The 57,671-nt window shown below is 64.2% G+C and carries 45 protein-coding genes (2 of these 45 cut by a window edge); 23 read left to right on the top strand and 22 right to left on the bottom strand.

Features of this window, described 5'->3' with window-relative positions; genetic code table 11:
• The 3 genes in view from ETX26_RS06715 to ETX26_RS06725 are tightly spaced (at most 58 nt apart) and all read left to right on the top strand, a layout consistent with a single transcriptional unit that may run on beyond the window.
• On the top strand, positions 1-122 hold the 3' portion of the coding sequence (locus ETX26_RS06715; protein ID WP_165271711.1) for a right-handed parallel beta-helix repeat-containing protein. 865 nt of this gene lie to the left of the window's left edge; only the last 122 of its 987 coding nucleotides appear in the window; its start codon lies beyond the left edge, outside the window; its stop codon occupies positions 120-122.
• Positions 119-469: a hypothetical protein gene (locus ETX26_RS06720; protein ID WP_129523848.1), complete on the top strand. Its 351-nt coding sequence runs from the start codon at positions 119-121 to the stop codon at positions 467-469. Before ETX26_RS06715 ends, ETX26_RS06720 begins: the two co-directional genes overlap by 4 nt.
• A gap of 58 nt (positions 470-527) precedes the next feature.
• A complete protein-coding gene (locus tag ETX26_RS06725; protein WP_129523849.1) occupies positions 528-1,919 on the top strand; it encodes a P1 family peptidase in 1,392 nt (463 codons plus the stop codon).
• Between the two features lie 15 nt (positions 1,920-1,934).
• On the opposite strand, the gene ETX26_RS06730 is transcribed toward ETX26_RS06725, so the two are convergent.
• Complete coding sequence (locus tag ETX26_RS06730) at positions 1,935-2,408, bottom strand: GNAT family N-acetyltransferase (RefSeq protein WP_225425524.1); 474 nt, start codon at positions 2,406-2,408, stop codon at positions 1,935-1,937.
• A 210-nt stretch (positions 2,409-2,618) separates the two neighbouring features.
• Here ETX26_RS06730 and ETX26_RS06735 point away from each other — a divergent pair, with 210 nt between their 5' ends.
• The gene (locus ETX26_RS06735; RefSeq protein ID WP_129523851.1) at positions 2,619-4,745 is read left to right on the top strand and encodes a TonB-dependent receptor; all 2,127 of its coding nucleotides are present in this window, start codon (positions 2,619-2,621) and stop codon (positions 4,743-4,745) included.
• A 209-nt stretch (positions 4,746-4,954) separates the two neighbouring features.
• Here the strand turns inward: ETX26_RS06735 and ETX26_RS06740 are convergent, their stop codons facing one another.
• Together ETX26_RS06740 and ETX26_RS06745 are read right to left on the bottom strand one after the other, a co-directional pair.
• Entirely contained in the window at positions 4,955-6,370 is a 1,416-nt protein-coding gene (locus tag ETX26_RS06740; protein WP_225425525.1) for a peptide MFS transporter, read from the bottom strand.
• A gap of 34 nt (positions 6,371-6,404) precedes the next feature.
• On the bottom strand, positions 6,405-9,650 hold the full coding sequence (locus ETX26_RS06745) for an amidohydrolase family protein (RefSeq protein WP_129523852.1): 3,246 nt from the start codon (positions 9,648-9,650) through the stop codon (positions 6,405-6,407).
• A gap of 204 nt (positions 9,651-9,854) precedes the next feature.
• Between ETX26_RS06745 and ETX26_RS06750 the strand changes: the two genes are divergently transcribed.
• Positions 9,855-10,943, top strand: a complete 1,089-nt coding sequence (locus ETX26_RS06750; protein ID WP_129523853.1) for a PepSY-associated TM helix domain-containing protein — start codon at positions 9,855-9,857, stop codon at positions 10,941-10,943.
• Here the strand turns inward: ETX26_RS06750 and ETX26_RS06755 are convergent.
• Positions 10,909-12,114 (bottom strand): carbohydrate porin, encoded by a 1,206-nt coding sequence (locus ETX26_RS06755; protein WP_129523854.1) that lies wholly within the window; start codon positions 12,112-12,114, stop codon positions 10,909-10,911. The two genes, ETX26_RS06750 and ETX26_RS06755, sit on opposite strands and share 35 nt — an antisense overlap.
• 160 nt (positions 12,115-12,274) lie before the next feature.
• Between ETX26_RS06755 and ETX26_RS06760 the strand changes: the two genes are divergently transcribed.
• Positions 12,275-13,261: a LysR substrate-binding domain-containing protein gene (locus ETX26_RS06760; protein WP_129523855.1), complete on the top strand. Its 987-nt coding sequence runs from the start codon at positions 12,275-12,277 to the stop codon at positions 13,259-13,261.
• A 4-nt stretch (positions 13,262-13,265) separates the two neighbouring features.
• Here ETX26_RS06760 and ETX26_RS06765 read toward each other — a convergent pair whose 3' ends face one another.
• Positions 13,266-14,429 carry a serine hydrolase domain-containing protein gene (locus ETX26_RS06765; RefSeq protein ID WP_225425526.1) on the bottom strand — a complete coding sequence of 388 codons (1,164 nt, stop codon included), beginning with the start codon at positions 14,427-14,429 and terminating at the stop codon, positions 13,266-13,268.
• A gap of 222 nt (positions 14,430-14,651) precedes the next feature.
• On the opposite strand from ETX26_RS06765, the gene ETX26_RS06770 reads away from it, so the two are divergent.
• The 4 genes from ETX26_RS06770 (at position 14,652) to ETX26_RS06785 (ending at position 19,646) form a co-directional block, all read left to right on the top strand.
• Positions 14,652-15,299, top strand: a complete 648-nt coding sequence (locus ETX26_RS06770) for an FMN-binding negative transcriptional regulator (protein ID WP_129523857.1) — start codon at positions 14,652-14,654, stop codon at positions 15,297-15,299.
• Positions 15,300-15,402: 103 nt separating this feature from the next.
• Positions 15,403-16,776, top strand: a complete 1,374-nt coding sequence (locus tag ETX26_RS06775) for an aspartate aminotransferase family protein (RefSeq protein WP_129523858.1) — start codon at positions 15,403-15,405, stop codon at positions 16,774-16,776.
• Positions 16,777-16,799: 23 nt separating this feature from the next.
• Positions 16,800-18,257: an NAD-dependent succinate-semialdehyde dehydrogenase gene (locus ETX26_RS06780; RefSeq protein WP_404825282.1), complete on the top strand. Its 1,458-nt coding sequence runs from the start codon at positions 16,800-16,802 to the stop codon at positions 18,255-18,257.
• 78 nt (positions 18,258-18,335) lie between these two features.
• Positions 18,336-19,646, top strand: coding sequence for a putative porin (locus ETX26_RS06785; RefSeq protein WP_129523860.1), 1,311 nt, complete (start codon positions 18,336-18,338; stop codon positions 19,644-19,646).
• Here ETX26_RS06785 and ETX26_RS06790 read toward each other — a convergent pair.
• Both ETX26_RS06790 and ETX26_RS06795 read right to left on the bottom strand, forming a co-directional pair.
• Positions 19,636-20,826, bottom strand: a complete 1,191-nt coding sequence (locus ETX26_RS06790; RefSeq protein WP_225425527.1) for a CaiB/BaiF CoA transferase family protein — start codon at positions 20,824-20,826, stop codon at positions 19,636-19,638. The genes ETX26_RS06785 and ETX26_RS06790 overlap by 11 nt on opposite strands.
• Positions 20,819-21,997, bottom strand: a complete 1,179-nt coding sequence (locus ETX26_RS06795; protein ID WP_129523861.1) for an acyl-CoA dehydrogenase — start codon at positions 21,995-21,997, stop codon at positions 20,819-20,821. Before ETX26_RS06795 ends, ETX26_RS06790 begins: the two co-directional genes overlap by 8 nt.
• A gap of 109 nt (positions 21,998-22,106) precedes the next feature.
• Between ETX26_RS06795 and ETX26_RS06800 the strand changes: the two genes are divergently transcribed.
• A complete protein-coding gene (locus tag ETX26_RS06800) occupies positions 22,107-23,012 on the top strand; it encodes a LysR substrate-binding domain-containing protein (protein WP_129523862.1) in 906 nt (301 codons plus the stop codon).
• 35 nt (positions 23,013-23,047) lie between these two features.
• Here the strand turns inward: ETX26_RS06800 and ETX26_RS14520 are convergent, their stop codons facing one another.
• The 4 genes from ETX26_RS14520 to ETX26_RS06820 all read right to left on the bottom strand — a co-directional run bounded on the left by ETX26_RS14520 (position 23,048) and on the right by ETX26_RS06820 (position 28,429).
• Positions 23,048-23,617 carry a formylglycine-generating enzyme family protein gene (locus ETX26_RS14520; RefSeq protein WP_129523863.1) on the bottom strand — a complete coding sequence of 190 codons (570 nt, stop codon included), beginning with the start codon at positions 23,615-23,617 and terminating at the stop codon, positions 23,048-23,050.
• Entirely contained in the window at positions 23,506-23,964 is a 459-nt protein-coding gene (locus tag ETX26_RS14525) for an SUMF1/EgtB/PvdO family nonheme iron enzyme (protein ID WP_129523864.1), read from the bottom strand. The genes ETX26_RS14520 and ETX26_RS14525 overlap by 112 nt, the downstream gene beginning before the upstream one ends.
• A complete protein-coding gene (locus ETX26_RS06815) occupies positions 23,915-27,190 on the bottom strand; it encodes an LpqB family beta-propeller domain-containing protein (protein WP_129523865.1) in 3,276 nt (1,091 codons plus the stop codon). The genes ETX26_RS14525 and ETX26_RS06815 overlap by 50 nt, the downstream gene beginning before the upstream one ends.
• A 168-nt stretch (positions 27,191-27,358) precedes the next feature.
• Positions 27,359-28,429: an AraC family transcriptional regulator gene (locus ETX26_RS06820; protein ID WP_404825274.1), complete on the bottom strand. Its 1,071-nt coding sequence runs from the start codon at positions 28,427-28,429 to the stop codon at positions 27,359-27,361.
• Here ETX26_RS06820 and ETX26_RS06825 point away from each other — a divergent pair.
• Positions 28,398-29,123: an SDR family oxidoreductase gene (locus tag ETX26_RS06825; RefSeq protein WP_129523866.1), complete on the top strand. Its 726-nt coding sequence runs from the start codon at positions 28,398-28,400 to the stop codon at positions 29,121-29,123. The two genes, ETX26_RS06820 and ETX26_RS06825, sit on opposite strands and share 32 nt — an antisense overlap.
• 200 nt (positions 29,124-29,323) lie before the next feature.
• On the opposite strand, the gene ETX26_RS14455 is transcribed toward ETX26_RS06825, so the two are convergent.
• On the bottom strand, positions 29,324-29,566 hold the full coding sequence (locus tag ETX26_RS14455) for a helix-turn-helix domain-containing protein (RefSeq protein ID WP_263853370.1): 243 nt from the start codon (positions 29,564-29,566) through the stop codon (positions 29,324-29,326).
• Positions 29,563-30,207: an AraC family transcriptional regulator gene (locus ETX26_RS06830; RefSeq protein ID WP_225425529.1), complete on the bottom strand. Its 645-nt coding sequence runs from the start codon at positions 30,205-30,207 to the stop codon at positions 29,563-29,565. The genes ETX26_RS14455 and ETX26_RS06830 overlap by 4 nt, the downstream gene beginning before the upstream one ends.
• Before the next feature lie 150 nt (positions 30,208-30,357).
• Here ETX26_RS06830 and ETX26_RS06835 point away from each other — a divergent pair, with 150 nt between their 5' ends.
• Positions 30,358-31,374: an aldo/keto reductase gene (locus tag ETX26_RS06835; RefSeq protein WP_129523867.1), complete on the top strand. Its 1,017-nt coding sequence runs from the start codon at positions 30,358-30,360 to the stop codon at positions 31,372-31,374.
• Positions 31,375-31,471: 97 nt separating this feature from the next.
• On the opposite strand, the gene ETX26_RS06840 is transcribed toward ETX26_RS06835, so the two are convergent.
• From ETX26_RS06840 to ETX26_RS06865, 6 genes are all read right to left on the bottom strand, one after another.
• Entirely contained in the window at positions 31,472-32,560 is a 1,089-nt protein-coding gene (locus ETX26_RS06840) for a LacI family DNA-binding transcriptional regulator (RefSeq protein WP_129523868.1), read from the bottom strand.
• A 33-nt stretch (positions 32,561-32,593) separates the two neighbouring features.
• Positions 32,594-34,096, bottom strand: coding sequence for a tryptophan halogenase family protein (locus ETX26_RS06845; protein ID WP_129523869.1), 1,503 nt, complete (start codon positions 34,094-34,096; stop codon positions 32,594-32,596).
• The gene (locus tag ETX26_RS06850) at positions 34,093-35,124 is read right to left on the bottom strand and encodes a cupin-like domain-containing protein (RefSeq protein WP_129523870.1); all 1,032 of its coding nucleotides are present in this window, start codon (positions 35,122-35,124) and stop codon (positions 34,093-34,095) included. The genes ETX26_RS06845 and ETX26_RS06850 overlap by 4 nt, the downstream gene beginning before the upstream one ends.
• Positions 35,117-35,836: a SapC family protein gene (locus ETX26_RS06855; RefSeq protein ID WP_129523871.1), complete on the bottom strand. Its 720-nt coding sequence runs from the start codon at positions 35,834-35,836 to the stop codon at positions 35,117-35,119. The genes ETX26_RS06850 and ETX26_RS06855 overlap by 8 nt, the downstream gene beginning before the upstream one ends.
• Complete coding sequence (locus tag ETX26_RS06860) at positions 35,833-37,380, bottom strand: tryptophan halogenase family protein (RefSeq protein ID WP_129523872.1); 1,548 nt, start codon at positions 37,378-37,380, stop codon at positions 35,833-35,835. Before ETX26_RS06860 ends, ETX26_RS06855 begins: the two co-directional genes overlap by 4 nt.
• A 103-nt stretch (positions 37,381-37,483) precedes the next feature.
• Positions 37,484-40,486 carry a TonB-dependent receptor gene (locus tag ETX26_RS06865; RefSeq protein ID WP_225425530.1) on the bottom strand — a complete coding sequence of 1,001 codons (3,003 nt, stop codon included), beginning with the start codon at positions 40,484-40,486 and terminating at the stop codon, positions 37,484-37,486.
• 472 nt (positions 40,487-40,958) lie between these two features.
• Between ETX26_RS06865 and ETX26_RS06870 the strand changes: the two genes are divergently transcribed.
• The 10 genes from ETX26_RS06870 (at position 40,959) to ETX26_RS06915 (ending at position 54,895) form a co-directional block, all read left to right on the top strand.
• Entirely contained in the window at positions 40,959-42,215 is a 1,257-nt protein-coding gene (locus ETX26_RS06870; RefSeq protein WP_129523873.1) for a GGDEF domain-containing protein, read from the top strand.
• 248 nt (positions 42,216-42,463) lie between these two features.
• Positions 42,464-43,978 carry a class I adenylate-forming enzyme family protein gene (locus ETX26_RS06875; RefSeq protein ID WP_129523874.1) on the top strand — a complete coding sequence of 505 codons (1,515 nt, stop codon included), beginning with the start codon at positions 42,464-42,466 and terminating at the stop codon, positions 43,976-43,978.
• The gene (locus ETX26_RS06880) at positions 43,975-44,745 is read left to right on the top strand and encodes a crotonase/enoyl-CoA hydratase family protein (protein ID WP_129523875.1); all 771 of its coding nucleotides are present in this window, start codon (positions 43,975-43,977) and stop codon (positions 44,743-44,745) included. The genes ETX26_RS06875 and ETX26_RS06880 overlap by 4 nt, the downstream gene beginning before the upstream one ends.
• 266 nt (positions 44,746-45,011) lie before the next feature.
• Complete coding sequence (locus ETX26_RS06885) at positions 45,012-45,572, top strand: RNA polymerase sigma factor (RefSeq protein ID WP_129523876.1); 561 nt, start codon at positions 45,012-45,014, stop codon at positions 45,570-45,572.
• Positions 45,573-45,577: 5 nt separating this feature from the next.
• The gene (locus ETX26_RS06890; protein ID WP_129523877.1) at positions 45,578-46,612 is read left to right on the top strand and encodes a FecR family protein; all 1,035 of its coding nucleotides are present in this window, start codon (positions 45,578-45,580) and stop codon (positions 46,610-46,612) included.
• Between the two features lie 150 nt (positions 46,613-46,762).
• Positions 46,763-49,804 carry a TonB-dependent receptor gene (locus ETX26_RS06895; protein WP_165271712.1) on the top strand — a complete coding sequence of 1,014 codons (3,042 nt, stop codon included), beginning with the start codon at positions 46,763-46,765 and terminating at the stop codon, positions 49,802-49,804.
• A 74-nt stretch (positions 49,805-49,878) separates the two neighbouring features.
• Positions 49,879-51,069: an Sb-PDE family phosphodiesterase gene (locus tag ETX26_RS06900; protein ID WP_165271713.1), complete on the top strand. Its 1,191-nt coding sequence runs from the start codon at positions 49,879-49,881 to the stop codon at positions 51,067-51,069.
• Between the two features lie 501 nt (positions 51,070-51,570).
• Positions 51,571-53,286, top strand: coding sequence for a gamma-glutamyltransferase (gene ggt, locus ETX26_RS06905; protein ID WP_129523880.1), 1,716 nt, complete (start codon positions 51,571-51,573; stop codon positions 53,284-53,286).
• Positions 53,217-54,530, top strand: coding sequence for an FAD-dependent oxidoreductase (locus ETX26_RS06910; RefSeq protein ID WP_263853374.1), 1,314 nt, complete (start codon positions 53,217-53,219; stop codon positions 54,528-54,530). Before ggt (ETX26_RS06905) ends, ETX26_RS06910 begins: the two co-directional genes overlap by 70 nt.
• Complete coding sequence (locus tag ETX26_RS06915) at positions 54,527-54,895, top strand: RidA family protein (RefSeq protein WP_129523882.1); 369 nt, start codon at positions 54,527-54,529, stop codon at positions 54,893-54,895. The genes ETX26_RS06910 and ETX26_RS06915 overlap by 4 nt, the downstream gene beginning before the upstream one ends.
• Before the next feature lie 18 nt (positions 54,896-54,913).
• On the opposite strand, the gene ggt (ETX26_RS06920) is transcribed toward ETX26_RS06915, so the two are convergent.
• The 3 genes in view from ggt (ETX26_RS06920) to ETX26_RS06930 are tightly spaced (at most 13 nt apart) and all read right to left on the bottom strand, a layout consistent with a single transcriptional unit that may run on beyond the window.
• Entirely contained in the window at positions 54,914-56,659 is a 1,746-nt protein-coding gene (gene ggt, locus ETX26_RS06920; RefSeq protein WP_129523883.1) for a gamma-glutamyltransferase, read from the bottom strand.
• A 13-nt stretch (positions 56,660-56,672) separates the two neighbouring features.
• Positions 56,673-57,083 (bottom strand): VOC family protein, encoded by a 411-nt coding sequence (locus tag ETX26_RS06925; RefSeq protein ID WP_129523884.1) that lies wholly within the window; start codon positions 57,081-57,083, stop codon positions 56,673-56,675.
• Positions 57,084-57,096: 13 nt separating this feature from the next.
• Positions 57,097-57,671: the 3' portion of a dicarboxylate/amino acid:cation symporter gene (locus ETX26_RS06930; RefSeq protein ID WP_129523885.1), read on the bottom strand. It continues 682 nt past the right edge of the window; only the last 575 of its 1,257 coding nucleotides appear in the window; its start codon lies off the right edge, out of view; the stop codon is at positions 57,097-57,099.

Below are 57,671 nucleotides of genomic sequence, written 5' to 3' on the forward strand. Positions count from 1 at the left end.
GCGAGGACGTTGTGCAGACCGACCCGATGCTGGATGCGCAGTGGCTCCCCAAGCCAGGATCGCCGCTGCTCGGCCGAGACGGATCGGGGCGGCCGATCGGCCTCACGGGGGAACGGCCGTGATTCGCGCGTGCACTTGGCTCGGTCTGCTGGGCCTGCTGCTGGGGACACCGGCCCATGCGGAGCAATACTGGACCAGCACACGCATCGTCCAGATCGGCGCCGTTGCTGAGGATCTCGATTATCCGCACTACAGCGATGCGATCTACATCGGTATCGCGGATCGCGAGTGGCTTCCGGAAACTTGCCGCAAGATGCCGGGCTTGCTCGCGCGGGCCAGCGATACGGCGCTCCTCCTGCTGGCCAAGGCGGCGTTCCAACATGGCCGCCCGGTTGTCATCAAGGCGGATGACCAGGGCAAGATCGGCGAATACTGCCGGTTCTTCCAGATCACCGACGAGGCCCCGTGATGGCCGAGCTCCGCAGGGTCTCGCCCGCAAAGACAGAGAGAAAAGAAAGAGATACGTGATGACCTTCCGGACACCGGCACTGGCTTTGGGACTTCTCGCTGCCGCAACGGCGGCTTCCGGGATCGCGCAGGATCAAAGCACGCAAGGCGTTCAGGACCAGCTGGTCATGACGCTCAACGACGGGGTCGACGATCCCGATGCGCTGACATTCGACTGGCCGATGCTCTCCATCGGTACCGGGCAATACGAAGCCGGTCCCACCGGTGTCACGGTCATCCGTTTCGGCCGCAAGGTGCACGGCGCGGTGGACGTGCGCGGCGGCGGACCGGGGACCGTCAACGCACCCTATCTTGATCTCGGCTATGTCCAGCCCGAACTCGATGCAGTCGTCCTCGCCGGCGGGTCCTGGTACGGGCTCGAGGCGGTCACCGCCGTCAACACCGCGATGAAGGATGACGGGTATCGCGGCGGCCACTGGAACAATGTCGGTCTCGCCGTCGGCTCCATCATCTACGATTTCGGCGGGCGCCGGCTGAACGAGATCTATCCAGACAAGCGCCTGGCACAGGCCGCCTACCGCGCAGCCCAACCGGGGATCTTTCCGGTGGGCCCTTACGGCGCGGGGCGATCGGCGATGACTGGCGGCCTGTTCGGGTGCAATGCCAGGTCCGGCCAGGGCGCCGCGTTCCGCCAGATCGGCGACGTCAAGATCGTCGTCTTCACCGTCGTCAATGCGCTGGGCGTTGTCACGGACCGCGACGGCAAAGTGGTAGCATGCCACGCCGGCTCCGGCTGGCCGGAGGATCTGGCCGCGCACGAGCTTCTGAACGCCTCCCCAGCAAGTCTCGGGCTGGATTGGAACGGCGAGCGTGCCGCCGAGCCCGAACGCAAGAACACGACTATCAGTCTGGTCGTCACCAACCGATCGATGTCGAGCGCGGAACTCAAACGCCTCGCCGTTCAGGTACACACCTCGATGGCGCGCGGCATTCAGCCGTTCGCAACCGAGCTCGACGGAGACGTACTCTACGCGGTCTCGACGGGAGAAGTGGAGGCAGGGCCCGGCGACGGCCTCGTCACCGCCGAGATCGGCGCCGTCGCATCGGAGCTCATGTGGGATGCCATTCTGAGCAGTGTCCCTGAACAACCCTCCGCCCCGCCCCCGGTACAATCCGGGGGTGATGCATCCGATCTGCAGGACTTCGTCCGCACCTACCGTTTCAGCCCCCTCGCATCCCTGGAAGTGACGGCCGAAGGTGGCCGTCTCTTCGGCCGGGCGACGGGGGAGCGCGACGTCTTCGCCATCCGCAAGGGCGAGCCGGTTGAACTCCAGCCATCGGGACCAAACCAGTTCGTCATCCCGGGCCGCTACCCCTTCAGCGTTCGCTTCGAAGGGGACGAGATCGTCGTCAATCCCGGACGCTGGCAGCAGGTCGGCACGCGTCACTAACGGTGGTTGGCCGGCTCAGATCGCACGTTCCATGTAGTGCGCTGAGCCTCCGTAGCTCGCCAGCGAGCGCTCCACGTCTGCGTCGCGAACGACGGCAAACCCCTGCGTCCGCCAGAATTCCTTGGAGTCTCCCACCGCCACCAGCGAGAGTGTCGCAAATCCCCCCGTCTTCGCCGTCGTGAATGCCGCGGTCACCGCCTCGATGGCGAGACCTCTTCCTCGGGCCTGCGGCATGAGGGCGAGATCATGAATATAGTAGGTATCCGGAAACCCAGGCAACTTACCCAGCAAAGTGTCGAGCGCGGGTGGCACCTTCCGCGTCCAGGGGTGAGAAACCAGGTACCCCCGCGTCGTATCGCCATCCAGGAGCATGCGGCACCCCTCGGGAAACAGCGCCAGCCGCTCTGCGAATACGTGCTCCCCTTCCGGGTAGTCCAGATGTACGCACGCGGCGATCTGGACCACCGCGGGAAGGTCGGCCGGCATCATGTTTCGCCATCGTGCCTGTTGAGGTTCTTGGACCATGTCTTCCCGTCGTTGATTCCGAAGATTATTGCGGCCGTCCGATTAGCCTTAGACGACCAGATCGTCGCCTATGTGGTGCGGACTGAGCACCGCCCTATGCTATTTTAGCATCTGCAACGCTCTCCTCCCTGTCATATCGTCGCAAAAATCACGCAAACGCGAGTGGGGGAAGTCATGAGAGGAAAATACGGGTTCATCTGCACGGCGTCGGTTCTGGCCCTCGCGCAAGCAGCTCCCGCGTTCGCCCAGTCGGAGGATCATCCGGACACGTTGAACGAGATCATCGTCACCGCGCAGAAACGCGAGCAAACTCTGATCGAGGTGCCGATGGCCATCTCGGTGGTCGGAGGTGAGGAACTCAGCAAGCGCGGAATCGAGGACGTTCAGGATCTGTCGTTCGCCGTCCCCGGCCTCACGATGCGCGAGGATGGCCCCGGCAGCTACACGATCTTCCTGCGCGGTCTGGCCAACCAGTCGGGATCGGGTGCGCTCGTCACCCAGTATCTCGACGAAGCGCCGCTGTCTCTGAGCGGGTACGACCAGCTCAGCCCCATTCCCCTCGATCTCGAGCGCGTGGAAGTCCTGAAGGGGCCGCAGGGCACCCTCTACGGACAAGGCTCGGCCGGCGGTACCATCCGCTACATCACCAACGACCCCGATCCGACGCAAGTCCTGGGCCGCGCCGAGGGTAAGGTCTATACCGTTGCGCACGGCGAGATGGGCGGCGGAATAACGGGCGTGATCAATCTACCGCTGGTCCGCGACGAACTCGCGCTTCGCGTCGCTGGCAAATACGAATCCGGCGGCGGCTGGATCGACCAACCGGAAGCCGGCATCCGAGACGGCAACGGCACCGAACTCATCAACCTTCGGGCCAAGCTCCGCTGGTCGCCCAGCGCCGCGTTCGAAGCGACCGGCATGGTGCAGATCCACCGCGCCGATACCGCCCTGGGTCTCGGCTTCGAGGAGCCCGATCGCACCGTGGATATCGGGCCCGACCGCAGCAAGGTGATGATCCCGAAGGAATTCGACTTCACCCTCTACAACCTCGAGCTGCGCTACGACCTGGGCTTCGCGGAGCTCGTCAGCGCGACGACGTATGTGGAGCACGACCACCAGTACCCGTTCACCTACATCCCGCGACCGGGCAACTACTCCTACGGCATCGTGGAAGGGAACGACGACCGCTGGATCGACGCGGACCAGTTCAGCCAGGAACTGCGGCTCTCGTCCGGCGAGGGCCCTTTCCAGTGGACCTTGGGCGCCTTCTACACCAAGGGCGACCGGACCATGCGTGCCGACTACGAGTACGCCTATGCAGCCGACGGCGATCTCTATTCAGGCGGCGGCGTGCTCATCGATGATCTCTATTATCTCGACGCCTCGAGCTCCGAGACGATCTCGGTCTTCGCCGATGCCGGCTACGACATTACCGACCGGCTGACGATCGGCGCCGGCATCCGCTACTTCCGGGACGAGCAGACGAGCCTCATCACTTACGTGCCCGACACCGGCACCACGCTCGAGGCCACGTTCGACTCGATCGATCCGCGGGTCTATCTGAGCTACCGCTACGCGGACCAGGCGAACTTCTACGCCAGCTTCGCCAAGGGGTTCCGTAGCGGCGGCTTCAACTCCGAGCCGTTCGATCCCTACGATCCGGAAAAGATCTACACTTACGAAATCGGCACCAAGGGTGCGGCTCTCGATGGGCGGCTCCAGTTCGAGCTGGCCGCATTCTACACCGAATACAAGGACATGATCCGGCGGCGTCTGACCGAGGTGAACGGTGCGTTCCTCGGTGAATCGAGCAATATCGGCAAAGTCGAGGTCAAGGGCCTCGAACTGGGCTTGGCGGCGCGGCCGGTCACCGGCCTCACGCTGTCCGCGACGGGCGCCTATATCGACAGCGAGATCGTCGAGACGGATGCGGCCGACCAGGTCAATATCCCAGGCGACCCGACCGACTACACGCCCGAGATTAGCTTCACGTTGGGCGCCAACTACGACTTTGAATGGACCGCTTCGGTCCCCGGTTTCGTGCGCATCGACTACAACTATCGCGACGCCGTGACCTACATCGACCGGTCGAGCTTCCTGCCCAGCGCGCTGCCCCAGCGGTCCGACAGCATCGGCCTGCTCAACGCTCGCTTCGGAGGGACGGTGCACGGGTTCGACGTGGAGCTGTTCGCAGAGAACATCACCAACGAGAACAAGGCAATCGACCCATACCAAGGATGGGCCAACTCCAACCGCACCCGCCCACGCGTGATCGGGATCGAGGTCGGCTACTCCTTCTGATCCCTCCGCCTAACTCCCATCATGGGCCGGAACCTCAAGGTTCCGGCCCCTTTTTGTCCGCAGATCCGGTCGGCGGCAGAATGCCTGGAGAAGGTGGGACGCTCGGCTCCCGATGCGTCCAAGGCCGCTACATACTTCCCCGGTCATCTCTAGCGCACAAGATAAGCCCCGCACACGGCGGGGCTACGCTTCTATCTCCGGGGATCAGCTCAGCCTGGCGCGCGGGGATTGAGCTTCATCGCCTGCAGCAGCCGCGTCCTGAAGGCGAAGAGCAGCAGCGCCCCGGCCCCGACGACGGCGGCATGGATCAGCCAGAAAGCCGATGGCGAGACCGTCTCGTAGAACCTGCCGAGCCAGCCGCTGGCGATCCCGCCGGCGAAGATCGCGAGGTAGTAGGATCCGACCATCATCGCGTTCACAGCGGGCGGCGCCGCCCGCGAGGTCAGCGCGAGAGCGATCGGTCCGACATAGAGGAACGACCAGGCACAAATGAAGTGGAAGACCACCGGCCACACGAGCGACACCGTGCTCCCACCGGAAAGCAACTCGCCGACGGACAGCCACATCATGGCAGCTGCGAACACGAGGCATCCGATTGCGATTTTTGGCAGATCGCCGGGCTCCGCCGAGCGCCGGGCCTGTACGCGCCAGAACCACAGCACGGCCGGCGCGAAGATCAGCACGGCCAGCGAATCCAGCGACTGGAACCAGGTGACGGGCACCGTCAGCCCCAGAATTTCGCGATCGACCCGGGCGCGGATCCAGAGGGGATAGGTGTTCCACACTTGGCTCTGCGCCGTCCAGAACAGCGCGGTGATGGCGAGCATCACGAGGATCGCGGCGATGATCCGCCAGTCGCCCGGCGCGAGCCGTGGCCGCTCGCCCGCGTTCGGCCCGATGTTCTCAGCCGGAAGCCATCGCGCGCCGCGCACGTAGATGACGATCCCGACCAGCATGCCGATGCCCGCCGCGCCGAAACCGTAATGCCAGCCGTAAAGCTCGCCCAGCGTGCCGCACACCAGCGGCGCGACGAACGCACCGATATTGATCGCGAGAACGTAGAGCGAGAAAGCGCTATCGCGCCGTGGATCGTCCTTTGAATAGAGGTTGCCCACCTGAGCGGCGAGATTCCCCTTCAGCAGGCCAGCGCCCAGTATCAGCAACGAGAGTGCGGGAAGGAAAAGGCTCTCGAACGCCATCAGGAAATGGCCGACCGCCATCAAGGCGCCGCCGAGCAAGACGGCGCGGCGCCGCCCGATCCAGCGGTCGCCCAGCAGTCCGCCGAGCACGGGCATGAAGTAGATCATCCCAACGTAGAGGCCGAACACCTGCGTCGCGAGCGCCTGGACGCTGAGCGGCCCGAACACGGCCTCCACGCCGATCCTGAAGCCTGCGAACCCGGCCACGCCGCCGATGTTCTCCGGCTGGAACAGGTACGTCGCCATGTAGAGGACGAGAAGCGCTTGCATTCCGTAGAACGAGAAGCGCTCCCATGCCTCGGTAAAGACGATGAAGGCGAGCCCGCGCGGATGCCCCAGAAACAGCTTGTCCGCCGATCCTGCGTTCCTTCCATCTTCGCTTGAATCCGCGATCGCCTGCGTGGTTACGCCGTCTGCTGCCTGCACCCTTGATCTCCCCTCGGCCCGGCGATGCCCATCGTCATTGATGCGCCCACGCCGGCTCCCAATCGATTCCGTTGAAGTCCCGCCCGCTTTCCCAGAAGAACGGCTCGCGCTCGCGCGGGTGGTTGCCGATCTCGTTCATGGTGACGGAGTCGTAGAGCCGGCCGTTCGCGAGCGTGTACCGCACGCTGTTGGAATTGCGGATGTCCTCGAGCGGATTGCGGTCGAGCACCAGCAGGTCGGCCAGCTTGCCCGGCGCTATAGTGCCGATCTGCCCGCCGAGGCCGAGCGTCCTGGCGCCGTTGATCGTGGCGGTGCGCAGAACCCGGTGGTTCGACATGCCCCCTTCGGCCAGCAGCCACATCTCCCAGTGCAGCGCGAGGCCGGTGACCTGGCCGTGGGAGCCCGCGTTGATCGCCACCCCGGCGTCGTCGAGTGCCTTCATCGCCCGGGCAGCGGCGCGGAAGCCGATGTCGTAGAGCTCGTCCGCGGCGTGAATGGTGGTCATGCCGCGAACGTGCGGCGGTGCGCCGTAAGGGGCGCCCAGCGGGCTGTAGCCGCTGGTCGTCAACTGGACGAAACGGCGCGCCTTCGGATCCTCCCACGCGCGGGTGTGCTGGTAGAGGTAGTTCTCCCCCATCAACTCACCGAACAGCACGATCAGCGTCGGCGTCTGCGCGACCTCCGACACCGCCATGAGCTGGACGACGTCGTCGTAGATGTTCTCCAGCGGCATGTTGTGCTGCAGGTTCGTGTGACCGTCGAGGATCATGGTGACGTTGTTGTAGAAGTGGCTCTCGCCCTCCACGTCGACCATGACCCCGGCCTCGCGGCCGGCGGCGAGGATCTGCTGGCGCTGCCGGCGCATCGGCTGGCGGTAGCTCTTGACGATAGCGCCGCCGAGCGCCTTCTTGCGCGCCATCAGCGCATCGGCATCGGCCTGGTGCTCGATCGGAATGTAGACCTTGTCGACCTTGCCGGTCCGTCCATAGGCCACCATTCCGGAATCGATCGCGCGCGGACCGGTCATCATGCCCGCCATCGTCATCTCGCGCGTGGCATAGGTCGCGAGTTCCGAAGTGTAGGGATCGTAGTTGGTCGTCACCCCGTACGCCAAATCGGCATACTGGGTCGGCTGCTTCTGCGGCGTGAGGCCTGATGAGCTATAGTAGCAATTATCGACATGGCCGTGCATGTCGACGAGGCCCGGCATCACGGTCTTGCCGCTGATATCGATCACCTTGGCGTCGGCCGGCACGTCGATCGCGGCGGCAGGCCCCACGGCCTGGATCCGGTTCCCGCGCACGACCACTGTGCCGCGCTCGATCACCTCGTCGCCGCGCATGGTGATGATGCGCCCGTTGACGAACGCCAGGGCACCGCTCGGCACGTCCGCTTCGGCCATTAGCTCGATCTCGGCGTGTACCACGGGCGAGGCATCTGAGACCGCGCTTCGATAGATGGTCGGGCCAAGAGCCCAGAGCACCGCGCTCGAATCCGGTGCCCAGGTCAGTTCGTAGCCCCCGAGGCGCCCGAGCGGCTTCGCCCCTTCCGGGGTAATCTCGACCGGTTCCGCCCCCCGCGCGAACGGCTTCAGGTAGTATTGCTGCTCGTGGCGGAAGGCGATCCACTCGAGATCGGGGCTGACCTTCAACTCGTTCACATCGGCGTGCAATGCGCGCGCATGGATGCGGCGGTCGCTTCCGTCGAGCCGCAGGCTCTCGATCTGAGAGACCAGATCGTGGCCGGCATAGCTTTCCGTCGTGAACCAGATTCGCGAACCGTCGGGTGAGAACGCCGTCTCTATGGCCGGCGGGCCGACATAGTGCGACGGGCCCCCGCTCACGTCCGTCCAGTAGATGCCCGGTCGCGCCCGGTGGCCGCCGAGGCAACGGTCGCCTTCCGCAATGATGTAGAGGACCCGCTTACCGTCAGGCGAGAATGCCGGAGCGCGCAGGATTCCCGCACTCTCCACGAGCGTGCGGACTTTTCCGGCGCCGTCCCGCACCTTGAGCGTGCCGCCCCGATCGTCCTTCCAATCGACGAAAGCGACCTGCATGCCATCGGGCGAATAGGCCGGATCGAATTCGGGCAGATCGCCCTCCGTAAGGCGAGAGGGTGCACCGCCGGCCGGCTGGCTCCAGATTCTGCCGAGCGCATTGAAGCTCAGGCGATCGCCACCGGGCGCCCAGGCAAGCTGGCGAATGATCCGGGCGCGGAACTCTTCGGGCGCGAGGTCCTGCGTCACCCGCGGGGGCGCCATGAGGCGATGAGTGGCCGTTGCGGTGAAGGGGATTTCTTCCGTGTCCCCGGTTTCGGTGTCGAGCCGGAGGATCTTGCCGCCCGCCCAGATCGCAATGTGCCGATTATCGGGAAACCAGTCGTACTGCGGATAATAGATTCCCTGCCCGAGAAAGTCCGCCTGGTCGTCACGGTCCAGACCGGCGAATACCGGCCACTGCTCGCGCGTCTCCAGATCGTAGAGGAAGAGCACGGTGTCGGTCTTGACGCGCCTCAGGAATGCGAGCTTGCGGCCGTCGGGCGAGATGACGGGCGTGGTCGCGCTTCCGAAGCCCTTCACCAGTTCCTCGACCGCACCGGTGCCAAGGTCGCGCCGCTTGACCGCGTAGTTGATGTGGTTGGCATCGACATAGACGACCGAGGCTGTCGGGGCGGAGACCTTCTCCGTGTAGTAAAGCCAGCGCCCGTCCCGCCCGAATGCCGGTTCGTGTACGTTCTCGCCGTTCGCCGGTGCGGCGACGAGCTGCGCATCCTCCCCCTTGGCCAGGTCGTAGAGACGAATTTCAGACGCGTGCAGCTTGTCCGCGCTGTCGAACATCCGCGCTGCGGCGATGCTCTTCCCGTCGATGCTCCAGGCCGGGCCGGTGACGGCGAGCGTCGTCTCGCGCGAGATCTGGCGGGCGTCCGATCCGTCGATCCGCGAAGTCCAGATGTTGTCCGCGCCGTCCTCGTCACTGAGAAACAGCAGCCGCCTGCCGTCAGGGCTGAAGCGGGGACTGCGCTGCATGGCGGGGCCGCCATGGACGAGCTGCGCCTCGCCGCTGCTCGCGGGCATGACGTAGATGTCGTTCAGGAGATCGAAGGCGATCGTCTTCCCGTCGGGGCTTACGTCGACGCTCATCCACGTGCCTTCGGAGACCGTGATGCTCACGTCCCGGTAGGGTGGGCTCGCGACCGGCGACGGCTCGGCGGCAATCGGCGCGCTGGAAGCACAGGGGGCAAGTGCCAGGGCGAGCACCAGCCCCAGCCAGGCAACTTTCATTCTTCCCCTCCCCACAAGCACCCCTTCAACCTTTTTCGTTCAGCAGTCTCGCAGGGAAATGCAACACAGGCCCACCGGCGCAGACAGGCGCGTTCGAAGCATCCCCTGTTGCCGTGAAGTCACCACCGCCACCCTCATTCGCATCTGGCGCGGTGCTGACCGAAGCTCACTTTGTCCCCGTCCGACCGGAGGGGATGAAGCACAATGATGGCAGCCCGCACAAGCGCACGGCGCGTGCACAAGTACCTGAGCCTCGCGGCGGCGGTTTTCTGGCTGCTCCAGGCCCTCAGCGGCGTTGCGATCTCGTTCCGGGCGGAGCTCGACGATTGGTGGCTGAGCGGCGTTCCTACCCAGACCAGCGTCGAAAGGTTGGGAGAGAGAATCGAGGCGGTCGAGCGCAACGGACTGGACGTCAGCGGCATGTGGGCGACCGGGGGCATCCCCGGCCAATACGATATCTACGCCGCAGCGCCGGGGGGCGACCGGACCATTCGCGTGAACGGCGGGGGCGATGTGCTCCGCGACCGGCCCGATCACGAGAAGTTTTCCGACGGTGCCGTGTTCGAAACGCTGACACTATTCCACAAGTCGCTCCTGCTCGGGAACACCGGCACGGTGCTGATCGGAATCAGCGGCTTGCTGCTTCTCAGCAACATCGTCCTCGGTCTCATAACGGCCTGGCCCGCCAGAAACTTCCGGCGTGCACTGACCACCCGGCCTCGGGGACCGAGGTCGGCTCGCATGGCGGGCTGGCACAGGCTGCTGGGCCTGTGGGTGGGCGTGCCCGCGGCGCTCATGGTCGCAGCGGGTATCCAGCTCGCTTTCCTGGATACGATCGAAGGCGCGGTCGATGGCGGCCTGGCCGATCCCGCGGCAGCCCCCGTCGGCCCGATTTCCGTCGGTCCCGGCGAGGCGATGACCCGGGCCCTCGCCCGCTACCCGGGAGGAGAACTCACGGCGCTGTCGATGCCCGCAGAGGACACGCCGTGGTACCGGATCAGGCTGCGCGCGGACGGCGAGATCCCCCGGCAGTTCGGAGCGACAACCGTATGGGTATCCGCCGTCGATGGAAGGATTCTCGGCGACCATGACGCACGGTCGAGCACCCCCGGACGCCGGCTGATCGAATGGCTCTATCCCATTCACACGGGTCAGATCGGCGCCGTCCCCGGCCGCTTGCTCAATCTCGCGGTCGGTTGCTGGCTCGTAACGATGATCTTCCTCGGCGTGCTGAGCTGGCAGCGGCGCGCCCGTCGCGTCAGCGAAAGCCGACGCTCAGGCGCAGGCCGATGACCAGCGCGTCGTCGAGAGCCGGGTCCCAGCCGGGATTGCGCACGTACTGAATGTCGGGCTGAACGGTCACTGCCGGCGTCAGCGCATGAACGTAGCTGAGTTCGAAGTTGGTCTCCGCCCGGCGGGCGCTGCCTCCACTAATCGCTGCGGCATCGATCGCCGGATCGCCGAGCCGCGCATGGGCAATGGCAAAGCCGATGCCCCGATCGTCGGTACCGTAGCGAACCCCGCCGCCCAGGTAGGTCGAGACCGGGAGAACCTTCTCGTTTGCGACGCCGACACGAACCCACGATTCGAGCTTTTCGCCGGTAGGAGTCGTTGCGAGCGTCGTCTCTATGGCAGCGTAAGCGCCGCGGCTGCGCCACTGATCATCGGCCGCGTCATCCGGGTGCAGGAGGTAGGAGGAGGCGGTGCTGTATGCCCAGAGGCCCGCGTAGGTTCGCACACTTTCGGACCGGTGCTCGGCCTCGGCGATCAGCAGCAAGCCGTCTTCGCCGGGGAATGGCACGACTGTCTTCTTCGGATTCGCCGGATCTCCGGCGACCGCATTGAAGGCCCCCACCCTCGCTCCCCAGCGTTCGGCTTCGAAGCCATAGACAACCGCGGTAGTTGTAGTCGGAAAAATGGAGGGCCCGTTCGCTCCCGACTGAGACAGCTCGGGGCCGATGCCGTGCGAGCTGTTGAGGAACATGCTCCCCACCTGCTGCATGTCGAATTCCCGATTGAGGTCGACGAGTCCCACCTTGATACGATGCCGCCCGGCGGCCGCGCCCAGTTCCAGCCAAGCCTCCGACGGTCGGATGCCCGGTACCGCCTCGATGTTGCTGACGACCTGGCCGTCTCCCACCACGCTTTCCGAGAACCCACTGCCCTCGGCGATCTGCAGTTCGACGAAGCCTGATACTTTCAGTGATCCACTACCCAGATCATTCACGCCGGCGCCGACGCTCGCCAGCCCAAGTACACGGCTGCCGCGCCGCTGTCCGCCCGATTGATTGGCCAAGGCGTCGATGGTGATACCGCCCTCGACAAACGTTTCAGGTTTCTCGGAAGCCGCCGCCGGCAAGGGAACGGCCATCCCCGTTGCGGTCAGCACTGGACCAAGCATCGCGTGCGCCGAGCGCGGAAATCGAAAGGGGCAATTGGTGGCCGTGTGTTGCGTGTTCATCATCGGGGCAACGGACCATCCGCGCGCGCGACCTGCCAGATGCCAAGGCAGAAAAGTGTGGTGCAGATGCCGCACCGCATGGATTTCGGCGGCGCCCCTTGACCGGTTAGTCGCGGCGTCGAATGATATGTAACTCACCTGTCGCAAACTTGATGGAACTGAATTGACGGACGACCAGCCTCAGCCCCCTTCGCGATCCGACAATCCGCCTTCGCGAAAGGCCCTGCCGCCTTTCGAAGCACTGCGGGCCTTTGACGCGGTTGCACGGCTAGGCGGCGTCAGGCGGGCGGCACAATGGCTGGACCGCGATCATGCCGTGATCAGCCGCCATCTTCGTGCGATCGAATCCTGGGCCGGCGTGCAACTGGTAGAGCGCACACCATACGGCATCGCGCTCACCGAACGGGGCCGTGACTATCACGGGCGGGTATCGGCCGCGATGGACATGCTGGCGCACGCCACTCTCGATCTGATGAGCGAGGGTCACCACCGGCGGCTTCACATCTGGAGCACCTCGGGCTTCGCTCTGCACTGGCTATCGAGCCGGCTGGAGCAGTTCGAGCGGCGCAATGACACCGCCGACATCGTCCTGCGCCCGACCGACCACAGCCCGGATTTTGCCGCGCACGAGGCGGATATCGACGTTCGCTTCCACGCGACCTATGAACCGGAACCGGAACTGCTGCCGTTGCTCAGGCGCCAGATTCTTGTGGAGGCGCCGATCATTGCGGTGGCGAGCCCCGGCTATCTTGGCAGCACCCAGACTCCGAATACACCGGAGGACCTTCTTCAGCACCGGCTACTTCACGAAGACAGCTTCCAGACCTGGGCCAAGTGGCTCGCTTCCTATGGCGTGGAAAACAGCTCCGGCCTCACCGGAGCGCGCCTGTGGGAAGGACATCTCACGCTCGACGCAGCGCGACATGGGCGAGGCATCGCCCTCGCCAATCCGGTAACGGCCGGAGCCGACCTTCAATCAGGATCCCTGATCGACATAGGCAAGGACAATCCGCAGTTCGCGCCGCGGCTCGGCCGCTACACACTCTACGCACGCCGCGATCGCTGGAACGATCCACTGCTCAGGCGCTTCAGGCAATGGGTCACCTCCGCCCTGGCAGCCGATTATCCGGCGCTGAAATCCGCCGCCTGATCGGTCAGCGCAGTGCTTCGACAGCCGAATTGAAGAAGTGGTTGTCGAGTATCGCTTCGGCGAACTTCGGTTTGGACCGCGAGCTGAGCACCGTCAGCACCACCCGTTCGGTGGGATTGACGTAGATATACTGCCCGAAGATTCCGCGAGCGCTGAACGCGCCGTCCGCGAACGATCCTTTCGCATCGGGGACCGGCCACCACATGTAGCCGTAGTTCAGGGGCTCCCCGCCTGCTTCGCGCGGTGCGGTGGATTCCTCGATCCACCCTGCGGGAAGCACCTGCTCGTCTCCGATCCGGCCGTCGTTCATGGCGAAGAGGCCGAGCCGTGCATAATCGCGCAGCGTAGCGCAGATGCCACTGCCGGCGACTTCGAGCCCACCCGGCGCTTCGAGCCACCATTCGGCATCGGCATCCATGCCGAGCCGCGACCAGAGCTTTTCCGAGAGATAGTCCGCCAGCCAGCGCCCCGTCGCCGCCTTAACCAGCGCCCCTACGACATGGGTTTCGCCGGTGCTGTAGTTCCAGCACGTGCCGGGCTCTGCGATGCGCGGGAGGCTCGCCATGTATTTCAGAATGGTGTCCGGCTGCTGTCCGACCTGCAGGGCAAGCATGTGGCGCCGGTGCGAGTTGGCGTCGGTATGGGTGTCGTCCCATTCGACGCCCGAGGTCATCTGCATCAGATGGCGGATCGAGACTCCGTCGTAACCGCTTCCCCGCAGCTCGGGCAGGTAATCGGTCAGCGGATCGTCGACACCGCCGATGAACCCGTCGCGGATGGCAACGCCCACCAGAAGCGTGCTTACGGACTTCGCCATCGACATGGACATCCAGCGTGCGTGCGCGTCGATCCCGAGTTCGTAGCGTTCGTGAACGATCTTCCCGTCCTTCAGCATCAGCAGCCCAACCAGTCGATTGCGCGAGACATAATCGTAGAGATCGAACTCCTGCTCGCCGGCTCTTATCGGGAAATCCTCGCTAGTATCGGGGCTCCGCGGCAAGTCCTGGATCGGACCGCCGCCGCGCGAGATGCGCCGGCAGGGAAAGACGCGGTGCGTGTTGCGGAACAGGTGCACCTGCTCATCAGGCATCAGCTTACCGGCATAAGCCTGCTCAATCGAAGGCAGGGGCTGCTCGCTTCCGTCGGCACTCGCGATTACTTCCCCCAACGCTTCACACTCCCCGGCTTTCATGATCCATACCGATCATGTCTATCGGAGCGCGGGGAGATGATCCGGTGCGAAAGCCATCCTCGGCCGGTGAGGCCGGGTCACCACTACCGGCGCCTTATCCTCGGTGCCCCTTCCGCACCGGTGCGCGCACATTCGGCATCTGTCTGCGCCCGCCGCGGCGGACATGATGAAGGTAATTGATCGGGAGGGACCTGAATTATGAACGATGAACGCCGCCTCTACGCACCTAGGGCCTACGCCGCGGACGATCCGCGACGGATCGTGCGCGAGCATCCGTTCGCGCTTCTGATCACGACTGGCGAAAAGGGCCCTTGGGCGACGTCCGTTCCGATCTATTTCGAAACCGACGATCCCGGGGAAATGCGGCTGATCGGCCATATGGCCCGCAACAATCCGCACGCGCGGGCACTGCAAGCCGGCGATACCGCTCTGGCGGTGTTTGCCGGACCGCACGCCTATATCTCCGCGAGTTGGTACCGCGAACGTCCGACAGTGCCGACCTGGAACTATGTCACCGCGCATGTCCGGGGAGCTCTCGATCCGATCGATGACGACGACACCCAGTTGCGGTTGCTCGATCGCGTGACCGAGATGGCCGAGCAGGGCCACAGTTCTCCTTGGACGATGGCGCAAGCGCCCGAAGGCCGCGTCGACGCGCTCTTGCCCCACATCCGGTCGTTCCGCATCGCGATCGACCGCATCGAAGGCGTCACCAAGTTGAGCCAAACCCATCCCGCCGGCGACCGCATGAGGGTAATCGATGCCCTCGAAGCCCGTGGCTGGTTCGGCGATCAGGCGATTGCGGCCCTCATGCGGGACAACGAGCGGGCAACCGAGGAGGACTGATCCGGCGGTGCGCCGCGCGCACCGGCACTGGCGATTTAATCATCTGATGCCTCCCACCCGAGCGGCATACCCCGAGCGGGAACCGAAGGAATGGGAGTTCGAGATGGATCAGATTACCACCACCACCGCCGAATGGCAGGCGCTGGACCGTGAGCATCATCTGCATCCGTTCACCGATCCAAAAGTGCTTGGCGAACAAGGCGTTCGCGTCTTCACCCAGGCCGACGGGTGCTACATCTGGGACAGCGACGGGAACAAGATTCTCGACACGATGGCCGGCCTGTGGTGCGTGAATGTCGGTTATGGCCGTCAGGAACTGGTCGATGCTGCATCGAAGCAGATGGCGACGCTGCCGTACTACAACACGTTCTTCTCGAGCTCGACGCCGACCCAGATCCGGCTCGCCCGCCGCCTTTCGGAACTGACGCCGGCAGGGCTCGACTACTTCTTCTTCGCCAACTCGGGTTCCGAGGCCAACGACACGATCATCAGGCTCGTGCGCCACTTCTGGGAAGTTCAGGGACAACCGAGCAAGAACGTCTTTATCGGCCGCACTCTCGGCTATCACGGCAGCACACTCGCCGCGACGAGCCTGGGCGGCATGGCGCCGATGCACGCGATGGGCCAGTCGCTCCTGCCCGGCTTCGAACACATCATCGAACCGCACTGGTACCGGCATGGTCAGGGCAAGACGCCCGAGGAATTCGGCCTCGAAGCAGCGCGCGCGCTCGAGACCAAAATTCTGGAGCTCGGCGCCGAGAACGTCGCGGCCTTCGTCGGGGAGCCCCTCCAGGGCGCAGGCGGCGTCATCGATCCGCCCTCCACCTACTGGCCCGAGATCCAGCGCATCTGCAAAAAATACGACGTCCTGCTGGTGGCGGACGAGGTGATCTGCGGGTTCGGCCGCACGGGCAACTGGTTCGGATCGGACACGTACGGGATCGAACCCGACCTGATGCCGATGGCGAAGGGTCTTTCCTCCGGATATCTCCCGATTGCCGCGGTCGCCATGAACAAGCGCGTGAGTGACGCCATCAACGGCGGTGGCGTCATTTCGCACGGCTATACGTACTCGGGGCATCCGGTGTCCTGCGCGGTCGCACTTGCCAACATCGACATCATCGAGCGCGAAGGCCTGATCGATAAGGTGCGCGAGGAGACGGCTCCCTACTTCCGGGACTCCCTGCAGCAACTGGCTGACTCACACCCGATCGTCGGAGAGCTGCGCGGCGTCAGCCTGATCGCCGGTCTCCAACTGGTGCGCGACAAGGCCAGCCGCGAGTTCTTCGCACCCACCGAGCAGCCGGCGATCGAATGCCGGGAGCACTGCATCGGAGAGAACCTCATCCTCCGCGCCGTGGGCCACACGATGGTCGCCTGCCCGCCGCTCACGATCGGACGCTCCGAAATCGACGAGATGATCGAGAAGACCAAGATCGGCCTCGACAAGACCGCGGCCGCCCACGGACTTTTGTAACGCGGAGCCGGCCGATGAACGTGATGACCAACATGGACCGGGCGAAGGATGCGGACCTCCTCGCCCGGATCGCGCCGGGGAACGACGTGACAGCTCGCTTCCCGGTAAGCAATCCGGCCACTGGCGCGCATATCGCGGATGTAGCGGACATGGACACCGAGGATGCCGCACGGGCCGTCCGCAGGGCCAAGGAGGCGCTTCCGGCCTGGGCAGCGAAGACCGCCAAGGAGCGCGCCGCGATCCTGCGCCGCTGGCACGACCTCATCCTCGACAATCAGGAGGCTCTCGCCACCCTGCTCACGCGCGAGCAGGGCAAGCCGATCGCAGAGGCGATGGGCGAGATCGTCTATTGCGCAAGCTTCGTCGAGTGGTTCGCCGAGGAAGGCAAGCGCGCCTACGGAGACATCATTCCCACCAACGCGCCGGGCCGGCGCCTGCTCGTGCTGCGTCAACCCATCGGCGTCGTCGGGGCGATCACACCGTGGAACTTCCCGGTCGGCATGGTGACCCGGAAGGTTGCGCCTGCCCTTGCCGCTGGCTGCACCATCGTTCTGAAGCCGGCCGAGGACACGCCTTTGAGCGCACTGGCGCTGGCGGCGCTCGCCCGGGACGCCGGCTTCCCTGAAGGCGTGCTGGAAGTCGTCACCGCTGCCCGGGCAGAAGCCGTCGCTCGGGTACTAACGGACAGCCCGGACGTCCGGAAGCTGTCCTTCACGGGATCCACGCGCGTCGGCAAGCTGCTGATGGCGCAATGCGCGGACACGGTGAAGAAGCTCTCGCTCGAACTCGGCGGGAACGCGCCGTTCATCGTCTTTGACGATGCGGACATAGACGCGGCGGTTGCGGGCGCCATCCAGTCGAAGTTCCGCAACGCCGGCCAGACGTGCGTCTGCGCCAATCGCCTGTTCGTTCAGGCCGGTGTCGCCGACGAGTTCGCGGCCCGGTTTGCAGCCGCGGTCGAAGCCTTGCCGGTCGGAGATGGCCTGGCGGGCGGAAACGCAATCGGTCCGCTGATCAATTCCGCCGCGGTGGCGAAAGTGGACGGGCTCGTACGCGACGCTCTCGCGAAGGGTGCTCAGTGCGTGCTCGGCGGCGGCGGGCATGCGCTCGGCGGCAACTTCTACGCGCCCACGATCCTCACCGGCGTCGACTCCGCGATGGAGATCGCGAGCGCGGAGATCTTCGGGCCGGTCGCACCGATCATGCCGTTCGAGACGGAGGAGGAGGTCATCGCCCGGGCGAACGACACGCCCTACGGCCTCGCTGCCTACTTCTGGACTCGCGACCTTGGGCGCGCGTGGCGCGTGGCCGAGCAGCTCGAATACGGGATGATCGGCCTCAACGAGGGGATCATTTCGAGCGAATCCGCACCATTCGGCGGGGTCAAGGAATCGGGCATTGGCCGCGAAGGCTCGAAGTACGGTTTGGATGAGTTCCTCGAGCTCAAATACTTCACGATGGGCGGCCTCTCCGCGCGATAGCTCCCTGGCGCCTCGTCCCCGGCGCCCTTCCGAGCCGCAGGCGGCGCCTCTGGGAACGACAAACGAAAGGAAGCAAGCATGCGACTGAAACTCGCCGCCGCTCTGCTCGCAACGACGTTCGTGACCGCTCCGGTCCTGGCGCAGAGCGAGACCGACAAGGACGCACGCATAACGGAGCTGGAAGCCCGCCTGGAAGCACAGGACGCGCGTATTCGGCAGCTCGAGGAGCGGCTTCTGACGGCTGCCGAAAGACGGCCGCTGGCCGAAGCCTCGGCCGTTCCCCAAAACGGCACCTCCGCAGTGCCGGCGGCAAGCGAGGTTTCCCAAACCGCTCGTGTTGCCACCGCCGCGCCGACAGCGCCCGCCCAATCTTCAGCACTGAGCATCTCCGGCGACCTGCGCCTGCGTTACGAGCATAACGGGAGCGACAACGACGCTCCCGACGATGGTCGCGGTGTCCTCCGCGCCCGCCTGCGCGCCGCGTACCAGGTCAACGACTGGCTCGAACTCGGCGGTCAACTCGTCACCGGCAGTCAGGACGATCCGAACACGACAGACGTTACGCTGGGGAATTTCGACGACGATCTCGAAGTCAGCCTGGATCAGGCGTACGCGCATATCACCCGCGGCGGTCTGGACATCTGGGGCGGCAAGATTCCCCAGGTGTTTCGCCGGAGCGACCTCGTCTGGGACGGCGATGTAAACCCGCAGGGCATCGCCGCACGGTACCGCGTTCCCCTTTCATCCGGAGTCTCGCTCGGCGCGGCCGGAATCTACTTCCCCATCGATCGCTCCATCACCGGCCCCGACAGCACGATGACGGGCGGGCAGATCGAGCTCGCTGCCGATGGTTCGATGTGGTCGGGGGCGCTTGCCGCCGCCTACTACGACTATCGTCTCGGGAGCATCGCCACGGCCGATGCAGGCGACTTCCGCGGCAACCTGCTGGGCCCGGACGGCCGCTACCTGTCGGACTTCGACCTCATCGACGTGATCGCGGAGGTCAGCGTTCGGCCGTGGGGCGCACGCTGGCCGATCGCTCTCACCGCGGACTACGTGAAGAACCTCGGCGCCGCGACCGCCGCAGACAGCGGCTACAGCCTCGCGCTCGCACTCGGCAGATCGAGCGAGGCCGGCGACTGGCGGTTCGGCTACGGCTATTCTCGGGCCGAAGCCGACGCGGTCCTTGCCGCATTCTCGCACGACAACATCAATCTCGCGACCAACTACCAGCTGCACTCGCTCACCGCCGACTACGTCTACCGCAAGGACTTGATCCTCAACGCGACGCTCTATCTCTACCGTCCCGACGATCCGCTCTACGCCGGAGCCGAAGATCCGGACGACTGGCTCTCACGCCTGCGACTGAACGCCCTCTTCACTTTCTGACCGCGACCCAGCCGAAAGCACGGATGGCCGCGCCGTGTTCGTCCAGCGCCGGCGGCCCGAGATCGTCTCGCGGCGGCGAAGCCGAGAGGCGCACCGGGCAGGCAACGCCGGGGACGGCGCCCAGAGCGGCGTGCGGCATATCCTTCCGGATTTCCCGAGCCTGTACATGCGGATCGGCGAAGACATCGCCGACCGTATTGACGGGACCCGCCGGAATGCCCGCAGCGCGCAGTGCGTCGATCCATTCGTCGGCGGTGCGACACCGGAATTCCGCCTCGAGCATAGGGATCAGCTTATCACGGCCGGCTACGCGCCCGGCATTGGTCGCATACGCAGGGTCACGGCCGAGGTCCTCACGCCCGAGGAGCGTACAAAGCTCCCGGAACTGCGCGTCGTTCCCCACCGCCAGTGCGATCGTCCGCGTCGAGGTTTCGAACGCCTGGTAAGGAACGATGCTGGGATGAGCGTTGCCGTGCCTCTGCGGGTCACGGCCCTCGGCAAGATAGCCCGCAGCTTGATTGGCGAGTGTGGCCACTTGAACGTCGAGGAGCGACGTCTCGACCCATTGGCCTCGCCCTGTGTTCGACCGCTGGTGGAGCGCCGCCAGAATGCCGTTACAGGCGTAGAGGCCCGTCAGAATGTCGGTCAGCGCCACCCCTGCCTTCATCGGCGGCCCGCCCAGCTCGCCGGTAAGGCTCATGAGGCCGCCCATCGCCTGGATGATGAAGTCGTATCCGGGCAGGCTTGCATAGGGCCCGTCCTGTCCGAAACCCGAAATCGAGCAATAGACGAGGCGCGGATTGCGCGCCGACAGCGCCGCGTAGTCGAGCCCGTATCGCGCCAGCGCGCCCACTTTGAAGTTCTCGACCAGCACGTCGGCCTCTTCGGCCAGAGACGCCACGAATGCTGCCCCTTCCGCGTCGCTAATATCCGCCGCGAGCGATCGTTTGCCACGATTGGCGCAGGTGAAGTAAGCCGCTTCCTTGCTGCCCCCCGCGCTCGAGAACCACGGTGGTCCCCATCCCCGGGTGTCATCCCCCGCGCCGGGTCGCTCGATCTTGATCACGTCCGCGCCGAGATCGGCCAGGAGCTGCGTCGCCCAGGGGCCGGCAAGGACGCGGCTGAGATCGAGGACGCGAACGCCCTCGAGCGCTCGTGCGGGTGCGATGTTCTCAGGCAAAGGCCGCAAGCCCCGTCTGCGCGCGGCCGAGTATCAGCGCATGGATGTCGTGCGTCCCCTCGTAGGTGTTGACCGCTTCCAGATTGCAGGCGTGGCGCATCACGTGAAACTCGTCCGAAATGCCGTTCCCGCCGTGGATATCGCGCGCTTCGCGGGCAATGGACAGCGCCTTGCCGCAACTGTTGCGCTTGACGATGGAGATGTTCGCAACCGGACAGCGCCCCTCGTCCAGCAGCCGCCCCACGCGCAGGCAGGCCTGCAGGCCGAGCGTGATCTCCACCTGCATTTCCACGAGCTTGCGCTGGATGAGCTGGGCGGCCGCCAGCGGGCGGCCGAATTGAACGCGGTCGAGCGCGTACTGGCGCGCGGCATGCCAGCAGAACTCCGCTGCGCCCAGCGCCCCCCACGAAATCCCGTACCGCGCCTTGTTGAGGCAGCCGAACGGCCCGCCCAGCCCCCGCGCGTTCGGGAGGAGTGCGGTTTCGGGAACGAAGACATCATCGAGGACGATCTCTCCGGTCACGGAGGCCCGCAGCGCGAGCTTGCCCTCGATCTTCGGCGCGGAATACCCGTCAGTCCCCGCTTCGACGATGAAGCCGCGGATCACTCCGTCCAGCTTCGCCCACACGACCGCAAGGTCGGCGATGGGGCTGTTCGTGATCCACATCTTGCTGCCGTTGAGCCGATAGCCCCCGTCCACCCGGTCGGCGCGTGTGCGCATCCCGTCCGGATCGGAGCCGTGATCGGGTTCGGTCAGTCCAAAGCAGCCGATCAGGCGCCCCGACGCGAGCTCCGGCAGGTATTTCGAGCGCTGAGCATCGTCTCCGAATGCGTAGATCGGGTGCATGACGAGCGACGACTGGACGCTCATCGCGGAGCGATAGCCCGAGTCCACGCGCTCCACCTCGCGCGCGATGAGGCCGTAGGCCACATGTCCCGCCTCTGCGCCGCCATAGGCTTCGGGCAGCGTCGCCCCGAGAAGACCCAGCGCGCCCATCTCGGTCATGATCTCCCTGTCGAATTTCTCGTGCCGCGCGGCGAGCAGGACACGCGGCATCAATGATGATTGACAGTAATCACGTGCCGTATCGCAGATCAGACGTTCCTCGTCGGTGATCTGCGATTCCAGATCGAACGGGTCGTCCCATCGGAAGGCTGCTAACTCCGCCATTTATCGTCGCTCCTGTAGTCCGATCCTCTTGCCGTGAGAAAGCCCTGGGACACGGGGAAGCGAAAGCGAATTCTTGCAATTATATCATTCGCATTGGTAATGATCTCTCATGGAGCCACTCGACACCACGCCGCGGCGGCAGATCCCGCAGATGCACGAGCTCGTGGCGTTCGAGGCGGCTGCGCGGCACATGAGCTTCACCGGCGCCGCAGCGGAGCTGAACCTGACGCAAGGCGCGGTCAGCCGGGCCGTCGCGGCGCTCGAGCAGCGGCTGCGCACGGCTTTGTTCAAGCGCGTTCGCCAGCGCGTGGTGCTGACGCCGGTCGGCCGCGATTATCAGCATCAGGTGCGCGCCCTGCTCGGACAGCTCAATGCCGCCACACGCCAGGCCATGTCCGCGAACCCGGGCGAGCAGACGCTCCATGTCGCCACCCTTCCCACCTTCGGCATCCACTGGCTGGCACCACGGCTGCCGCGCTTTCACGCGGTGCGACCGCATGTGACCGTCAACCTGGCGTCACGGCTGCGCCCGTTCTCGTTCGACGCCGAGCCGTTCGACCTCGCGATCCACCATGGCGATCCGGCCTGGCCCGGCGGAACGCTGAGGCGCCTCATGAACGAGACCATGGTCCCGATGTGCAGCCCCGAATACCGGCAGGCCAAGGCGATCGCTTCACCTGCCGACCTGGTGCGCACGACCTTGATTCATCTCAGGACCCGCCCCGCCGCATGGGCGGAATGGCACGCGAAAGCCGGTCTTCCGGGAGACGGCGCCTTTCACGGTCCGGTCTACGACCAGTTCGGCATGGCCGTCGCGAGTGCCGCAGCGGGTCTCGGAGTGGCGCTCCTGCCGGAAATGTTCGCGGCGGAGCAGATCGAGGAGGGAAAGCTGATCACCCTTTTCGATCTCGAGGTGAGCACGGGCAGCGCCTATTACGTCGTTCTCCCGGAAACCGGTCACAAATCCGCCGCTGCGGACTTCGCGGACTGGCTTGCAGTTCAATTGACGGACTGACTGCGGCTGCCGCTAAGGCGGGAAAAGGAGCGGCTTCACTCCGCCGAGTGCGCGAGCCGGAAACCGACCGTGAAGTAGCCCTGATCTTCGGGGCCGCGGAGCCGGAAGCGTTCCTCCAGGAACTCGCCGGCGTCGCCGTAGGAACCGCCCCGGATCACGTGGTAGCCCGGTGTCGGGCAATCGCTCCGCGCCGATCCGTCCACCGGCGCATCGACGTAGTTCTCGTGATAGCAGTCAGCCTGCCATTCCCAGACGTTGCCGCGGACGTCGTGGAACCCCAGCCGGTCGGCCGGAAAGCTGCCGACCGGCGCGGTCTCGATCCAGACGTCGCGGCCTTCCGCCTTGCCGCCGCAGCATTCCACCATGCCGATATTGGCCAACTCGTGGGTCACACCCTCCCCACCGCTGCGGGCGTTGCCGAGATCGGCCAGAGTGGCGACATATTCCCATTCGGCCTCACTCGGCAGGCGGTATTGCTTGCCCGTCCTGGCGTTCAGCCAGTCGATATAGGCCTGCGCGTCGCGCCAGCTGACGCAGAGGACGGGGTGGTCATCCCCCTGCGCGAACCCCGGCCTCTGCCAGTTCCGCTCGGGTTGATGTGCCAGGTGGTGTCCTCGTCGTAGACGTTACACTTTCCCGCGGAGACGTAGCCGGTCTCTTCGGTGAAGACGCGGAAGGCGCCCACGGTGACTTCATGCGCCGCCATCTGGAACGGGACGATGGCGACATCGTGCGTCGGGCCGTCGATCGGGCCGTAACCGCGGTCGATCGTCGCGCCCATGGCGAAGGTCCCGCCGGGGATCGAGACCATCACCGGCACAAGCTCGGCGCGCTGCGCGTCCTCGTCGGGTGCTGCAGCGACGAGCAGCAGGGACGCAGCAGCGAGGGCCGCTGCGAAACTCTTAGCGCTGGCGCGTGCTTCCGGCCCAGGCCGGGTTCCAGTCCGTTCCATGTTGATCGCTCATCTCCCAGTAGAACTTGGTGCGCGGCCGGTCGTGATTGCCGATCTCGTTCATCGTCGCCGACTCATAGAGACGCCCGTTGACCATGGTGTAGACCACGCTGTTGGTGTTCCTGATGTCGGCGAGCGGATCGCGGTCGAGCACGATGATGTCCGCCAACTTTCCGGGCTCGATCGAGCCAAGCTGGTGATCCAGCCCCCAGGTCTTCGCGCCGTTGATCGTCGCCGCGCGCAGGATGCGCATCGGCGCCATCCCGCCTTCGGCGAGCAACTGCATCTCCCAATGGAGGGCGATGCCCGCCGCCTGGCCGTGGGAGCCGACGTTCACGATCACGCCGGCGTCGTCCAGCCGCTTGATCGAGCGCGCGACGGAGCGGAAGCCGACGTCGTACAGCTCGTCCGCCTGATGGATCGACTGCATGGCCCGCACGTACAGCGGCGCGTCGGACGGCCCTTGGATCGGGTTGTAGGCGTTGTTGACCCCGGGGATGAAGGTGCGGACCTTCGGCTCCTTCCACGGCTCCTGGTTCTGATAGATGTAGTTCTCCCCGAACAGCTCGCCGAACGTGACGACGAGAGTCGGGGTGGTGGACATCTCCGAACTTCTGAAGAGCTGGAGCAGGTCGTCGTGGTACGTGGCGACCGGCAGGTTATGCTCGAGGTTCGTATATCCGTCGAGGATCATGCCGACGTTGTCGTAGAAGTGCCCGGCGCCTTCCGCGTCGACCATCAGACCTTCTTCCGCCGCAGCCTGCAGCAGCCACTGCTTCTGCGCCCGGGTGGTGAGCTTGTAGCTCTTGAGAACCGTCCCCCCGATGGCGGCCTTACGCCGGACGACGGCGCGGGCATCGTCCAGGCTCTCGATCCGGTTGAAGACGCGGTCGGGCTTTCCGGAGCGGCCGTAGATCACGTGCCCGGTGGTCAGCCAGCGCGGGCTCACCATCAGGCCGGCAATGGTCATTTCGCCGGTTTCGTAGCTCGGCAGCTCGTTCGCGTAGGGATCGAAGTTCGTCGTCACGCCGTAAGCGAGGGCCGCATAGCGGACCGCATGCTTCTGCGGCATCGCGCCCGTGCCATAGCAGCAATCGATATGGCCGTGCGCGTCGAAGAAGCCGGGCATGAGGGTCTTGCCCTCCAGGTCGTACACCTTGGCGGCATCAGGGATCGTGACGCTCCCCGCCGGCCCGACGGCCTTGATGCGGTTGCCTTCCACAACGACCGCCCCGTTCTCGATGATAGGGTCGCCGCCCGTCATCGGCAGAACGCGCGCGTTGACGAAGGCTATGCTGCCCTGCGGCACGTCGGCCGGAACGCTGAGCTCGACCGAATGCAACGGCGTGTCGACGGTGCCGCCGGCTTCCGGGCGCGTCGCATAGACGTCGGGACCGAGGGTCCAGAAGAGCTGCTCGGAGTCGTCGCTCCACGCCAGCTCGAAACCGCCCGAGCGGGTAAGGCGGCGCGCCGCAGGGTTGTTCCGAGCGCTGATCGCGATCGGCTCCGCACCCGGCCAGAACGGCATCACGTGCAGTTCCTGGAATTCCTTGAACGCGATCCACGAGAGATCGGGGCTCAGCGTGAAATCGCCGGTATCGGCCGTCTCGGCATAGGCATGATCCTGTGTATCGCCGCCCTCGGCCGGAATGCTGCGCAGGATCACCGCGCGCCGTTTCTCGAAGTCGGGCGGCCCCATGTAGTAGATGCGCCGGTCGTCGGGCGAGAACCGCGCCACGCCGGCGGCAGGCGCAAGGTAGCGCGGTTCCTTGCCGTCCGATCCGACGACGTAGAGTCCCGGGACGTCATGCGCGCCGCCCATCTGCGAATCCGCGTCGAGAATGCGGTAGGCGATCTGCCTACCGCTGTTGGCGAAGACCGGTTCGGCGATGATCCCGCCGCTGCGGGCGAGCACCCTGTCCTCGCCCCCGTCGGCGCTGCGCAGGTGGAGCGTGCTGCCGGACTCGTCGTGCCATTCGACATAGGCGATCCAGCGGCCATCCGCGGACCACCTCGGATCGGTCTGCGCGCCGTCGCTCTCCGTCAGCGGGCGCGGTGGCTCGCTGCCGGTCAGGTCCTGCCGCCAGATGCGGCCCAGCGCGCGGAAGAGGAGCTCGTCACCGGCCGGGGACGGGGCGATCTGCCGGACGATCTTCACGTCCACGTGGTCCGGCGCAAGATCCAGCTCGGCGCGCAGCGCCGGATGGATGGCATGGCTGGCCGTGGCGCGGAACGGGATATCCGTCGCCTCGCCGGTCTCCATATCGACCTTGATCAACTCGCCCTTGGCCCAGATCGCGACGTGCCGGTTGTCGGGAAACCAGTCGAACGCCGGATAGTAATGCTCTTGCGCGAGATAATCGGCCTGCAGATCGCGTGCGAGCCCGTCGTAGACGGCGTTCTGACGCCCCGTCGCGACGTCGTACCGGAAAAGGACGGTCTTCGCGCCGACTCGCCGAACAAAGGCAATGACCGATCCGTCGGGCGAGACCTGCGGCGTCGTCGCGCTTCCGAAGCCGGAGATCAGATCGACCGTCTCGCCGCTCTGCAGGTCGTGCCGGCGGATGATGAAATTGCTGAGGTTCGGGTTGAGGTAGACGTAGTGCAGGCCGCCGACCCGCTCGGTATAGTAGAGGTGCCGACCGTCCGGCGAATAGCGCGGCTCCTGGAGATCCTTGCCGCTCTCGGGAGGGGGAACCAGTTGCCGCTCCTCCTCGCCGCTCACCTCGAAGCGGACCAGTTCGGACGTGCGCATGTCGAACACCGAGGCGCTTGTCTTGGTGGCGACGATGGCGCTGCCGTCGGGCGACCACGAGGGCGCCGTGATCATGTCCATCGTTTCGTGGCTGATCTGGCGCGGATCGGATCCGTCAGGGTTCGCGATCCAGATGTTGTCCGCCCCCGTTTGATCGCTGAGATAGAGGATCTCCCGGCCGTCCGGGCTGAACTGGGCGCTGCGCTGGGTCGCGGGGCCCGACAGGATCGCCCTGGCCTCTCCGCCCGCCGCAGGCATGGTGTAGATGTCGTTGAGCAGGTCGAACACGAGCGTTCGCCCGTCAGGGCTGACGTCGACGCTCATCCAGGTTCCCTCGGTGAGGGTGAGCGTTACGTCCTCGGATTGCGACGTCAGAATATCCGAAGGCGAGGCGGAGGGCTCCGCACTTAGCGGAGCGCCCACCAAAGCGATTCCCGCGAATACTTTCGCCCAGTTCGGACCCAACGCCATTTCCCCTCCCCTTTCACGACCGACCTCGTTGTGTCGGCCTGTGGCAGACTAGGTGCGGGCGGCGCAATTTGGCGGTGCGAAAGTCGCGGAGGCCGTTGCCGACGGCTCACCGGCATTTCCTCTGTTTTTCACTGCGCAGCAGTAGCAGCCGAGCGTTGCGTGCGGACGTCAAACAGCTTCGACATACCCGGGCGCATTCTTCACGCGCTCTACATCCTGCCGGGGCGGAACGCCGAACAAGCGCCGGTACTCCCGGCTGAACTGCGACGGACTTTCGTATCCGACCGCGAACCCAGCCGAGCCTGCGGTTGCACCGCCGGTCAGCATAAGACGCCGCGCTTCCTGCAGACGCAGTTGCTTCTGATACTCGATGGGCGTCATGCGCGTGACCGCCTTGAAATGCGCATGGAGCGATGAGGCGCTCATGCCCGCTGCGGCGGCAATTTCTTCTATGCGGAGCTGGGCATCGAAGCCCTTGCGGATTGCGGCAATCGCCCGGCTTACCTGGTTCAGACGACTGCCGGCGGACATCAGATGCCGGAGCATAGCGCCGTGTGGACCGGTAAGCAGCCGGTAGAGGATCTCCCGTTCGATCAGTGGGGCGAGCACCTGGATGCTGTCCGGCCGATCGAGGAGCCTGACAAGCCGGCTTGCTGCATCGATGAGGTCGGGATCGCTCGGATAGACGGCCAGCACGGGCTGCTCGGGTCGTGCTGCGCTGCCATCGGAGGCCATCAATTCGGCGAGTGCCGAAGGATCGAGATCGATCTTGCAACACAGGTATGGCGCCTCGGCGCTCGCCTCGATCACATGGCCCACTAGCGGCAGATCGACCGAGACCAGCAGGTAGCGCGACGCATCGTAAACGAGGCCCTCGTCTCCCAGCGATACGCGCTTCGAACCCTGGGCGATCAGGCAAAGAGAAGCCTCATAGACCGAGGGTGTTGGGGCGCTCGGCCGATCGGCGCGGAACAGCGACAGTCGTGGTATCCGCGTCTCTGTCATGCCCGCCACCGGGGCATGGCACTCGATGAGCTGCGCAAGCTCGGCAATCGTTTCCATCACCGTGAGATTGCCGATGCGAAGCGACTTCGCAAGCAAGGACACGAGAATCCGGAGAATCGTGCAAAGCAAATGGACGATCGCTCTACCGGTCAGATCAGTCGCAGTGGCACTTTCGGTCTGCCTATCAACCGGAGGAACCAACATGACCAACATCAACGACAAGATCGTGCTCATCACCGGCGCCTCGAGCGGCATCGGTGAAGCGACGGCGCGCGAACTGGCAGCCGCCGGCGCGAAACTCTTCATCGGCGCGCGCCGTAGCGAGCGGCTGCAGGCTTTGGCGGAAGAACTGGGCGAGTCGATCGCCTGGCGCACGCTCGACGTGACCGACGCCGCAGACTTCGACGCCTTTGCCTACGCGGCGGAGGAGCGTTTCGGCCGGATCGATGCACTGGTGAACAACGCCGGCGTGATGCCGCTCTCTCCGCTCGCGTCGCTCAAGCGCGAGGAGTGGAAGCGGATGATCGACGTCAACATTCACGGCGTCCTCAATGGCATTGCCGCGGTGCTACCAAGGTTCGTGGCGCAGAAGGACGGGCACGTGGTCAATGTTGCTTCTGTCGGGGCGCATCTCGTGCTCCCCACGGCAGCGGTCTACTGCGGCACGAAATACGCCGTCTGGGCAATCACCGAAGGGCTGCGGCAGGAGCATGACGAGATCCGCTCGACGATCATCTCGCCCGGCGTAACGGCGACCGAACTCGGGAACGACATCAGCGATTCTACGGTTGCGGCGGCGCTGAAGGACTGGCGACAGAAGTCGCTTACGCCCGACGCGATCGCCCGCGCGATCCGCTATGCCCTCGAACAGCCCACGGGCGTCGACATCAACGAAGTGATCGTGCGACCCACTGCTGCCGGCATGTAGCCCGCTCCGCCCACCGAGGCCGCGCCGTCTTTGGAGCGAGTTGCCTGCTCGCGAAAAGCCGGCGCGGCCAAGGCCGAAGGTGGACGCCTGTCCCCCGCTTGTGCGGGCCCTTCCGAGCGCTCCCCTCCGGTTGCCGCCCAGCGAACTGCGAGGACCGGCGCAAAACGGCGATGCGATGCTGGCCGGCCGTGCGTCCGAGGTCACGGCAGGAGTTGGACGCGCAGCGATATGGCGTCCTGCCCCGGCGGCGCACCGAACGCACGCCGGTAGTCCCGGTTGAACTGCGACAGGCTTTCATAGCCGACCGAATAACCTGCGGAAGCGACGCCTTCGGCGCATAGGAGGCGCCTGCGTGCTTCTTGAAGGCGGACCTGCTTCTGGAACTGCACCGGAGTCATCGTGGTCACGGCCTTGAAGTGCCTGTGAAAGCTCGGAACGCTCATATGGGCGATCGCGGCGAGGTCCGCCACGCGGTCGTCTCGGCATAGTGCTCGCGGAGCCATGCGGTTGCACGCCCAATGCGCGCAGTGCGGCCATCGGCAAGGCCGATTTGCCGCAGCATCGGACCGAGCGTTCCGCGGAGCAGGCGCCAAACGATCTCACGCCTGATCAGCGGCGCGATGACAGCCATGTCGTGGGGGCTATCGCTAAGGTCGAGGAGTCGCCTGAGAGGATCGCACAGGTCTTGGTCCAGATCGCTCGTTGCGATCGCCGGAGCATTTGATTCATCGCGGAGCCTCTGAGCATGACCGTTTACGAGCTCTGCGACGACGGCAGGATCGATGGCCAAGCTCATCGCAAGATATGGCCGCGAGGCGTTCGCCTCGGTGATCCTTGCAGTCACCGGCAGATCGACCGAAGCGAGCAGGCACTGCCCCGCCGCATAGAAATACTGGGCGTCGCCTAGCATCGTAGCTTTGGCACCCTGCACTACCACACAGAAGGAAGGGCGATACACGGATCGTATAACGCCGCTCGGACTTTCCGCATGCGTCAGGAACAGACCCTCGATGGGCGTCTCGCGGCCATATCGGCTCCATTGACGTTCGATGCTCGCAGCGAGAGCGGCAAGTTCAGTGCGCATGCGCTGCGAATAGCCTAACCGCCGGCCGAACGCATCCAACGACGTACGGCATTGATAGGATCGGGCAGATTGTTGAGACGATGAGCCTAGCCCATCGACGGGTCCGGGCCTAGGCATGACGGGCCGATTACGCTTCTCAAGGAGACACCTATGCGCATGCGAACGCTTGGCCAGAGCGGCCTCTTCGTGTCGGAACTTTGCCTCGGCACCATGACCTTTGGCGGCAGCGAAGACATGTGGGGACAGATCGGCCGACTAGATCAAAGCGAAGCGGACGCATTGGTCAAAACCGCGCTCGATAGCGGCATCAACTTCATCGATACCGCCAATATCTATGCCGGTGGGCAGAGCGAGAAGATCCTGGGCAAGTCGCTCAAGAACCTCGGCGTCGCCCGCGACGACGTTGTGATCGCCACCAAGGTCATGGGGCCGATGGGCGACGGTCCCAATGCCCGGGGAACTTCGCGCGGGCACATTCTCAGCCAATGCAAGGCAAGTCTCGGACGGCTCGGGCTGGATCACATCGATCTCTACCAGATTCACGGCTTCGATCCCGCTACACCGATCACAGAAACGCTGGAAGCGCTCGATACCCTCGTCCGCGATGGCCACGTTCGATACATCGGGTTGTCCAACTGGGCGGCGTGGCAGGTCGTGAAGGCCACGGGCATTGCCGAGGCAAGGCGGCTCGCACCCATCCTGTCGCTCCAGGCATACTATACGATCGTGGGCCGCGATCTCGAGCGGGAAATCGTACCGATGCTTCGGTCGGAGAAGATCGGTCTAATGGTCTGGAGTCCTCTCGCCGGCGGCTATCTGTCAGGCAAGTACGACGGCGACGGTACTGCGGCAGACGGTCGCCGAACCACCTTCGATTTCCCGCCGGTCGATCGGGCGCGTGGCGGCCCGCTGATCGAGGCGATGCGCGTGATCGCGAAAGTCAACGGGTGCAGCGTCGCCCAGGTGGCGCTCGCCTGGCTCCTGCACCAAGACATTGTCACCAGCGTCATCGTGGGTGCCAAGCGGGTAGACCAGCTGTCCGACAATATTGATGCAACGCAGGTCCGATTGGACGCAGACGACCTCACCAGGCTGGATGAACTCAGCCGGCTCCCGGCCGAGTACCCGGGGTGGATGCTGGAACGGCAGGGCAGCTACCGCGCGTAACGCTTGTTAGCGATTGGATGCGGTCGCCATGCCCCCGGTCGACAGGAGGCTGAGAGCGTAGATACGCCGTCGACCAGGTAGACTGCCGGTCAGCTCCCTATCGATCGCCTGCACGCGCCGGACCGGTTGAGCGGCGCACTACCAGTTCGCCTTGAATCTGTACCGGCTCAGATGACGGAGCATGAGTGCGAGCATCGATCAGCATCTCCACGGCCCGGCTAACGGTGGCGGCGATCGGCTGTTCGACCGCGGTTAGCGGCGGATCGGTGAAGCGCACCACCGGCGAGTTGTCGAAGCTGATCAGCGACAAGTCCTCAGGTACGGCTAGGCCCCGCTCGCGTGCGACCTGCAGCGTGGCCAGCGCCATCTGATCGTTGCTGGCAACGATTGCAGTTGGGGGAGCCGGGCAGTCAAGCAGCGAGTTGGCTGCGGCAATTCCGCTCTCAAAGCTAAAATCGCCTTTCTGACACAAACCGTCCGCCGAAAGGCCGGCGCGACCCATCGCTTCGCGCCACCCGTCGATACGCCAGCCTGCGAGACTATACTCATCCGGTCCCGCAATAAAGCCGATGCGCTTGTGGCCCAATGCGATTAGATGGTCGGTGGCAAGCGCGGCAAGGTACTCATCGCCCATCGTGATCGCTATGCCTGGGCCTTCCTCCTTCGAACCAATGCGGGCGAAAGGAATGCCGCTTTCGGCCAACAGGCCAATGATCTGCCGGTTCTCCGAATGCGGCGGCGTCACGATCACTCCATCGGGCCTCAAAGCTGCGATTGCCGCGCCCAGCTCTCGTTCGACATGGTCGCTGTGGGTATCGACCAGCTCAAAGATCATGCGGTAACCGCGCTCGGCTGCGGTCAACATGCCACCCAACAGCATCTGGTCGATCCAGTCACGCCCCTCGCGCGCGCGCCAGTCAGCTATCGTGCGGTCGCGGTCGTTGATGGCGAGGATCAGGTAGGAGCGCGAGCCACTCATCCGCTGCGCCGCTATCGAGGGTACGTAACCGAGCTTCTCGATGCTTGCCTGGACCCGTTCCTTCATCGCCGGACGGACATTTGGGCCGTTATTGATGACGCGGCTCACGGTCTGCAGCGATACACCCGCATCGGCTGCCACGTGCTTGATGGTGACCGATTGGCGGCGCCTGCCCGTTGATGCTGAACCCCGAGTACCCGCTGCCATTGTCGCCCCCGTCATTCGCCTGTCACATATGGATCAGGCAACCGTCGCCTTATCCGCCGCGCAGAACTGCGCCACATAGTCTTCGTGCTTTGGCAAAGCAGCCACTGTTCTACAGACATTCTCTCGCAAGGATGACAGAAAGCGCGACAGTTCCGCATCACTCATCTTCTTCGCTATCGGATGATGATTTTGTGGTTCGATGCCCTGGCCGAGCATGACCTGCACCCAGCTGTTCTCGGCGAATATCTCCTCGTTCTTGCGGAATACGCGACCCGTTTCCCGGAACAGTTCGATCTTCTGCCGCAGCGTATCGGGGATTTCCATCGTGGCGCACTGCCGCCAGAACGGGCTGTCCTGCCGGTCGGTGGCCTTGTAGTGCAGGATCAGAAAATCACGCACCTGGACCATATCGGTCAGTTGCTGATCGTTGAACTCGGCAACATCCCGTTCACTTACCTGGCCCGCCGGCATCATCCGTATCAGCCGTACGACCGCGCGCTGGATGAGGTGAATGCTTGTAGACTCAAGCGGTTCGAGGAATCCGCCCGCAAGGCCGATGGCGACGCAATTTCGATGCCACTGCTTGCGCCGAACGCCGGCGGTGAAAGGTATCGCGCGCGGTTCGCTGATAGGTTTGCCTTCGAGCGTCGACATGAGCCGTTTGCGTGCAGCGTCCTGTGACAGGTAGCGGCTGCAGTAGACGATGCCGTTCCCGCCCCGGTGCTGCAGCGGAATGCGCCATTGCCAACCCGCATCGTGCGCGATGGCGCGGGTATAGGGCACGGGCGGCCCGGAAAGCTCTGTTTGCACCGCGATTGCGCTATCGCACGGCAGGTAATGGGACCAATCGTCATAACCGACGTGCAGTGCCCCTTCGATGAGCAGCGCACGAAAGCCCGTACAGTCGATGAACAGATCGCCTTTGAGCCTCTGGCCATCTTCCAGCCTCAGTGCGGTGAGGTTGCCGCTGTCGGCATCGAGCTGGACCTCCGCGATCTTGCCTTCCACGCGCTTGGCGCCAGCTTTCTCGGCAACACGGCGGAGAAAGGCAGCATAGGCCGTTGCGTTCAGGTGGTAGGCGTAGTTCAGCCCGTTCTTGGGCAAATGTGCGAACTTGCGCGCATAAGCTGCGACAAGTTCCAGACAGTAGTCGCTGTAACTCTCCGCACAGCCACGCTCGCCGCCCTCAGCCCAGAAATGCTGGAATCCTGCGGACCAGTGATCGCGCCCGGTGGTCCCGAAGGCATGGAAATATTTGTCGCCGTCACGCCTCCAGTTCTCGAATTCGATGCCCAGTTTGAAGGTCGCCTGCGTCTCACGCATGAACTCTGCTTCGTTCAGACCGATCAGGCGATTGAACTGGATCAACGGCGGGATCGTCGCCTCCCCCACCCCGACGGTCCCAATGGCGTCGCTTTCGACCAATATCAGTTCGATCGCTTCGCCCATCGTATGCGCCAGTGCTGCGGCGGCCATCCAGCCTGCAGTGCCGCCACCGGCAACGACGATCCGCATAGGCGTGAAGCCGTTTTTCATTTGCTCAGTGTCCTCAGCAGGTAGGTTTTTATCCTGCCCGCAGTCTCGGCAGTCAGCGGAGCAAGGATGCCGCGGGCCTCCTGGGGAATGTGGTCGGTCACCTCCGGCGGATTCTCGAAGACGTAATAGTCGAACAGCTTGCGCCAGAATGCGCGTTCAGATTGCGGCAGATCGCGCAGCGCGAGGATGGCGTGATTGAGCGCGTCCTGAGGCTGGCCGAGGAAGGCAGGCGTGTCGCGCCACCAGTAGTTTACCAGCACGTTGAAAGGGTCGAGTCCCTCGACGTGGTGCCACCACATCGAGGGAAGGTAGATCGCATCCCCCGGCTCCAGTTCCGCCACTTGCGCGTGCTTCAATGCCTCGGCGAAACGCGGGAAGGCGTCGAAGTCGGGCGCATGGAAGTCGACCAGGCTCACTGCACGACCGGCCGGCGTGTTCTCGATCGGGCCGATGTAGAGATTGGCGAACTGTTCGGGCGGGAAGATCGTGAAGCGTCGTCGGCCAACGACACAGCAAGCCAGATTGCGAGGGAAGTCGTTGTGAGCCGCCACGCAGGTGTCGGTGCCGATCCAGATGCTCTCGAGTGGTCGACGGTCGGCGACCGGGGAGACATTTTCTTCGGCCAACCCGTCGAAGAACAGCCTCATGTCGATCGAGGAGAGATAGATCGCGGGGGCGTCCGTGCGCGCTTCGTTGTCATCGAAACCGCGAAAGATGTCGGCGAGTTTCCCGCGCGCGGTGCGGAAGTTCATCCCGAAGTCGTCGTTGTAGAACAGTCGCCCGCCGCGGCCCGGCTCGCCGATGGTCACCGTGAACGGGACCGAGCGGGCACGATCCAACAGGTAACGGCGTGCGGCACGTGGGGACTTGCGCCCCGCCTCGACCAGTGGCCAATCCGCCACAAGACCACGCACCACAAACGGAGAAGCGGCCTCGTCGAGCATCGAGGAAAGCGCGGCACTATCACTCGCCTCGCGCTCCGGGACCCGCTCCACGCCCGTGAAAATCGGAGGGTCGGCCTCAGCCACGCGCCTGCTTCGCATCCTTGCGGGCGATCAGCTCAGAAAAATTGGACAGCGAGGCGAGCGCCATGAAAACCGGCATGAGGTGGCCATCCTCATGCAGCGAGCCGAGCGCATCGGCATCTAGCGCGCGCAACTTGTCTTCGTCGATGATGTGGAAGCCGATCAGCGATTGGCTCGACCCATCGCTAAGCGGCACCTCGAGAGTGAACGGTTCGAGGAGATCGTGACGTGCCAGCGCGTCGTAAAAAGCACCGCTTTTCTGGTAGCCGGCATGCAGTGCGCCGAGCTTTTCGGTGATCGTTTCGAGAAACGGCGTGGCGCGACCGGTTTCATCGAAAACCCGGGTTCCTTCGCCGTTAGCCGAAATGCGCGGGTGCGCCATATCGACATGCACTTGCCCGTCCCCTTGGCCATCTCGTGGAAGCCCCACAAGGAACGGCTGGATATCCATCGAGAGCGGGCGATAGCGCGCCTCCCACTCGCCGTTTGCGAGGAAAAGGTTCTCGCCATTTTCGAAGCCGAACAGAGCGAGCGCCGAAAAGCGCCCACCGTCGGCCTCGCGGCGGAAGACAATCGGATAGTGTGCCTGCACCTTGCGAAACTCGTCGGGCACGACCAGTGCGGCCATGACTGCGTCGCCCAGTTCCGCGCCCGCGCCGGTGTGGACACGCAAGTCGGCGTGGTCTTTGGTGTTGAGAATCTCGTGTTTGCTCATTGGGAGGCGGTCTCTCCTTGTGCCCCTGCGGCCTCGTCCGCGAGGGCATCGAAGTAGGCGCGATTTGTCGGCAGCGCGGAGGCTAGCGCCCGCTCACGTCCACTGACCTCGACCAGCTTCCTTCTCGCCCCGTCACCCGCAGGGAGCCCGGAATCGGCAGGGAGGTCATATCCCATGCCATAGAGCACGTACTGCTGGCTGGCGGCGGAGAAAATCTCGTTGATCTGGGGGAAGTCGGCCTCCGAAGGCGGGTGGTCGCGCCACAAGACGAGCTGGTCCGCCAGCGACTGCGGGATTGTCGCGGGGTCGCGCTGTGCGAGCCAGTAAGGTTCCGCCCGGCGGCTCAGCACGTAGTGGAGCTTGAGGAAATCGACCGTCCGACCCCAGCGATAGCGAAAGAGCGAATTGAACCGGGCGGCATGCAGGGCCAGGGCTTCTCGGCTGCGCGGGAAATTGTCGGCCAAGGCTTCGAGCGACAGTTCGATCAGCACGATGGCCGAGGCTTCGAGCGGCTCGATGAAACCGGCGGACAGACCCACAGCCAGGCAGTTCCCCCGCCAGAATTCCGCGCGATGGCCTGTGGCGAACTGGAGTTTGCGCGGCGCCAGCGATGCAGTATCCGCTCCAGGAACATTGGCGGCGATATATTCGGTAAGCACTTCGGCCGCCGCGTCGTCGTCCATGAAGCGCGAGGAATAGACGCAACCAATGCCCCGGCGCGAGGGCAGCGCGATATCCCACAACCATCCTGACTCGTGAGCAGTCGCCACTGTTTGCGAGGCAATCGGGCTGTCGCGCAACGTCGGCACCTGAGCCGCCAGAGCGCGATCGTTGAAAGAGACATCCGAACGGTCGATCCATTCGACGCCGAGCTCCTGGCCGATCAGTCGCGCAGCCATGCCGGTGCAATCGATGAAGAAATCCCCCCGGAGCGGCTCTCCCCCGCGAAGACGGAGCGCGGTGATGCGCCCATCCTCGCCGGTTTCGACGTCCGTCACCGTATCTCGGACATGGGTCACGCCGAGTTTCTGGACCGCATGGCGTGCGAGAAGCGCGGCCAGCTTTCCGGCATCGAGGTGGTAGCCGTAGTTCAGCGCGCCGGCAAAGTCGGGCATGGCGCGCTGGCGCGGCGCGAGGTCGCGGTCGCAGATCGAGGCTTGCGGATTCATGGCATAGGAGAAGGGCAGATCGTCCGCCCTTCCCTTCCATGCGGACAGGAGCTCGGCCATGTGCCCGGCAACGGGCGGCGTGAACGGGTGGTAATAGCTGTCGCCGGGCTCGCCATCGACCCAGCCGTCGAAACGCGACCCCTGCTTGAACGAAGCATCGCAGGCGGTCAGGAACTCGACTTCGCCAATGCCGATGGTGGCAAGTGTCTTGCGCAGGGTCGGCCAGCTTCCCTCGCCAACGCCGATAGTGGGAATGTCGGGCGCTTCGACGATCGTGATGTCGAGCTCGGGACAGCGCGCGGCAAGGTAGGCTGCACTGAGCCAGCCCGCAGTTCCCCCGCCTACAATCACTAACCTCGTAAAGTCGCCGTGCATACGCTCATCCCATAGCCCCGGACCTCACCGGAGACAAAGAGTCGCACTGCGCTGAGGCAGTGCGACTCTCTTGCAAGTAGAGGGGCGGGAATGCCCCCACCACTCACCAGGTAAAGCGTACGCCGGCCGCGTACCGGGCGTAGCCCGGGGCCGCGAAATACACCGCCTGATCGGCCCGACGATGGCCGCGGCGGCCTTCGCTCAGGAGGTTGATGGCCTCGCCGAAGATCGTGAGCCCGTTCGAAAACTCGTAGCTCGCGCTCGCATCGACCTGACCGTAGGCCTCAATGTAGAACGGGTCGAGCCCGTAACCGGTCAAAAACTCGTCTCGCCAGTTGTAGGCGACACGGGCCTGCAGACCGCCCCGGTCGTAGAACAGAACGGCATTGGCGCTGTCGGAAACACCGGTTACGGCAAACTGTTCTTCTGTGTAACGTAAGGTGTTGTCGTAATGAGTGTCGCTATTCACGATCGTGTAGTTAAGAATAGCCCCGAACCCGGTGTTCCAGAAGTCGTGCTGGATAGCGAACTCGAAGCCATCGAGCGTCGCCGTCCGGTCGGTATTGATTGGCCGAGTGATCGTGAAAACCAGTGAGGGATCTCCGGGCTGTCCAATAATGCCCCGGGGCTCGCCGGCGCCGTTCCGGGTGACGAGGTCCGGATTGTTGGTCGCCACGTAACTGAGAATCTCCGCGAAGCTCGCGTCATCGCCTAGCGCAGCCCGCGCTGCCTGCACAGCAGCGCCTTGACCCGGATTGGGCAAGTCGAATGCAGGCTCCTGCGTCGTCAGGTCGGTGATGAAGTTACTGACCTTCTTACGGAAATACCCAACTGAAATATAGCTTGCCGGACCGTAATACCATTCGGCCGATACATCGAAGTTCTTCGACTTGTACGGGATGAGGCCGGGATCGCCACTGCTGCCGGTACTGCCGCCGTTGGGGCGAGCAGGAGAATTGACGGTCAAACCGCCGCCTAGCTTGTCATAGCCCGCGCGGGTGATCGTGTGACTATATGACGCGCGCAGAACGACATTCTCGATCGGCGTGATGTCGAAGTCAACTGCCGGGAGCCAGTTGTCGTAGCTGCCTTTCAGCGACGAGGCTACCGTATCCTCAGCATTCTGGATTGCGATTTCGTTGTCGGAGATCAGTACGGTCCCGACCGGGACCGGAACTCGCGCTGGGGCCGAAATATCGGTCGTTTCGTACCGCAAGCCAAGGCGCAGGTGAGCCTCGTCCGCAAGGATGTCGAACGCGTGAAGCGACTGCACGAACGGCGCGATGGTCTTTTCGCGGAGGCGGCGGTCAACGGTATATTCGGCCAGGCAGCCTTCGCCCGTGGGCGTGCCGGACCATGGCGCAGAACAGATTCCAATTTCTGATTCAAGGAACTGGATCAAGTCTTCCGTGGCGATCCGGAAATAGGTCGGGATGATGCTCGGGTCCTGCGAACCATCCATCCCGGCAAGATCGGGGCGGAGATCCCTTGGCGTGAAGAAATCATCCGGTGTCTCTTCCGCGCTCAACGTGCCGCCCCAGCTGTCGCTCTGGAGGAAGCCGTACGCGGTACGGACCTTATTATCGGTATAGGTCGCGCCGAAATCCAGGCTGTCGATGAAGCTGGCGTCGAAGTCGTAGGCGCCCCGCAGCGACACCTCCATGATCCGGTCCTTCATGTAAGCGTTGCGGAAGGCGTTGCCTGACGGACGGATATTCGACGGATCGATTTCGGAGCCCGGATACATATCAACCGATAGGACGGGCATCTCCGTGGTGAAATCGACGCGCTGACTCTCGACGCCGAAGATCGACGTCCCCACGGCGATGTTGCTGCCGTAGGGAGAGGTCGGCTTGGATTCGGCGGTTGAATAGTGTGCATCCAGCACCCAGCGCATGCCGCTGGGGTGGTTCCATTCGAAGTTGGCACCGATCGAGTGATTGATGCTGCGATTGGCCGCGACCGCGCCGGTGATGGGAAGGTCCTTTCCTGGCTCGAAGGTCTCGGCGTAGAAGTTTGGACCGGCGACCGGGCCGTCGGTCCAACTGCTGCTCGTCTGTTCGTGATTGAACCACACGCCGATGCTGTTGGTGCGGGCATCGAGCGTGTTTTGCGAGAAGGTGTAGTCAAATGTCGCGCCGAACTCATCCGACGGCTGGAATTGCAACACGGCCTGGCCGTTGATCCGTTCGCGATCGATATCGGTGAAGTCGTAGGCCGCGTTCTGCGGGACCTGATAGATATCGTCGCCTTCCGGACGGTTCTCGATGTTGGCGTACCGGGGGTCGCCCGGCATCGCCAGCGAGCCCCAGTTGCCCTCCGTCGCAAGATACCCTTCGCGCCACTCGCCAACCGTGAACTGCGCGAGGCTGGCCTTGCGCCGCTGGTACGAACCACTCACCAGAATGCCGATGGTATCGTCGGCAAATGTCTTGCTGATGATGCCCGAAACCTCGGGCGTGATCTCGGTGTCCTCGAACGTGTGATCGATTACACCCTTGATTCCGATGCTGCCCTGAAAACCCGGTCGATCGAGCGGACGCGGCGTCTTGATGTTGATGACCGACCCGATGCCGCCGGTCGGCAGCGAAGCGCGGCCCGACTTGTAGACTTCGACGCCGGCGATACCCTCGGAGGCAAGGTTGGCAAAATCGAAGGAGCGCGAAGCGGGAGCCGAACAGCAGTCGCCCAAGCTCGAAGCAGGCATCTGGCGGCCGTTGAGAAGCACGAGGTTGAAATCCGGCCCGAAACCGCGGACCGTCACTTTCGATCCTTCGCCACTCTGGCGGTCGATCGATACGCCGGTGATCCGCTGGAGCGATTCGGCCAGGTTGGTATCGGGAAATTTGCCGATATCTTCCGCGCTGATGGCATCTACCACGCCGACCGCGTCACGCTTGATGTTCATCGCGTTCTGAAGACTTGCGCGAATTCCCGATACGACGATGACATTCTCGTCAGCCGGAGTGGGGTCGCTGGCTGCCTCCTGCGCGGACTCGTCGGTGCGCGAATCTTGCGCCTGTGCGACCGGAGCCAACGCGCTCAGAGCAACGATCGATGTTCCTGCCATCGCCTTGGCGAGAAACGGATTGCCCTTGAATTTCATCTGATTCTCCTCCCGGATTCATGCGTCTTAGCGGCACGAAGTTTCTTATGTGAACGTTCACCTAATTGATAACGTTCACTTCGTCAACACGGCCGCGATGGCGAGAGTGCGGAAAACATGAGGAAGCGGCCAACCAGCGGGTGCTGCGCGCAGATCTTCGCGATACTTGGCTCGCGATAGAGCTCTGGCCCCTACTACGGTGCCAAGCTGATCGGCGCCTAGTTGGCTGCCACCGGGGTCGCCGTTCTGGGTTCCAAGCGCAGAAACTCGTCCCGGCGCGCGCCATCACCTAAGGAACGGCGGAAAACCGCCAGAAATTCGAGGTTTGGAAGCGATAGGCTAATGGTAGCGGAGGAGGAATTCGAAGCCGGACACACGGTTTGGATAATCGGATCTCTGTTCCGCGCTAGAGTTAACTAGACGTTCGCCTTCCCAAGGTAAGGTGACGCCACTTCCCGTTACGAGTGGGCTGATGACCGCCGCCTTTGTCCTTGCCATCAACATGTTCATAGCAGGTATCTTCGCCGTTGCCTTCGGCGTGGTCGCAGCCACCGATCCCACCACGCGAGGGGCCAGGTGGCTGGCAGTCGGCTACGCAACCGGGATCGTGAGCATCCCGCTTGAGTTCCTGGTTCCCTATCAAGTGAACCCCGCTCCGGTCACGATTGCGATCTTCCTGGTCTTTCTGCTCGCACTCACCTTCTGCTTGGTCGGGATCGCAAAGCACTACGCTGCAGCAGTTCCATGGATGGCGATAACCGCGATCTGGGTAGCCAGCGTCCTGGCCGTGCCGCTTACCTTCAACCTCAGCTATGGTTCACTTCCGCGCGGACTGCTCTATCAATTCCCGTACTTCGCCATGCATGTCCTGGTGGGTCTTGTCATCCTGCGCGCACGGCGGCGGCAGCCGCTGGACTTGCTGCTGTTCACTTTGAACGGAGCTGCCGCACTTCTCTATCTGTCCAAGCCCTTGATTGCGTGGATCGTGGGCACCGCGGCGACACCACAAGGTTATATGACGACCACCTATGCTGCTCTCTCGCAAAGCATCGGATCGGTCACGCTCGTAGCACTTGCGCTGGTTCTGCTGCTGGTCATGATGCGCGATACAGCGGCGGAAATGGCCGCACGCTCCGAAACCGACGCGCTTTCGGGCATCCTCAACCGCCGCGGCTTCGATCTGCATGCCGAACGAATGCTGGCACGAGCCGAACGGGCAGATGAACCGCTCACGCTGGTCACGGCCGACATCGACCATTTCAAGCGGATCAACGACAAATTCGGCCACGCCGCGGGCGACGCCACGATCGCGCACGTTGCGAAGCTGCTCTGCGAGCCGGTAACGGGCGATGCTCTGGTGAGCCGGCTGGGCGGCGAAGAATTCGCTGTGCTCCTCGCAGGAGCGACCCTGGCGGACGGTCGCGGCTACGCCGAACGAGTGCGCGCAAGGCTGGCGGCCGACCCTCCCGTGCATCTCGGGGTCGACCAAATTGTCACGGCATCTTTCGGGGTCGCGCAGGTGACGCGTGGCGATACCCTGTTCGATCTCGCGCGGCGAGCCGACGCTGCATTGTACCGTGCGAAAGCCGGCGGACGAAACCGAGTGAGCCTCGCGCTCGGCGAACTGTCGTCTGCGCCCTGCGGCAGCCTGCAGCAGTTTGCCGCGCCGAACCGCCCGGCCCCGGGTTTCCTCTCCACGGATCGCGAGTCCTCGCTTCTCCTTTCGTGACGAACTGGCGAGTTGCGGAGGCTGCGAAACGCCGCACCACCGCTGGGTGACGAAATGCTTCCGGTGTGGCGTCTAGTCCGGTTGGCGTACTGCGTTTTCCATCGCAGATGTGAGTTGAGACAGCCCCATCCGATCAACTATCGGATCGTTCGCCCCCGGACAGGCGCAGCACGACCGGCAAAGGCTCCGTGAGGGCTGTTTTCCCGCCGCGGCGAGCGCTAGACCTCTCCAGCACGGGAGAGGTTTGCATGGTTCTGACGGTTGACCTTGTACGGCGTGGTGCGCTCCGGTGGGGCGAAGCCACCGCGGTCCAATGCGGGGATCACCGCTTGAGCTTCAGGCAGGTGGATCGTCTTGCAAACCGGTTCGCCAATGCGCTGGCCGGGCATGGCCTTGCACCGCAAGACCGCGTGGCGCTGCTCGTCGACAACGGACCGCTTTCGATTCCGATCGACTTCGGTTGCCTCAAGGCGCGGGCAGTTCGCGTGCCGCTCAACACGCGCCTGTCCGACAGTGAACATCGTGCGATGATCGAGCAGACGCGGCCAAAGCTCCTCGTCGCCAGTGCAGGACTGAGCGAGCGTGGCCGGTCGCTGGCATCGTATCTGGGCATGCAGGTCCTCTGCCTGAACGACGACAGCGCGGAGGAACCGGGTTGGCTTGCGGCGGCGTCGGATGCGGATCCCTTCCTCCCCACTCCGCCCGAGGACATTGTCCTCGCGCTGTTCACCTCGGGAACGACGGGAACGCTCAAGGCCGCACAACACAGCCAGGCGAGTTATGCCGCCATTTGTGCGAACATCCTTGCGAACCTCTCTTCGCCAAGGCGCGGCGACGGAATGATTCACGCCGCCTCGCTGATCCATGCGAGCGGTACGTTCGTCCTCCCCTTCTGGCTCAGGGGTGGACGCTCGATCGTGCTCGAGGGCTTCGATCCCGCGACTTATCTGGACGAGATCAGAGCTCATGAAGCCACGCACGCGAACCTCGTCCCGACCATGCTGCAGATGCTGCTCGACAGCACCCATGACAGCGACGTCGGTGCGCTCAGAAGCATCATCTACGGCGCCTCTCCGATGCCGCGGCCGGTGATCGAGGAGGCTCTGGAGCGGTGGGGGCCCATCTTCACCCAGTACTACGGCCAGACGGAGGCGCCGCTCGCCCTCGCAGTCCTCGCAGCCGACGATCACGTCGGAGCCGACGCGCCCCTTGCGGCGTGTGGTCAGGTATCGATCGACGTCGCCCTCGACCTGGTGGATGAGAGCGGCGAGCCCGTCGCTCCCGGGGAGATAGGCGAGATCGCCGTGGCCGGGCCCATGGTTCATGTCGGCTATCTCGATGCGCCAGAGCTCGACCGGGAAACGCAATTGGAAGACGGTTTCATCCGCACGCGCGACATGGCCCGGTTCGACGAACGCGGCTTTCTCCATCTCGTCGATCGGACCAGCGATATGATCGTTACCGGCGGATACAACGTCTACCCGCGTGAAGTGGAAGACGTGCTGCTTACCCATCCCGGCATCGCCGAGTGCGCGGTGGTCGGTGCGCCCGATCCGAAATGGGTCGAGACCGTCTGCGCTGTCATCGTGCCCGCATCGGGCACCGACCTGACGCAGCAGGAGATCGACGGCTTCGTCCGGCAGCGACTGGCCGCACACAAAGTGCCGAGGCGGATCGAGTGGGCTCAATCGCTGCCGAAAAGCGCCGTGGGCAAGATCCTGCGCCGCGAACTGCGTGACCGTTTCCGGAGTGAGGCGCGATGAGCGGCACCGTGCAAAGCGAACGGCTGGGACCGGTGACAATCGTGACCATCGACCGGCCCGAGCGGCGCAATGCAGTGGACCGTGACACGGCCGCAGCACTTGCCGCCGCCTTCCGCGCCTTCGACAGCGAGGACGAGGCAGCCGTTGCCGTGCTGACGGGCGCCGGGGGCACCTTCTGCGCGGGCGCCGACCTGCGCAGCTTCGCGGAAGGGCGCGGCAATCGTGTGGAACCCGGCGGGGACGGACCCATGGGGCCGACCCGCATGATGTTGTCGAAGCCGGTGATCGCGGCGGTCGCGGGCCATGCAGTGGCCGGCGGCCTGGAACTTGCCTGCTGGTGCGATCTCAGAGTCGTGGAGGAGGACGCTATATTCGGTGTGTTCTGCCGCCGCTGGGGCGTACCGCTGATCGACGGTGGTACAGTGCGTCTGCCCCGTATCGTCGGACGAGGCCGGGCGCTCGACATGATCCTTACCGGGCGGCCCGTGGGCGCGCAAGAAGCTATGGAAATGGGCCTGGCCAATCGGGTAGTAGCGAAAGGTGCCGCCTTGGATGCGGCGATCGCCCTCGCGCAAGACATCGCGCGCTTCCCGCAGGCCACGCTGCGATCCGACCGCCGCTCGGTGTACGACGGCGAAACCATGCCGCCCGACGCCGCGATTGCCGCAGAATTCGCGCGAGGAGCGACGAACCTGGAGGAAGGCCGAACCGGCGCGGCGCGGTTTGCAGCAGGACGTGGGCGCGCAGGCGATTTCGAGGACATCTGAGTCTGAGAGGCCATGCGCACGCGCCTCTGGGAGTCCGGTGCTTCGCGACGGCAACCTATGGAACCGGGCGGTCACCCGCCTAGCCGTCCACAGTGGACTGATGTCCGTTGAGGTGCAGGCGCTGCGTCCGCTTCCCTAGCTCAGCCGTCCCGACATGTGTGCTGATGTCATCAAGGCGTCACGGAGTTGCCCGTAGGGGCGCTCCGGAAACTCCTTTCGCCGAGTCGGCGCAGGGCTAGTCGCAGGAGCGTGAAAGAGCCCCTTTCATGGACGGCAAGCGTGACACCATCGCTGCCTGGGTAGCGAGGGAAATCCTGCCCCATGAACAGGCGGTCCATGCCTGGCTGTCGCGGCGGTGGCGCGGTGCGATCGACCCCGACGACGTGATTCAGGAAGCCTACTGCCGGATCTCCAATCTCGGCTCGGTCGACCACATCGAGAATCCCGTAGGCTACTTCCGGCGAACGGTTCATGCGGTCGCGACGGACACGATGCGCCGTGCGGGCGTGATTAATTTCACTTCGATGACCGAAATGGAGTGGCTGGACGTCAGGGATAATGAGCCGCTGGCAGATCGGACGATCGAGGCGGATCAGGAACTCAGGCGCGTGGACGCCCTGCTTGGCGAGCTCGGCGAGGTCTGCCGCGAGGCCATCAGGCTGCGGCGGATCGAAGGATTATCGCAGCGGGAGACAGCCCGGCGTCTGGGCGTAAGCGAGGACGTGGTGCGCAATCACCTCGTCCGGGGGGTGAAGCGGGTGCTGCGAGCCATGGCCGATCAGGATGCTGATGGAAGCGAAGCGCAAAGAGAGCGGGCGAAAGGTTGAAGTGATTGGCGATTTCCCGCTCCCTTGAATCGGTCGCGGACCAGGCTGCGGAATGGGCGGTGCTTGCCGAGTTCGGCGAGATGACGCCCGCGCGCCAGGCCGCACTGGATAGCTGGCTGGCAGCGGACCGTCGGCACCGCGGTGCATTCCTGCGCGCCCGCGCGGCCTTCTACGCGGTGGAAGATGCAACGCTGAAGACGAACGCGGCCGCAAGTCAGCCCCAGTGCGTCGCGGTTGCTTCGGACAACGACAATCGAGATGAAGAGTGCGCTGCCGCGGCGGAGCTCCCGCGGAACGGCACCCCCCTCAGCCGCAAAGTCGTTGCCGGAGGCGCCGCGCTTGCCGCTTCGATCGCGCTGGTGGTGAGCATGCCGGGCCTGTTGTTCTTCGATGACATCACCCCCGCCCCGGCTCCGGCTGCGGCCCTGCAGGCCATCGCCCTCGAAGACGGTTCCGTCGCCACCCTGGGCGAGGGCGCAAGAATCGAGGTCGCCCTCTCGTCCGATCGGCGCAGGGTCATGCTGCTCAGCGGTGAAGCCACTTTCCAAGTCGCTCCCGAGAAGTCGAGGCCCTTCGTAGTCCAGTCGGGCGATGTCTATGCCCAGGCGACCGGCACCATCTATTCTGTGCGGCGGGTCGGCACGGCAGGCGGTACCGTCAAGGTCACCGAAGGCAGTGTCCTCGTCTGGCAGCGCGAAGAACGCGATCAGGCGGTCCTGCTTCATGCCGGCGGCGAACTCACTCTCAAGCCCGCTCCGCGATTGCCGGCTCCGGCGCAAACGCTGCCCACTTCCCCCACTCCACCACTTCCGGAACTGGCGCAGTTCTCGTTCGACGACGTGGCAATCGCCTCCGCCGTCGCGCGATTCAACCGCGTCAACAGCACCAGGATCGTCGTCGCGGATCCGGCGATCGGCGACACCCGCATCGACGGCCTATTCGAAGCCGACAAGCCCGAACAGTTCGCGCAAGCCGCTGCCGCAGTAGTCGGTGGAGAAGTCGAGTATCGCACTGACACTATCGTAATAAAAATGAAATAGAACTAAGAGGTGATACTTTTATCCCTCGCCCCCTGACCGAAATATCTTCAAGCCTCGTCAATGGCATTGAGGACATAAAACACAGGGGTGATCCTAATGCCGCTTTTCTTCTCTCGATCGACTGCACTGCTGGCATCCGCTGCCGCCGCCGTGGCTTACCTGCCAGCCGCGGCGCACGCGCAAACCCGCTCATTCAGCATTCCGGCGCAATCGGCATCAACCGGCATTCGCACTTTCGCCCAGCAGGCGGGGGTGCAGGTCATCGCGGCAAGCCGGGATACCGAAGGTCGCACCACCAACGCCGTCCAGGGCGAACTCGATATCCGCGCGGCGCTCGACCAGCTTCTGGCCGGAACGGACCTGACCGTCCGCTCCTTCAACGGCAAGGTCGCCATTCTGGGCGCGCTGCCGGACCAGGCGACTACCGAAGCAGCGGAAGCAATCGTCGTGACGGGATCGCGGATCGGGCGGCCCGAACTGGAATCCGCGATGCCGATCAGCGTGCTGTCGTTCGACGAAGCCGCCGCCGTCGGTCGGACGGACGCCTACGACGTGCTGCGGCGCTCGCCGGTCATCTCCGCCGGCAACGGCATGTATGAGGAGCATTACCGATCAGCCGATATCGGGCTTGCCGCAATCAATCTGCGCAACATGGGCACGAACCGCAGCCTGACCTTGGTCGATGGGCGGCGGCGCGTATCCGGGACGGCCGCCTCCTCGGCTGTCGATATCAACATGATCCCGCCCGCCATGATCGATCGGATCGAAGTGGTGACCGGGGGCGCTGCAGCGATTTACGGAGCCGATGCCGTAACGGGCGCAGTGAACATCATCACCAGAACGGATATTGAAGGGTTCAATGTCGACGCCTACCAGGGAATCTCCAAGTACGGCGACGCCCCGGAGACCGTCGTCTCGCTGGCGACCGGCGGCGAATTCGATAACGGCCGAGGCTCGTTCTCCTTCGGCGGCTCCTACCGCCGCGCCGATTTCGTGGCGAAAAAGGACCGCCCGTTCACCCAGAACAGGCTGTTCTACCTCCCGAACCCCGACAACACAGGTCCCAGCGACGGAATCCCCGACAATGGGCTGAACAGGAACTACTTCTCGTTCTTCACCGGCGACAAGCCGGGGTTCTACATACCCGACAACCAGACGTTCTACTGGTACGCGGACGGCGAGCTCAAAATCGCGCAGTACGACAAGAACTGGGGCCCGCCGGGCGAGTTCTCCAATGGCGAGGGCGCCAATGATCCCTCGATGCGGAACTTCGAGCAGTTCGAGCCGCTGCGCAACGCTCAGGAATCCTACAGCTTCATTGCCGATGTCGATTACGAGATCGCCGACGGCATAACCTACAACGCGCGCCTCGATTACGGGCGCACCCTCGCCGACGGTGCAGACAATTATTACCGCGAGGACTCTCGCGCGATATTCAACCTCGGACACGGCAGTGCGGTCGCGCGGCTCGACAACCCTTACATGCCGGCCAATGTACGGGACCTGCTGACGAGCTTTGATCTCGATTCAATCCATATCGACCGCTTCTATGTGAACTTTCCGATGATCGGGAACCACCACGATCGCGAGAGTCTCACGGTCTACCAGGACCTGTCGGGGACGATCGGCAGTTCACTCAACTGGGGCATCTTCTATCAGTACGGCCGCACGACGGACGATATCACCATCACCAACGTCCCGCGCTCGTCACGTTGGCTTGCCGCAAGCGATGTCGTGGCGAACCCCGTCACCGGCACGCCCGAATGTCGTGATGCCGAAGCACGGGCAGCCGGCTGCGTACCGTACGACATCTTCAGCTATCGCACACCCCTCACCGCGGAGCAGACCGCGTGGATCCTCTACGATCGCCATAGCCGGCGCGACAACGATCAGCAGATCGTCGGCGCGGGCCTGAACGGCACACTGATTAACCTTCCGGCCGGCGATCTGTCCTTCGCGCTCGGCGCCGAGCATCGCCGGGAATCCGCGACGACCACTGAGGATCCGCTGGCGCTGAGCGGCGAAGTCGCCAACGGCGCCACGATCACCGCGCAGCAGCCGATCGATGCCTCGATGAACGTCACTGAAGCCTATGGAGAACTGGTCATCCCGATCGTCAGGGACAGGCCGTTTTTTCGCCGGCTCGAGGTGGAAGGGGCCTACCGCTACTCCGACTACAGCTCGTTCGGGTCGACCCACACCTGGAAAGTGGGCGGCACCTGGTCGCCCGTCGACGGGGTGACGATACGCGGTGTTCGCTCGCGAAGCGTCCGCGCGCCGAACTTCGGTGAGCTCTATGCGCCGATCTCGGTCGGAGTCAGCAGTTCGTTCAATGACCCGTGCCTCAAATCCAACTACAACCTGACGCCGACCCGCGCCGCCAACTGCGCCGCATTGGGCGTCCCGCCTCTCGACTTCTACTTCGACGGGATCGAGATCATCTCGGGTGGCAACCCCGACCTCGAGCCCGAGACTTCGAACAGCACGACCATAGGCTTGGTCCTGCAGCCACGGTTCATCCGCGGCTTCGACCTGACGGTGGATTACTGGGATATCCGCATCGAGAACATCATCACGTCCTATTCCGCGCTGCAGATGGCGCAGTTCTGCGTCGACCTGCCCGACATCGACAACTTGTTCTGCGGTAACATGAAGCGCGGCGCGGACGGCATTCCGGAGACGATCTCGACGCAGTTGGTCAATGCCGCGAGCATGGAAGCCCGAGGCGTCGACGTCGGCCTCAACTACGGCTTTCCGCTCGGCGCCGGCGACCTCGACCTGAACTTCGTGGGCAGCATTCTGCTCGAGCGCGAAACGCAGGCTATTCCGGAGATGACCTCGAGCATCGTCAAATACGCCGGCGGGTACACGGACCCGCGGTTCCGCGGATCGCTGCTGATCAACTACACGATCGACGATTTCACCCTGTCGGCCGATACGCGCTTCATCAGCGCCTCGAAGTACGATCCCAACGTCGGGGAGGAGTACTATGAGATCAATGACGTGCCCGCGAAGGTCTACAACGACCTCGCAGTCTCTTATGCGATCGACGACGGAATGCGGATCGGCGCCGGAGTGAAGAACGTGTTCAACGTCTTCCCGCCCGCCCTGCCGGGTCTCTACGCCGGTGGAGGTGGACGATACGACACCATGGGCCGCTACTTCTTCACCAGAGTCGGTTTCAAGTTCTGACCGATAGACATTTAGCGATGACAGGGCCGGAGCGGGGCAGGCCCCGCTCCGTCCCTCTTTCGACGAGTGATCCCATGAAAAGATGTGCAACTCTTCTTGCCGCCCTGCTGGGGGCCGCCGCTGCCCAGGCGCAGGAGAACCGGGAGATCAGCTTTCCCGACACGGAGGAAGGGCTGCACGTCCTGTCGGTCGACACCCACGTGCACACTGCTTTCAGCGATGGCGGGGCCTGGCCCGACGTGCGGGTGCTGGAGGCGATCAGGGACGGCCTCGATGCTCTCGCAATTACCGATCACATCGACACGCAGGCGCACCGAGAGGACATTCCGCACCCCGACCGGAACCGGTCCTTCGATCTCGCCCGTCAGGCGGCCGAGCGCATCGGGACTCCCATGACCGTCATCAAGGGGGCCGAGATTGCCCACCCCACCACAGAATGCATCGAGTGCAGCCACGTCAATGCGCTCTTCGTGACCGACAACAATGTCCTTCGCCATCGAGGGTGGAACGACCGCCTCGGCTGGAAGACAGAGGCTCCCCTCCCCGACGCGTTCGCCTCTGTTCGGGCGGCAAGGGAGCTCGGCGCATTCATCATCTGGAACCATCCGGGGGAGGAAAGTCCGGTCAAGATGAGCGAGTTCAACCGGCAGCTGTTCGAAGCGGAACTGGTCGATGGAATCGAAGTGGTGAACGGGCCGCGATACTGGGAGGGTGCATTCCAGTTCGCGCTCGACAACGATCTGGCGATCGTCGGCGCCTCCGACATCCATGATACGATGGACAACATGCTGAAGGGCGAGGCGCTCTATCAGGCATTGGGCGAGCCGATGGAGCAGCGCCCCGCAACGCTCGTGCTGGCAGCCGAAAAGAGCGAAACCGCGATCGCCGACGCGTTCGAGGCCCGCCGTACGGCAGCCCTGTACCGTCACACGCTGATCGGTCGCGAACGGGAGGTGCGGCCGATCGTCGAAGCAGCGCTATCGCTCGAGATCGTCGGCCCCGAAGTGAACGGCCCCAAAGTGAGGGCGCCAGGAGATCCGGTCAAAGTCGTGATCCGCAACAAGGCATCGTCGCCTTTCGCCTTGCGGCGGAAGGGCACGGACCAAATCCTGACGGCAGGACCGATCATCGAGGTTCCGGCAAGTGGCGAGACTTCAATCTGGCTGCTGCCAGGTACCGATACCAGCGCGTTGTCGCTCGAATTCGAAGTTCTGAACGCACTGATCGCCCCCCGACGCACTCTGCATGTCACCTTGGAGGTTTGACGAGAGTACACGCCGGGTATGCTGGAATCTCAGCAGGGCGTCAGGGCGCAGCCGGTTGAACACCACATCAATCGAGGTTGAAGGGAAGGTCAGATCTGCAAGTTTGCTCGAAGCGTCGTCCGCTTCCAAGATGAAAGCGCCCTCTCAGCACGTCGGCACCGGATGTCCGATCTCTCCGGAGTTCGCATCGTCGAAGGGGCTGGTCGCGACCGTGCTCGGAACTCGGCTGCGCGATTCCGATGTCTGTCCCTGCCGGGCCCGAGCGGAGGAGGGCCTTGTGCGGCCGGTGTCGATCTCGCGATGCTGCCAGCTTCGGTCGATCTGCAGACGCTTGGGATCGCGTGCATGGATCTTGGCCACAGTGCTTCGATAACCTGCGTCTATAGGGCGGAGAACGGTCTCTCATAGGTTCGCGGCAAGCTCGATCGCTACTGATGGGGTGAACTCAAAGCGGGCACCCCATTGATCAGACATCATTTTGCTTCCCGGTCCACGCGCCACGTGCAGCGCCTGATTTTGGCTGTCGCTCTGGCGGCGACCTCGGCCTCCTGCGCGCAATCCGTTCATGTCGAACCGCACATTGGCGCTCCAAGGGAGGCCGTTGTCGTCGCCGCACATCCGGAAGCCACGCACGCCGGCCTGGAGATCATTGCTCGAGGGGGCAATGCGATCGATGCGGCAATCGCCGTTCAGAGTATGCTCGGCCTCGTGGAGCCGCAAAGTTCGGGCATAGGGGGCGGCGCATTCCTGCTCTACTATGATGCCGCAAGCGGCAAGATGTCCGCTTACAACGGGCGCGAGAAGGCACCCGCCAGCGCAGTACCCGATATGCTCCTTGGCCGCGACGGCACGCCCCTGCCGCGCAGCGAGGCGATGCTCGGGGGTCGCGCTACCGGTGTGCCCGGCGTGCTGGCGATGCTCGGACAGGCACATGCCGATCATGGTAGATTGCCGTGGGCAAGTGCGTTCGAAGGCACGATCGCGCTCGCGCGCCAAGGCTACCCTCTCACGGGCCGCACTGCGAGATATATCCGCGGCCCCTACCCCCAGTCGAGCGCCGACGATGTTCGCGAAGCTTTCCGTGGCAGCGGCGGCGAGTTGCTCGGCGAAGGCGCCCACTATGCGAATCCGGTATATGCCGAGACGTTGCGGCTGATTGCTGAGAACGGCCCTTCGTTCTTTTACGACAGCGACGAGATCGCCGCTCCTCTGGTCGCTCGCACTCGTGCAGCGCCCCTGCCCGGAGGAATGACCCGCCAAGACCTGCTCGATTATCGCGCCGAGCGCGACGAGCCGCTGTGCCGACCGTACAGAGTCTATCTGGTCTGCGTTCCCCCACCGCCGTCGAGCGGGGTTGCGGTCTTGCAGATCCTCGGCATTCTCGAAGGTACGGACGTCGCCGCCCTGGGTCCGAACCATCCGCAGTCTTGGTTCCTGTTCGCGGAAGCGAGCAAGCTCGCCTACGCTGATCGGGATCGGTACGTCGGGGATCCGAACTTCGTCCGGGTTCCGGTCGACGAGATGCTCGACCCGATCTACCTCGCGAGCCGCCGCGCCATGATCGGGGAAATCGCCATGCCGGTTCCGCAGGCAGGCGAACTCATGCTCGACGCGCCCGGGACGGATTCCACGCGTGAGCCGGGCGGCACCTCGCATTTCGTGATTGCCGACACCGAAGGAAATGTCCTTTCGATGACGACAACCATCGAATCCTATTTTGGCTCGGGCCGCACCGCTGCCGGGTTCTTCCTCAACAACCAATTGACGGACTTTGCTTTCTCACCCGTAGACGACGACGGACGGCCCGCAGCGAACGCGGTGGCCGGCAGAAAGCGTCCCCGATCCTCCATGTCGCCGACGATCGTGCTCGATCGCGAGGGAAAAGTGGTAGCCGCACTCGGCTCGCCCGGCGGGAACGCGATCGTCGCCTATGTCGCCAAGACGATCGTTGGAATGATCGATTGGAAGCTCTCGCCGACAGAAGCGATCGCTCTGCCCAACATCGTTGCGCGTGGTGATTCCGTCCGTGGCGAAGCGTCGAAGCTGCCGCCTTCTGTTCGTCAAAGCCTCGCAGCGCGGGGTATAGACGTCCGTCCGGGAAGCGGCGAGGAATCCGGGCTTCACGCCATCTTCGCCAGCGGGAGCGGATTCGTCGGGGGCGCGGACCCACGTCGCGACGGAACGGTCGGGACTTTCAGCGCGACATCCGAACGATGAGACCTCCAGCGACTGCTATCATCGTGGGCGCAGGCGTCGTGGGAGTCTCGACTGCCTACGCCCTCGCCCGGCGCGGGGTCGAAGTGACGCTGGTCGAGCGGCATGGCGAGCCCGCGATGGAGACCTCGCGCGCAAACGGAGCTCAGCTCAGCTATCTTTATACAGATGCGCTGGCCAGCCCCGGCTTGCTGACGCAGTTGCCTCGACTGGCGCTCGGACTGGTTCCGGCCTTCCGCATGCGTGCGCGCCTCGATCCCGGCTATCTCAGGTGGATTGCCGCCTTTCTGGCCAACTGCACGCAGAAGCGGTTCCGCAGCAACACGCTCGGCGTTCTTCTACTGGCGCTGGAATCGCGCGCGGCGATGGACGAACTGATCGACCTCCATCGGCTCGACTTCGGCTACCGCAAGGCCGGCAAGATGCACGTCTACCGTTCCGAACGGAGCTGGAAGGCCGCCCAGGCGGTCGCTGCGATGAAGGCTGGGCCCGGCGTGGCGCAGGTAGTGCTCTCGCCAGCGGAGGCCGTGACGAGGGAGCCGGCGCTAGAGTGGTCCGCACCCGGCATAAGAGGTGTGCTCTATTCGCCGGACGAAGCGGTCGGCGATCCGCATCGGTTCGCTCATGCGATGCGCGACCTCTTGGTCGGTCGCTACGGGGTCAAGTGCGCATTCCGACAGACGGTCGAACGCCTGCACATCGATACAGACAAGGCGGTTGCCATGTGCGCTGACGGCGCGGAAATGGTGGCCGATATCGTGATCGACTGTTCGGGCGCCGATGGGGGCAAGTTGCTGCGCCAGCTCGGAATCGTCCTTCCGATCATGCCCATGAAGGGCTACTCGTTCACGGCCTCGGCAACAGCCGCTTCCCCTTCGATCAGCATCACCGACGTCGACGCCCGTATTGTCTTCACACGGCTGCGCGAGCGCGTTCGCGTTGCAGGTCTCGCCGACCTCGGGAACGCGGACCGGGCGGTCGACCCACAAAGGCTGGAGGCACTGCTCGCAGGCGCACGCGAATCGATGCCGAAGGGCGCTGCATTCGAGCGGGCGGAGGCCTTCTGGGCCGGGCTTCGGCCAATGACTCCCGACGCACAGCCACGGATTGCGCGGCCGCACCCGCGCCTCGCTTACAATCTCGGCCATGGCGTTCTCGGCTGGACTCTCGCGATGGGTTCGGCCGAGCGTTTGGCACGTCTCCTTGTTCCAGAGCATCAGGCTCTATCAACGAAGGAAGAATTATGAGCACAGATGCTTCGAAACCCGGGATCCCGCTGAGCAGGACGCGCCGGGCCGGCGCGCTCCTCTTTCTGTCGGGACAACTCCCGCGCACACCCGAAGGTGGGATGTGCAACGGTCCCATCGAGGAGCAGACCAGACAGGCGATTGCGAACATGCGGTCCTTGCTGCATGCCGAAGGCCTCGACCTTGCCGACGTAGTGAAGACAACCGTTTGGCTGACTTCGGCCGAGCACATGGCGGGAATGAACGCTGTCTACGCGGAGCTCTTCACGCGCCCGTATCCGACCAGATCGACTGTCGTGTCGGGCCTCGTCGCCGAAGCTGACATCGAAATCGAGGCCGTGGCCTTCGATCCTCAGGCGGTCTGAGGCGCCCTCACTCCCGATTTACTCGGCAAACGCGCGCAGGTTGCTCACGCCAACCGCGGCGGCGCCGGGCCTGCGCGGATCGGCGGCGCCGAGAATCTTGCCGTTTTCGAGCATGATGGTTTGGGCGCTGCCGATCGTATCGCGCACCTCGATTTCATGCCCGAGGGATTCCAGGACACGCAGGGAATCGATGTTGAAGCCAGGCTCCAGCTCGAGCTCCGAAGGCTTCCAGTTCTGGTGCATGCGCGGAGCGAAGGTCGCCTCGGCAATGTTCATGTCGTGATCCACGACGTTGAGGATGATCTGCAGCACCGTGTTGATGATCGTGCTGCCGCCAGGTGATCCGACCACCATGTATGGTTTGCCCTCGCGGAATACGATCGTGGGGGTCATGCTCGAAAGCATCCGCTTGCCCGGCTCGATCTTGTTCATCTCGCTGTTCGAGAACGTCGCGCCGGGTACGTTCACCCGCAGCGAGAAATTCTTGATCTGGTTGTCGAGCAAGAAGCCCGCGCCTTCCACCAGCGCACCGGACCCGAACGACGAGCCGAGGGTGTAGGTGTTGGAGACGACGTTGCCCTGCTTGTCTACGACGGAGAAGTGCGTGGTGTCGGGGCTTTCCCCGGCGAACGGGTCGAAAGGCGAGATCATCTCGGGCGGAGTACTGCGTTCGCGCGAGATGAGCCTGGCTCGCTCCTGAGCATAGGCTTTCGAAATGAGTGTCGAGACGGGGTTCTGCACGAAATCGGGATCGCCCATCGACTTTCGGCGATCGGCGTAGGCAAGCTTCATTGTCTCCGAAAGGATGTGCACGGTCGAGGCGCTGTTGTGCCCCATCTCGCGCAAGTTGAATCGCTCAAGCATGTTGAGCATCTCGAGCAATGCGACGCCGCCCGAACTGGCCGGCGGCATCGTCACCACCTGCAGGCCGCGATAGTCGGTCGCGATGGGCTCGCGTAACTTGGCTTCGTAGGCGGCAAGGTCGCTTGCCGCGATCAGGCCGCCTTGTGCTTCCATGTCCGCGACGATCCGCTTCGCGATCTCGCCGCGGTAGAAATCGTCGGCGCCGGCGGTGGCAATGCGCTCGAGCGTCCAGGCAAGCTCCGGCTGCCGGAGTTTCTCGCCGAACACGTACGGTGAGCCGTCGGGCTTGAAGAACGTCGCCATCGCCGCATCAGAGCTCTCCAGTCGCTTCCGACCCCAGCGCAGCGCCTCGGACAGGTCGCGAGTCACCACGATCCCGTCGCGGGCGATCTCGACCGCCGGGCGCACTACCCTTTCCCACGGCAGCGACCCCCACCGCTCGTGTGCGAGCTTCAAGCCGGCGACGGTCCCCGGAACGGCGGCCGCCATGTGGCCATAGTCGGCGTTGTCCTTACGACGGCCCTTGCGATCGAGGAACAGCTTGGCCTCGGCCGCCGCCGGCGCCGCCGAGCGATAGTCGATCGCGACGGTGCGGTTCTCGCTCGCAAGGTAGACGAGCATGAACCCGCCGCCGCCGAGATTGCCGGCGCGCGGCAGGGTCACCGCGAGCGCGAATCCGGTCGCCACCGCCGCGTCAACGGCATTTCCGCCCTCGGCCATGATCTGCGCACCGATCCGGCTCGCTAGCTGGTTTTGACTTACCACCATCGCCTCGTCGTCGACGACCGGGTGGTGGATGGTATCGTAGTCGAGAAGTTGTTGCTGTCCCGCCAGCGGGACGTGCGCCATGGGGGACAGGCACAGAGCAATCACCGCGACGGCGGTGGCAAGGCGTTTCATCGGATGTCTCCCCTCAGGTTGCGAAGAGTTGGGCCATGTCCCGGAAGGTCTTGAACTCCAGCGCGGTGCCGGCCGGCTCACGGACAAAGAAGGTGCCTTGCTCGCCGGGCTTGCCGGCAAAGCGCACGTAGGGCTCGATCAGGAACTCGACCCCGCGATCACGTAAGCGTCGGGCGAGGTTCTCCCATTCGTCCCACTCGAGCACCACACCGAAATGGAACGCCGGCACGGCATGGCCGTCGACCGGGTTGGTCGGTGCGCCCTCGCCAGCATCGACGAGGTGGGCGGTAACCTGGTGGCCGAACAGGTCGAAATCGACCCAGCGGCTCGCTTCGCGTCCGATCCGTGCGCCGATCACATCGATCATGAAGGCGCGCGTCGCCGTCAGGTCGACGGTCGGAAAGGCGAGATGGAACGGCTGCATGATCGAAGGCTCCTTACTCGGTGGGCAGGGCCATGTAGGTCTCGCGGTCGATTTCGCCTTCCCACACGGCTACCACCGTCGCGACCGCGAGATCGCCGGTAACGTTCGCCACGGTGCGCATCATGTCCAGAATGCGGTCGAACGGCAGGATAAAGCCGACTACGATCGCCGTCTGCGCCGCACTCATGCCAATGACGTCGAGCACGGCGGCCATCAGAAACAGCGACGCCGATGGGACCGAGGCCGTACCTACGGAGACGAGTGTGGTCGTCAGACCGATCAACAGATAGCCGAATAGATCGAGGGGTATGCCAAACGCCTGCGCGGCGAAGATGGAGATCATCGCAACGTAGAGCGCCGTCCCGTCCATGTTGACTGTCGCACCGAGCGGCAGGACAGACGACGCAACCGGTGGCTGAATCCCGAGGTTGTGCTCGGCTGCCGACAAGCTTGCAGGGAGCGTGGCCGAACTCGACGATGTCGAATAGCCGACGAGCTGCGGCTCACGCACGCCACGGAAGAAGGGCAGCACCGGCAGACGGGCAAGGAACTTCACGATCGCGCCGTGGACCAGCAACATATGAAGGA

Source organism: Pelagerythrobacter rhizovicinus (assembly GCF_004135625.1).
Taxonomy (GTDB): domain Bacteria; phylum Pseudomonadota; class Alphaproteobacteria; order Sphingomonadales; family Sphingomonadaceae; genus Pelagerythrobacter; species Pelagerythrobacter rhizovicinus.

What these genes read in the sequence shown, in the direction of transcription:
- ETX26_RS06725 (WP_129523849.1), top strand. Translation starts at nt 528, where the DNA reads ATGACCTTCCGGACACCGGCACTGGCTTTGGGACTTCTCGCTGCCGCA.
- ETX26_RS06730 (WP_225425524.1), bottom strand. Translation starts at nt 2,408, where the DNA reads ATGATGCCGGCCGACCTTCCCGCGGTGGTCCAGATCGCCGCGTGCGTA.
- ETX26_RS06735 (WP_129523851.1), top strand. Translation starts at nt 2,619, where the DNA reads ATGAGAGGAAAATACGGGTTCATCTGCACGGCGTCGGTTCTGGCCCTC.
- ETX26_RS06745 (WP_129523852.1), bottom strand. Translation starts at nt 9,650, where the DNA reads ATGAAAGTTGCCTGGCTGGGGCTGGTGCTCGCCCTGGCACTTGCCCCC.
- ETX26_RS06750 (WP_129523853.1), top strand. Translation starts at nt 9,855, where the DNA reads ATGATGGCAGCCCGCACAAGCGCACGGCGCGTGCACAAGTACCTGAGC.
- ETX26_RS06755 (WP_129523854.1), bottom strand. Translation starts at nt 12,114, where the DNA reads ATGATGAACACGCAACACACGGCCACCAATTGCCCCTTTCGATTTCCG.
- ETX26_RS06770 (WP_129523857.1), top strand. Translation starts at nt 14,652, where the DNA reads ATGAACGATGAACGCCGCCTCTACGCACCTAGGGCCTACGCCGCGGAC.
- ETX26_RS06775 (WP_129523858.1), top strand. Translation starts at nt 15,403, where the DNA reads ATGGATCAGATTACCACCACCACCGCCGAATGGCAGGCGCTGGACCGT.
- ETX26_RS06780 (WP_404825282.1), top strand. Translation starts at nt 16,800, where the DNA reads ATGACCAACATGGACCGGGCGAAGGATGCGGACCTCCTCGCCCGGATC.
- ETX26_RS06785 (WP_129523860.1), top strand. Translation starts at nt 18,336, where the DNA reads ATGCGACTGAAACTCGCCGCCGCTCTGCTCGCAACGACGTTCGTGACC.
- ETX26_RS06795 (WP_129523861.1), bottom strand. Translation starts at nt 21,997, where the DNA reads ATGGCGGAGTTAGCAGCCTTCCGATGGGACGACCCGTTCGATCTGGAA.
- ETX26_RS06800 (WP_129523862.1), top strand. Translation starts at nt 22,107, where the DNA reads ATGGAGCCACTCGACACCACGCCGCGGCGGCAGATCCCGCAGATGCAC.
- ETX26_RS14525 (WP_129523864.1), bottom strand. Translation starts at nt 23,964, where the DNA reads ATGGAACGGACTGGAACCCGGCCTGGGCCGGAAGCACGCGCCAGCGCT.
- ETX26_RS06815 (WP_129523865.1), bottom strand. Translation starts at nt 27,190, where the DNA reads ATGGCGTTGGGTCCGAACTGGGCGAAAGTATTCGCGGGAATCGCTTTG.
- ETX26_RS06825 (WP_129523866.1), top strand. Translation starts at nt 28,398, where the DNA reads ATGACCAACATCAACGACAAGATCGTGCTCATCACCGGCGCCTCGAGC.
- ETX26_RS06820 (WP_404825274.1), bottom strand. Translation starts at nt 28,429, where the DNA reads ATGAGCACGATCTTGTCGTTGATGTTGGTCATGTTGGTTCCTCCGGTT.
- ETX26_RS14455 (WP_263853370.1), bottom strand. Translation starts at nt 29,566, where the DNA reads ATGAGCGTTCCGAGCTTTCACAGGCACTTCAAGGCCGTGACCACGATG.
- ETX26_RS06830 (WP_225425529.1), bottom strand. Translation starts at nt 30,207, where the DNA reads ATGCGCACTGAACTTGCCGCTCTCGCTGCGAGCATCGAACGTCAATGG.
- ETX26_RS06835 (WP_129523867.1), top strand. Translation starts at nt 30,358, where the DNA reads ATGCGCATGCGAACGCTTGGCCAGAGCGGCCTCTTCGTGTCGGAACTT.
- ETX26_RS06840 (WP_129523868.1), bottom strand. Translation starts at nt 32,560, where the DNA reads ATGGCAGCGGGTACTCGGGGTTCAGCATCAACGGGCAGGCGCCGCCAA.
- ETX26_RS06845 (WP_129523869.1), bottom strand. Translation starts at nt 34,096, where the DNA reads ATGAAAAACGGCTTCACGCCTATGCGGATCGTCGTTGCCGGTGGCGGC.
- ETX26_RS06855 (WP_129523871.1), bottom strand. Translation starts at nt 35,836, where the DNA reads ATGAGCAAACACGAGATTCTCAACACCAAAGACCACGCCGACTTGCGT.
- ETX26_RS06860 (WP_129523872.1), bottom strand. Translation starts at nt 37,380, where the DNA reads ATGCACGGCGACTTTACGAGGTTAGTGATTGTAGGCGGGGGAACTGCG.
- ETX26_RS06865 (WP_225425530.1), bottom strand. Translation starts at nt 40,486, where the DNA reads ATGAAATTCAAGGGCAATCCGTTTCTCGCCAAGGCGATGGCAGGAACA.
- ETX26_RS06870 (WP_129523873.1), top strand. Translation starts at nt 40,959, where the DNA reads ATGACCGCCGCCTTTGTCCTTGCCATCAACATGTTCATAGCAGGTATC.
- ETX26_RS06875 (WP_129523874.1), top strand. Translation starts at nt 42,464, where the DNA reads ATGGTTCTGACGGTTGACCTTGTACGGCGTGGTGCGCTCCGGTGGGGC.
- ETX26_RS06880 (WP_129523875.1), top strand. Translation starts at nt 43,975, where the DNA reads ATGAGCGGCACCGTGCAAAGCGAACGGCTGGGACCGGTGACAATCGTG.
- ETX26_RS06885 (WP_129523876.1), top strand. Translation starts at nt 45,012, where the DNA reads ATGGACGGCAAGCGTGACACCATCGCTGCCTGGGTAGCGAGGGAAATC.
- ETX26_RS06900 (WP_165271713.1), top strand. Translation starts at nt 49,879, where the DNA reads ATGAAAAGATGTGCAACTCTTCTTGCCGCCCTGCTGGGGGCCGCCGCT.
- ETX26_RS06915 (WP_129523882.1), top strand. Translation starts at nt 54,527, where the DNA reads ATGAGCACAGATGCTTCGAAACCCGGGATCCCGCTGAGCAGGACGCGC.
- ggt (WP_129523883.1), bottom strand. Translation starts at nt 56,659, where the DNA reads ATGAAACGCCTTGCCACCGCCGTCGCGGTGATTGCTCTGTGCCTGTCC.
- ETX26_RS06925 (WP_129523884.1), bottom strand. Translation starts at nt 57,083, where the DNA reads ATGCAGCCGTTCCATCTCGCCTTTCCGACCGTCGACCTGACGGCGACG.